The following is a 57671-nucleotide window of genomic DNA, read 5'->3' as shown; positions in this document are numbered from 1 at the left end:
AGACGGTGCCGATCAATTCTTCGGGGAGGGGGCTGTCCTCCTCCAGGTCCAGCGCCAGCGCGCGGATGTCGCGCTGCCGCGCCACGGCGGCAAGGCAGGCGGTGGCGCAATGGGTGATGGTGCCAGTCAGCCCCTCGGGCCAGACCGGCGCGCGGTCGGCCCCGTGCAGCACCGGGGCCGGGGGCAGGCCAAGCGTGGCCATCGCCGCCCGCGCCGCCGCGCGCCCGGCGTCGAACTCGCGCAGGCGTGCCGGGCGCGCCCGGGTCAGCGCCGCACGTTCCTCCGGCAGCGCGGCGGGCTGCGGTGCGCGCGGATCGGTGGAAGAGAGCGCCACCGATCCGGGCAGCAGCGAGCGCGCCAACGCCCGGGCGTCCGCCCCTTGGAGGGAGGAGGCAAACGCCATGGTCATTCCGCGCGCATCCGCCGCCGGTCGCGCATCGCGCGCCGTTTCGAGATCGTCTCGCTGCGGTCTTGCGGGGCGGTTTCGGGCGGCGGGGGCGGCGGATCACCGGCCCCCAGGTGCGCCGCCAACCCGCCCAGCGTGGGAAAGCGGAAGATGTCGGTGATCGACAGGTCCGGGCGGTCCAGCGCGCTGCGGATGTCACGATGCGCCTGCACCGCCAGCAGAGAGTGACCGCCAAGGGCAAAGAAATTGTCCTCTGTCGCGATCGTGGCCGGCTCGAGGCCAAGGATACGGCCCCAGACCGCCGCGATCTGCGCCTGCGGTCCGGCGGCCTCCCGGGCGGGGGCTGCGACCTCGCCCACAGCGGGGCGCGGGGCGGGGGTGGCCGGCGCCGGATCGGGCAGCGCCTTGCGGTCGATCTTCTTGTTGGGGGTAAGCGGAAAGGCATCCAGCCGGGTGATCCGCGCCGGCACCATCACCTCGGGCAGGTGGCGGGCCAGCTCGGCGCGCAGGGCGGTTTCATCCGGTGTCGCCTCGGCGGTGACATAGGCCAGCAGGCGCTGATCGCCCGCCGCGCCGGCGCGCGCCACGACCACGGCGCCGGTGATACCGGGCTGCGCGGCAAGCGCGGATTCGATCTCGCCCAATTCAATCCGCTGGCCGCGGATCTTGACTTGGTGATCTGTGCGACCAAGGAAATCGAGCCGTCCATCCGCCCGCCAGCGCACCAGGTCGCCGGTGCGGTACATGCGCAGCGGCGCGGGGCCGGACAGGTCGATCTCGGCGGCAAAGGGATCGGGCGGGAACCGCTCCTCCGTCATTTCCTCGCGTTGCCAATAGCCGCGCGTCACCCCGGCGCCGCCGATGCACAGCTCGCCCGGAACCCCGATGGGGGCAGGGCGCCCGGCGGGGTCGAGCACGTAGACGCCGGTATTGGCGATGGGGGTGCCGATGTTGACGATGCCCTGCGCCTGCGCGCCCACCGCCTCGCAGGTCGACCAGATCGTCGTTTCGGTCGGCCCGTACATGTTCAGGATCGTCGCGCCGGTGCATTCGCGCAGGTCCGCGACTAGGTCGCCGGGCAGCGCCTCGCCCCCCAGCAGCAGGGTCTGGACCCGCCCCAGCGCCAGCCGCGCCTCGTCGTTCATGGCGATGATCCGGGCCATGCTGGGCGTGCATTGCATGTGGGTCACATCATGGCGAATGATCTGCGCGGCCAGCGAGAAGTCGTCGGCCTCGGGCGCGCTCGGCGCATTGGCCCGCGCCAGCACCTCGGCCAGCGGCTTCAGCCCCTCCAGCACCTGGTCGGGCGCGATGCCATAGTCGATCAGGCAGGCGACCTCGTCGACTCCGATCCGCTTGAGCTGTTCGACCCGCGCCAACCCGTCCGCGACGGTGCCGAACAGGCCGGAATCCTCGAAATACCGCTCGAAGGCGAAATCGAGGATCGCCTCCAACTCCTCTTCGCCGAGCACGCCAAGATCCATTTCAAAGGCATTGGTCACGCCCTTGGGTTTCTTGAAGGCGGGAAAGGCCCAGGCGTATTGCTTGATCAGCCCGGCGGCGGCGCGCAGGTAATCCTTCATCGGACCGCGTGCCACCTCGGCCGCCTGTTCGCGGGTGTCGGCCAGATAGCTGTGCAGCATCAGGGTGACGGTGAAATCCTTGGGGTCATGGCCGTTTTCGCGCAGCGCGGCGTGATAGAGGCGGATCTTTTCGCCCACCTCGTCCACCGATTGGCCCAGCAGGTGGGTCAGCACGTTGGCGCCGATCGCCCCGGCCTCTTTCCAGGTCTCGGGATTGCCGGCGGTGGTGACCCAGACCGGCAGTTCCTTTGACACCGGGCGCGGCTGGGTCACGACCGAATGCATCGTGCCGTCGGCCTTGGGGAACTCCACCGCCTCGCCGCGCCACAGCTTGCGCAGGGTTTCGATGGTGGCGAACATCGCCGGCTTGTTGGCGGGCGGCGTGTTCTCGGGGCGCAGGATGAAATCATCCGGCTGCCAGCCCGAGGCGATGCCGATCGCGGCCCGCCCGTTTGTCAGGTTGTCGATCACCGCCCATTCCTCGGCGATCCGCGCCGGATGGTGCAGGGGGGCGACGCAACTGCCCGCGCGCACGGCGATATTGCGCGTCACCGCAGCCACCGCCGCGCCGGTGACCGCGGGGTTGGGATAGGGGCCGCCAAAGGCGTGGAAATGCCGCTCGGGCGTCCAGACCGCGTTGAAACCGTTGGCATCGGCGAATTTCGCGCCCTCCAGCAACAGTTCGTATTTCTTCGGGCCGACCCCGTCGTCATTGCCCCAGTACATCAGGTTGAAATCGATGTGCCGGTCGCTCACCGCCAGCGGCGAATTGGAGACCACGGCGCGGTTGTCATCCCCGGCAAGCACCAGCTTGAAGCCGCGCGACAGGGTCCAGAACAGCTCCAGCACCGAGATGTCGAAGCCGAGGCTGGTCACCGCCAGCCAGGTGCCGTTCTCGGGCACGCCGATACGGTCATCCATCCCGGCGAAGAAATTGGCCACGTTGCGATGTTCGACCATCACCCCCTTGGGCAACCCGGTGGAGCCCGAGGTATAGATCAGATAGGCCAGATCACCCCCGGTGGCGCCGCCGTCGACGGTTTCGGCCTGCTCGCCCGTGCCGTCGTATTCGACGATCTCGGCCTCGGTCGCGGGCAGTTGGCCGCGCAGCGCGGCATCGGTCACGATGACCGAGGCGCGGCTGTCGGTGATGTAATGGGCGATGCGGTCGGCGGGGTAGGCGGGGTCGAGCGGCACATAGGCCCCCCCGGCCTTGAGGATCGCCAGCGCCGCGATCACCATCTCCGGGCTGCGGCGCAGGTAGAGGCCCACATGCGCCCCCGGGGCAACCCCCTTGCCGCGCAGACGCGCGGCCAGCGCGTTCGCGCGGGTGTCGAGCTGGGCATAGCTTAGCGCGCGGTCCTCGAAGACAATCGCGGTGGCCTCGGGCGTTCGGGTCGCCTGCGCCTCGATTGCGCCATGAACGGTCTGATCCGCGTCATGGGTGCGCGCGGTGGCGTTCCAGGTCGCGAGGGTCTTGCGTCGTTCCGAGGCGGGCAGGATATCCAGCGTACCCAGATTGGTGTCGTCCGCAGCGTCTTGCACCGCCCGCATCGCCGCCTCGAGCCGCCGGGCCAGCAGCTCGGCCGCGTCCTCGTCCAACCGGGCGCGATCCACGTGCAGCGTGACACGCTCTCCGCGCAGCGTGACGGTGGCGGCGGTGCCGTCGAGCGGTCCTGTCTCCTCCAGCGCCAGCGCGATCTGCGGCGCGCCGGTCCAGGCGATCTGCGGGTCGCGCGCGATCAGGTCGCGGGCGAAGCCGCCCTTTTCGGCCCGGGCGCGGATCGTCTCCAGCCCCTCGGCGGCCTCGGCCAACGTTGTTCCGCGCTGCACCTGTACCGGCACCCAGCCGGCGACATAGCCCGGCGCCGCCTTCTCCGCCGCCGTCAGAGCAGCGGTGGTGAGCGCAAGGTCGGCGGTCTCCGCGCCACTGCCCAGTAGCGTCCAGGCCAGCACCGCCAGCCTGGCCTGCTCCGGCGTCAACCCGTCGGGCAGGGCGATGCGCAGCGCCTCCCATTCGGGCGCCCCCCCGGCGGCATCGGCCAGCGGCACCGCGACCGGCTGCATCGCGGCCAAGGCCCGGCGCCATTGCGGCTCGGTCTTCACCGTGGCGGCCATCGCCCCGGTCAGGCGGTCGGACAGGGCAGCCTCGGCACTGGGCAACGTATCGCCGGGTTTGACCAGATCGGCCGGCGAGAGTGCCGCCCCCTCGGGCGTGGTCAGCCCGCTCAGCCGCAGAGCCCCGTCGCCGGTGGCCACGGTCAGGCTGTCTCGCTCGACCGCCATCACGGCGCCGGGCAACCCCTGTGCCGTGCCCGCTGCCTCGGCCTTGCCGACCAGCAGGACCTGCCCGCCGATCTCGACCTTGGGGCAGGCCAGCGGGTTCCAATAGCCGCCGAAATCCAGCGCCCGGACCAGTGCGGAAAGCTCCGCCGCCGGGCGATGGAAATCCAGCCGCGCCGCCGCCGCGGGCCGGGCGTCGCGGGCGACATAGCTGCGCTGGCCCAGGTCCTGCGGCCGGCGTTCCGGCGCGCCGTGCTCCAACTGGTCCAGCACGGCGGGAAAACTGTCCATCGCCGCGCCATAACACTTGGAGTTCAGCGAGAACGCGGTGTCGTCCGGGGCGATGGCAAACTGTGCCTGCGCCAGGATATCGCCCTCGTCGATGCCGCCCTCGATCATGTGCCAGGTGACGCCATACTCCGCCTCGCCCGCGATCAGTGCCCAGACCGGCGCGTTGATCCCGGCATAGCGCGGCAGTGGCCCGTCATGGAAATTCACCGCGCCACCGGCCGGAAGCGCCAGCACCGCATCGGGGATCACCGACAGGTTGGCGATGGAAAACAGCCAGTCAAAACCGCCTTGCCCGAACCGGTCGGAAAGCGTGGCGATCCTCTCTTCGACCGGCAGACCGTTGCGACCGGCCCAGGCGCGGATCTCGGGGTCGCGCGAGACCACCGCGCGCACCTCGTGACCGCGCGCGCGCAGCGCATCGCCACAGCCGATCAGCAGGGATTCATTTCCGATCAGAACACAGGAAAACGGGGTCATCTTCAATCCTCGGTCGACTTGGGCGCAACCGACGGAACGGGGGCCGTCGGCGCACGAAAGGAATGGGTTATCAGGTCGCGCAGAAACCGCTCGGGGCCGGTGTTCGGCCGCCCGGTGACAAGGCGGCGGAGATGCCAGATCGCCTGACCGGCGCCGCGCGCCAGCGTCGCCGCTCCGGCATAGGCGCGCCCGTGGTTCTTGGTGAAATAATGGTGGCGCGAGTCGAACCAATAGGCCGGGATGCGCGCCCACTCCTTCATCCCGGTCGAGGCCGAGCCGAGGTGCCCCACCACGCTTTGCGGGACGTAAAGAGTGTCCCAGCCGGCGCGGGCCGCGCGCAGGCACAGGTCGGTTTCCTCGAAATAGAGAAAGAAGGTTTCATCAAAAAGGCCGATCTGTTCCAGCGTCTCGGCGCGGATCATCAGGCTGGCGCCGGCGGTCCAGTCCACCGACGTCGTGACGCTCGGGATCGGCATCGCCACGATGGCCCGTTTCAGCAGCCGCGAGATCGGGCCGATGCGCGCCGCCATCTCGAACTCGCCCGCGATGGTGGGAAACCGGAACGCGGTGCGATGCGGCGTGCCGTCTTCGCCCTGTACAAGGCTTCCGGCCAGGCCCGCCTTGGGCTGCGCCACCAGCGTGTCGCGCAGGGTGCGGATCGCGCCGGGCTCGGGCCAGGCGTCCGAGTTGAGCAGGTAATAAAATCCGGGTGCCTCGCCGGAGGAGAGCCCGGTGCGGATGCCGTGATTCATCCCGGCGCCAAAGCCGCCGTTGCGCCCCGCGTCCACCACCCGCAGCCGTCCCTGCGCGGTCCAGCCCCGTGCCCCGGCCTCCTCGGTCAGCCGCGCGAAGGACCCGTCGCCCGAGCCGTTGTCGATGATCAACACCTCGCCGCGCAGCCCCTCCATCTCGCGCAGGGCCGCCTCGGCCGCCCGCAGTGTCAGATCGGGTGTCCGGTAGTTCACGATCAGGGTCAGGATCGTCGGGTCTGTCATCGTCTCACTCCGCCGCCTCGGCCCAGCCGTCGGGGGTGTCACCGCCCTCGGCCTCGTCGATCAACCGTTTCATCCGCTCGGCCAGCACGCCGACGTTGGGCACCAGCACCATGCTGTCATGATCCCCCGGCACCTCGATCACCTGCAGACGCGGCGCGAACCGGGTCCAGTCGTTGTCCGGATAGACATACTCGCGCTCGGCGCTGACCCAGCGGCCGCCCGACACCTGCCAGTGCCGGTCCAGCGGCGGACGGAACAGCACCACCGGCCCGTTCCAGGGTTTCAGCGCATAGGCGCTCACCGCCGCGCGGAAGGCGGCCTCGATCTTGGCATTGTCGAACGAGGTCGCGGTGTCGAGCGTCACCGGCGCGCGGCGTTTCTCCACCTCCCAACGGATCCGGTTGCCGGCCCATTCGCGCAGGTATCCCGGCCCCTTGCGGCGCAGCTCCTGCATCTTGATCAGGGCCTTGTCCGGGCGCGACAGTTCCGGTCGCACCGGCAGCGGCGTGTCGAGCAGCACCAGCAGCGCCACCTCCTCGCCGGCGGCCTGCAACTGCTGCGCCATCTCGTAGGCGGTGATCCCGCCGCCCGAGAACCCGCCCAGCAGGTAGGGGCCATGCGGCTGCACCTGGCGCAACTCGGCGATATAGTCGGCGGCGGCCGCCTCGATCCGGCGGTGCGGTTCGTCGTCGCCAATCAACCCGCGCGCCTGCAGCCCGTACACCGGCCGGTCTCGTCCCAGCATCAGCGCAAGGTGCCGCAGGTTCAGCACGTTGCCGAACATCCCCGCGACCAGGAAGAAGGGTGCGCGCGCGCCGTCGCCACCCTTGTGCAGCGGCACCAGGTGGGTAAAGGCGGGGGCCTCGGGCTGGGCGGCGGCAGGGTCATCAAGCGCGCCGGCCTCTCCGGTATGGCCGGTGCGCCGGGCGATCAGCTCGGCCAGGGCGGAAACGCTGGGGGCCTCGAACAGGGTGGCCAGCGGGAACTCCACGTCGAACAGCCGGCTGATGCGCGAGAACAGCCGCACGGCGACCAGAGAATGCCCGCCAAGGTCAAAGAAACTGTCCTGTACCCCCACCCGCGACACGCCCAGCAGGGATTCGAACAGCCCGGCCAGCGTTTTCTCAATCCCGGTCTCGGGCGCCACATAGGCGGTATCCAGGTCCGGCCGGTCAAAGCTCTGCCCCTCTTCCGGGGCCGGGGCAGAGACCCGGTCGGCCTCGGCAATCAGCGCAGACAGGTCGAGCGAACTGACCAGGACCTGCGACTGTCCCAGCGCCACCGCGCGGCGCAGTGCCTCGGCACCCTCGTCGGGACGGATGCCCTGGGCGATGTTGCGCCGCAACCGCTGTTCCTCGGGCGACAGCGGCGCCTCGGTCCCGGGCATCGCCAGCCCGAGCGCGGCAGCCTCGGCATCGGGCCGGGCGGGCGGCGCAAAGTCCAGCGCCCCCTCGGTGCGTTTCATCTCGAAGCCCTCGATCTCGACACAGACCCGCCCCTGCGGATCGCACAAGGTCACGTCGAATTGTACGTATCCCTCGGCCGGGGTCGCGCCGGGGCTCAACCGGACCCAGCTTCGGATCTCCTCCGGCAGCGGCGCCAGCACCCGGACGCTGCGATAGGAAACCGGAACCCAGAGCGTCTTGCCGCCATAGCCCGGTGTCAGCCGGATCGCCCAGCCGGTGGCGATGTCCAGCAGCCCCGGATGCAGCCGGTAGCCATCGGCGAGGTCGCCGTGAAACTCTGGCGGCAGGCTCAGCGTGGCCAAGCCCTCGCCATCGCCCATCGCCATCCGCCGCAGCACGTGCCAGCGCGGGCCAAAGCGCAGATGCGCCTCCTGCGGGGTGCTCAGCCGCGCGCCCGCGGTGGCGGTCTCGACCCGGTCGCAACGCATCGCGATGGCGGCCAGGTCCAGCGGCTGCGCGGTCAACCCGGGGCGCGACAGCACCCTGGCCTGGGCATTCAACGCGAAACCCTCGGCCTTGTCGGTGCCCAGTTCCGAATGCACCGTGAAGGTGAGCGCGCCGCCGCGCGGCTCCAGCCGGATCACGGCACGGCGCGGCGCTGCATCGGCAACCTGCAACGGGCGCAGGAAATAGAGATCGCGGATCTCGAACGGATCGTTCCCCCCATGCGCTGCCAGTGCCTCGGTCGCCAGTTCCAGGTAACCGGTGCCGGGCATCAGCGCCTCGCCGGTGGACAGCCGGTGCTGGTCGAACACCCAGCGTTCGGCGGCGTTGTACTCTGACACGAACAGCCGGTTGCCCTCGGCGTCGAAGCCGGTCTCGTCCAGCATGGGCTGGTCGATCGTCGTGCGCTCGGTCGGTTTGCCCGCCCGATCGCGCGCCTCCATCGCCTCGGCGGCCATGCCGACCCCGGACCAGACGCCCCAGTCCACCGCCAGCACGCGGGTGGCGCCGCCCTGTCGCCCGAGGGCAAAGGCGTTGAGGTATTCGTTGGCGGCGACGTAATCGACCTGCCCGGCCGGCCGCGTCGCGGTCGAGGAGGAGGAGAACAGCACCATCACCTCCAGCATGCCGTCGGGAAACAACTCGTCCAGCACCCGCAGCCCGGTGACCTTGGGGGCAAGGACCTGCGTCACGCCCATCTCGGTCTTGGTCAGCAGCGGGCCATCGTCGATATGGCCGGCGGCATGGATCACCCCGGTGATCGCGCCGAACCGCTCTTCCGCCTCTCGGATCGCATCGCGCATCTGGACGCTGTTGCAGACATCGGCGGCGATCGCCATAACGGCGCCGCGCGGTCCGGCCTCCAGCGCTTGCAGGGCGCGGATGCGCCGCGCGGTGCGGTCGGCGGGGCTGTGCCCGGCAAGGTAGCTGTCCCAATCGGCGCGCGGCGGCAACGTGTCGCGCGACAGAAGGATCACGTTGGCGTCCTGATCGCGCATCAGCGCAGCGGCAAGGGTCAGGCCGATGCCGCCGAAACCACCGGTGATCAGGTAGGTGCCCCCGTCCTTCCACACCGGCGCTTCCGGGTCAGGCAGCGCCACCGAGCGCCATTCGCGGATGAAGCGTTTCCCGCCGCGAAGGGCTGCGGTGCCGGGGCCGGGGGCGGCGAACAGCTCTTCCAGCACCTGCGGCACCAGGGCGGCAAGCGGATCACCGTCCTCCGCGTCACCGGTCAGCCGCGTCAGCAGTCCGCCGGGGCGACGCTCCGGCAGGGCCAGGTCGACGGTGGCACAGGTCAGCCCGGGCATCTCGTGCGGCATCACGCCCACGGGCCCCGCGATCATCGCCTTTTCGGGATAGGGGAGCCCCTCGTCCCGGACCTGCGCGGCGCCACTGGTAAAGACGGTCAGCTGCACGGGCTGTTCCATCTCCGCAGCCCCGAGCGCCTGGCCCAGGTACATCAGGCTGAAGAAGCCCTGTTCCAGGTTGCGGTCGTAGAAGGAGCTTCCCGGGCGGAATTGTTCGTCTCCGGTGACCAGCCAGAAATGCCCGATCCGGGTCGGGCCGCGCCCGGCCTCGGCCAGGTCGGCAAGCAGGCTGTCATAGCCGAAGCGCCCCTGTTCGGGGGGCAACAGGTAATGATCTTCGGCCAGCCTGGCATAGGTGTCGCCGGGGCTGACCCGGGTGACGCAATGCCCCGCCTGGTCCAGTCGGGCCGCCACCCGCGCGGCCAGCCCGGTGCCATCCTCGAACAGCAACCAGCGCTGCGGTTCGGCGGCGTCCAACTCGCGCTCCACGTCGATCTCGCAATCGGCGGGGCGGGGCCGCCATGCCGGGCGATAGCCCCATTGCGCCATGTCCTCGATCCGCTTGGGCGCGGCCTCGGTGCCCTGCGCCAGCTGCGGTGTGCCCGGCTCGATGAAATAGCGGCTGGACTGGAACTGATAGGTCGGCAACGGCAGCCGGTGCCGCTTGGCCTCACCCCAGATCTGCGGCCAGTCGGCCTCGACTCCGCAGGCCCAGAGCCGCCCGATCACGCCGAGGAAATAGGCGTCGTCGCCGATCTCCTGCTCTGGGTGGCGCAACGACGACAGCACCTGTCCGGGTGCGACCGTGTCCGACATCTGCGCCAGCGAGCTCAGCGCCTTGCCCGGCCCGACCTCGAGGAACACTCGTTTGCCGCCCTGCGACAGCGTCGTGATGCAATCGGCGAAGCGGACCGTGTTGCGCAACTGGCCGACCCAGTACTCTGGATCGGTGGCCTGTTCGGCAGTGAGCCTTTCTCCGGTCCGGTTCGAGATCACCGGCAGGTTGGGGGCGGCGAGCGGGATCTTGGACAGGAACGCCCGGAACTCCGCCAATATCGGGTCGAGCATCCGCGAATGCGCCGCGATGTCGATCGGCACGCGCTGAAACTCGATCTCGCGGGTCTCCAGCACCCCGGCCAGCGCATCCAACGCCGCCTGCGGCCCGGACACGGCGCAAAGGCGTGGCGCGTTGACACTGGCGATGTCCAGATCGGGGCCAATCAGGTCCCGCAACTCGTCCTCGCTGACCGATACGCTCAGCATGCCGCCCGCCGGCACGGTATCGAACAACCGCCCGCGCAGCAGGACAAGGTCGATGCAATCCTCGAAGGACATCACCCCGGCCAGGCAGGCGGCAGTATTCTCGCCCATCGAATGACCGACCAGCGCCGCGGGCCGCACGCCCCAGCTGATCCAGAGTTGCGCCAGCGCGTATTCAACGATCATGATCAGCGGCAGTTGCACCGAGGGCCGGGTGAGCCTGCGGTCGGCCTCGGCCCGTGCCGCTTCGTCCGCCGGCAGCCAGAGCGCGCGCAGGTCGAAATCAAGCTGCGGTTCAAGGTGATCCAGCCCGCGATCCATCCAGTCGGCGAACACCGGCTCGGTCTCGTAGAGATCATGCGCCATGCCGGCGTATTGCGCCCCGCCGCCGGGGAACATGAACACGCATTCCGGCGCCTCGCCCAGACGCTCATGGGTAAAGACCCGGCGCGGATCGCCCTGCTCCAGCAGGTCCGCGGCCTCCTGCGCGGTCTCGGCCACCAGCACCCGGCGCTTGTCGAAACCGCGGCGGCCCTCCTTCAGCGTAAAGGCGACATCGGCCAGCGGCAGATCCGGGTTGGCCCGCAGGTGCGCCGCCAACGCGCCGGTATTGGCATCCAGCGCCGCCCGCGTTCGCCCCGACAGGCACAGCACATGAAAGGGAAACTCGCTCTCGTCCGAGGGGGCGCGTTCCGGCGCTGCCTCGAGGATCACATGGGCGTTTGTGCCGCCGACCCCCAGCGCATTGATCCCGGCCCGGCGCGGCCCCTTGTGCGATTGCCAGTCACTCAGCCGGTCGTTCACCCTGAACGGCGATGTCTCGAAATCAATCGCCGGGTTCGGCGCCTCGTAGCCCAGCGAGGGCGGGATTTCCCCGTGTTTCAGCGCCAGCGCGGTCTTGACCAGCCCGGCGACCCCCGCCGCCGTATCGAGATGCCCGATATTGGTCTTGACCGAGCCGAGCCGGCAGAACCCGGTCTCGCTGGTCTGGTCGCGATAGGCCTGGGTCAGCGCCGCGACCTCGATCGGATCGCCCAGATAGGTGCCGGTGCCATGGCATTCGACATAATCGATGGTCTCCGCCGGGACCGCCGCCGCCTTGAGCGCCAGCGAGACCGCCTGCGCCTGGCCATCGACCGAGGGGGCGAGATAGCCCGCCTTGGCCGCCCCGTCATTGTTGACCGCGCTGCCCTTGATCACCGCCCAGATGTGATCGCCGTCAGCCAGCGCATCTTCGAGCCGCCGCAGCGCCACCACCCCCGCGCCAGAGCCAAAGACGGTGCCCTGCGCCCGGTGGTCGAAGGCGTGGCAATGGCCGTCGGGGCTGAGGATCTCGTTTTCCTTGTAAAGATACCCGCGCCCCTGCGGCAGTTCGATGGTTACCCCACCGGCCAGCGCCATGTCGCAATCGCCGTCCCGCAGCGCCCGGGCGGCGTAGTGGACCGCGACAAGCGAGGTGGAACAGGCGGTCTGCAGGTTGATCGAGGGGCCGTGCAGGTCGAACACATGGCTGACCCGGGTCGACAGGAAATCCTTGTCGTTGCCGGTGTGCCGCAGCAGGAACATGCCCACGTCATCGACCAGCCCGGGGTTGGAGCACAGGTTGAAATAGAAATACCCGCCCATGCCGCACCCGGCATAGACGCCGACCCGCCCGGACAGCCCCTCGGGCGGGTGGCCGGCCGATTCCATCGCCTCCCATGCGACCTCGAGGAACTTGCGATGCTGCGGGTCGAGGATCGCCGCCTCCTTCGGCGAGAACCCGAAGAACTCCGGGTCAAACTGGGCGAAATCCTCAAGCGGCGCGGCAGCGGGCACATAGTTCGGATCGGCGATCAGGTCGGGATGCTCGCCGGCGGCCAGCAATTCCGCCTCGTCAAGGCGGCGCATCGATTCGCGACCCGCGCGCAGGTTGTCCCAGAACGCGGGCACCGAAGCCGCGCCCGGCATCCGCACCGCCATGCCCACGATTGCAATGTCCTGGTTTCGCCCACCGTCTTCACGCACTGTCATCGTCAGACCAACTCGTCCCAAACCAAAAAATAAATTTGTCTCAAACCATCTAGTATATAGGCGCCGAAACCGGGTTTCCAAAATGGAACCACCCGCCGCGACCGGAACGCGGCCCCCAGAAGGGCCATGGGCCGATGCGCGATGGACCCCGGTCCGACCACCCCAAGCATACCACAGGACGGTTCGTGATCGACACTCCTGATCTGCCGTCAATGGGGCTTGGTTAAGGACAGATTGTGGCTATTGCCGCCAGAATTTCCGACCGGCCTCGCGCCCGATCACCGGACCGGTCCCGAACAGCGGCCCGGGCGCGTCGCTCCGGGCCTTGAGCGGGTGCAGTTGTTCGGCATGGCCCAGTAGCGCCCCGGCGCACATCCAGACCAGCGGCACCAGCGTCGCGTTCAGCAACATGTCGATCATCGTCACCGCCAGGATCAGGGCAACCGCCGCCGCAGACGACGACATCCCGCGCGGCAGCCCGTGTCGGCTGCGCCACCAGAGCAGCATCAGCGGCAGCGCCAGCAGCCCCATCTCGGCGATATAGCCCAGCCAGCCGAAGGTCCCGAACACGATGATCCAGCGTCCGTCTGGGATGGTCTCGACTGCGCCGCTCTCAGGGTTGAGCAGCAGGTTGCGCCCCCATCCGCCCCAGCCGAACCAGGGTTTCTCCCGCGCCCGCTCAAGCAGGATCTCCTCGTTGGTAAAGCGATAGCCAAGCGAACTTGCCCGGTCGGGATCGATCGCCGCGGCGCGCTCCAGGATGGTATCGAGCGGGATCAGTTCCAACTGCCGCAGGATCGGGTAGCTGACTGCGATCAGCGCCATCATCGCCGTCAGGCGCAGGGTCAGCCGGCGACCAGCGAAAAGCGCCATCGGCAGGAACGCCAGGGCATAGAGCTGGGTGGCAAGGCTCTTGCACAGGTAGAGCACGGCGGTCAGATAGATCGTCGCGATGATGAGCTTGACCTGCCGGGGGCCATTGGCCTGGCGCGTCAGGGCCGCCGTGGCCAGAAGTGCGCTCAACATGAACAGCGCCAGCCAAAGCGCATGCGGCAGGAACACGATGGGGCGGAACCCGCCCTGGCGCATCATCTGCTCGAAACTGTGCTGAAAGAACCCGTAGACCCAGATATTGAACTGCGGGCTGAGCCGGACCTCGATCAGGGCGGGCAGGGAATAGGCCAGCCCGCCGATCGCAAGCGCCAGCAGCAGCTCGCGCAACCCCTTGTCCGATCCCAGCAATTGCCGCCCCAGCAGGAAGGGTATCAGGACAATCGTCTTGTCCACGATCACCGACAGCGTGTCGTGCAGCCGCAGCCCGGGCAGGCGATAGGAGATATTCGCCTCGGTCGGATGGGAATAGATCACCGGGTCGCCATTGGTCAGGACGGTAAAGACGGCGCCGAAGATATAGAGCGCGACCAGCACCATGGCCGTGCGGCTTTTCGGCCACAGCGTGGGCCGCAGGCCGAGGACGAGGACCACGATCACCAGCACGCTGAGATTGGGAATCGAGGTCTTGTCCATCGGCGGAACCAGCGGCAGGTCGAATTCGACCCTCGGCGGCAACAGCAGATAGCCCCCCAGGATGCACCAGATCACGGCGCGCTCCAGCGGCAGCCGCCGCAACAGGAGCAGGCAGATCAGCGGCCATGTCAGCAGCGTGAGCGAAGCGAAGGCGTTGGACATGATCGGGTCTGCTCGGAGTTTCCTGTTGGGGCGCGGCGCGTCCGCCGCCAGTCTAGCAAGTCACGACGGGCTTGTCGCGCCCGCTGCGCGATCCATCTTGCACGCGCAGCGGGTGCCGATACAACGGGCGGGCGGGATTTTTCCGGGCCATCTGGCGCCGGGCCCGCATCCGGCCTATGCCGGTGAAACGGAGGGCGCCGGTGCAATTCAGCTTCTTTGACCAGACCATTCGCATCACCATTCCCGACCGCGCCGCGCTGCTGGGCGAGGTGCGCCGCCGGTTCCGCGCCGGCGAGGGGTTCGCGCTGGCCACCGTCAACCTCGACCATCTCGCCAAGATGACCGCCTCGCCCGATTTCGCGCGGGTCTATGCGCGCCAGGATATCGTGGTCGCCGATGGCTGGCCGATCACGGTGTTGTCACGGATCGCCGGGCGGCCGGTGGCGCGGCTGCCGGGCTCTGACCTGGTGGTGCCGCTGTGCCAATTGGCGGCGCACGAGGGGGCGGAGGTGGCCTTTGTCGGCAGCACCGAACAGGCGCTCTCCGATGCCGCCGCGGTGCTCGAAGGACAGGTGCCGGGGCTGCGCATCACGCTCCGGATCGCGCCGCCGCAGGGGTTCGATCCGACGGGGCCGGCGGCCGAGGACATCCTGCGGCAGCTGTCCGACAGCGGGGTGCGGCTCTGTTTTCTCGCGCTGGGCGCCCCGAAACAGGAGGCGCTGGCGGCGCGGGGACGCGGCATCGCGCCCGCCGTCGGCTTTGCCTCGGTCGGGGCCGGGCTGGATTTTCTCGGCGGGCACCAGGTCCGCGCACCGCGCTGGATGCGAGCGGTGGGGCTGGAATGGCTGTGGCGGATGCTGGGAAGCCCCTGGCGCATGGTGCCGCGTTACCTGCGCAGCGCGATGGTGCTGCCGCGCCAGGCGGTCCGGGCATTGAAGCTGCGCCGGTTCCGGGGCTGATCCGCGCCCCTATTTGTACTCCAGGATCCCGCGCCGCCGACCGATCCAGCGCCGCAAGTGGAAATCCAGCGCCCCCTGCGCCTCGGCGAATTTGCCCAGGACGGTGAACAGGGCTGCCTCCCAGCGTCCGGGGTGGGGATCGCGCAGCGCCAGCCGCAGCACCTGCGCCGGGTAGATCAGCAGTGCCAGCCCGGCCCAGGGGGTGACCAGCATCGCGGCGAGGATCGCCAGCGGCAGACCCGCGCCCCAGGCCAGCGCGCGGCGGGTTTCTCGGACCCAGTGCCGCTCCGGTCCCGCGCGGTGCAGATGCGCCCCCTCGGCAAAGGCATGACCGGCGCGGCGACTGCGACGCCACCACTGGCCAAGGCGCAGGATGCGCGCATCATGCAGGGTCATCTCGGCGTCCAGCCGCCACACGGTCCAGCCGGCGCGGCGCAGGCGCAGGCAGAGGTCCGGCTCCTCTCCCGCGATCAGCCCGTCGTTGAACCCGCCCACGGTCGCAACCGCCGCACGGCGCACCAGCGCATCGCCGCCACAGGCCGCAGCCTCGCCTATGGGCGTGTCCCACTCCCGGTCGCAGAGCCGGTTGTAGACCGAGGCCTCGGGATGGTCCTCGCGCCGGCGGCCGCAGGCGACGGCGGCCTCGGGGTGGGTGGCGAGGAACTTGGCGGCGGTCTCGAGCCATCCGGGGGCGATTGTACAATCGCCATCCACCAATTGTACGAAATCCGACCCGTCCCCGGCCAGCCGCGCCAGCCCCGCGTTGCGCGCCCGCGCCGCGGTGAAGGGGAGGCTCATGTCCAGTTCCACCACCTCGGCGCCGGTGGCCCGGGCGGATTCGACGCTGCCATCGGTGGAGCCGGAATCGACATAGACGATTCGCCGCGCCCGCCCCTTGAGCGAGGCGAGGCAGGCGATCAGCCGCGCGCCCTCGTTGCGACCGATCACCACCGCGTCGATCTCCGGGTGTTCTGTTGCCTGCACTGTCGCCACCGCCCCGGTTGCCCTTGTTGTTGCGGGCGCCAGCCTAGCCGCTGGACCGTCACCTGCAAGCCGGACCTTGGCGGCGGGGGCGGATTGGGGCACCATGCGGGAACGGATGTGAGGAGGGGGGCCACGCATGACGATCCTGCTGGCGGACATGGGCGGCACCACGACGCGCCTGGCGCTGTTGCGTGGCGATGGCGGGCTGCAATGCGCCGCGCGCCGGACCAACGACAGCCATGCCGGGCCGGGTGATCTGCTGGCGCTCTACCTGCGCGCGTGCGGGGATCCGGCGTTGAGCGGCGCCTGTTTGGCCGTGGCCGGGCCGGTGGGGCCGGGCAAGGTGCGGTTCACCAACCGTGACTGGAATTTTTCACGCGCTGCGCTGGCCGAACTTCTGAGGTTGCCTGACAGTGGCGCGCTGCGGGTGGTCAATGACCTGACCGCCCTGGCGCTGGCGCTGCCGGGGCTGGACGCCGCCCAGGTCGAGGATCTGCGCCCCGCCACCTTTGAAGAAACGGCGGGCAACGGGCAGGCGCTGGCGGTGAATTTCGGCACCGGGTTCAACGTCGGCCCGGTGCGCTCGACCCCCGCCGGGCCGGTGGCGCTGGAGGCCGAACTGGGTCATGCCGCCCTGCCTGCGGGGATCGCCGCTGCGTTGGGCGCGCAGGCAGACCGGTTTCCCAGTGTCGAGGCGCTGTTTTCCGGGCCGGGCTTGCCGCGCCTGCACGCGGCGCGGACAGGTGGTGCGGTGCTTTCGGCGCCGGCGCTGGTCGAGGCGGCGGTCGATGATGCATCGGCGCGCGAGACGATCACCCTGATGGCGCAGTTGATGGGGGGGATGGCCCGCGAACTGGTGGCGGCCTACATGCCGCGCGACGGGCTGTTCCTGGCCGGAAGCATGGCGCGCGGGGTCCTGCAGCCCTTCGCCCGCACCGCGTTCCTGCACGCGCTCGATGCGCCGGGGCCGCTGCAACCCGTCGCGGCGGCGCTGCCGGTGCGGCTGATCACCGACGATTCGGCGGCGCTGGGCGGGTTGGCGGCGCTGGCCCGCGTCGCTCAGTAATCGCGTTCGAAGAACAACCCGATCCCGCTGTCGCCGGCGTTGTCGACGCTGCCCTTCACGGTCAGCGATTTGGTCAGGTCGAGATTGAGGTTCAGCTCGGTCTCGCCCTGGGTGTTGACGTTGAAATCGGTATAGATGTTGTCCGACAGGTAGGCGCCGGCGCCGACCTGCCCGGCGCCACTGGAGTCGGTGCCGATATCGACGGTATCGACCCCGAGTGCCGAGCGCACGCTGTCCTTGGTGCCGCCCGAGCGCCCGAGGGTGGCCAGCGAGGCCGCCATCTTGGCAATCACGAAGGGCGAGAGGTCGGCAACCCGGCTGCCGAAGACCAGCATCGCCAGCGCCTCCTCGGCCGGGCGTTCGGGTTCTGCGTAGACTCTGACCGAGGGGCCGTCGACCGGGCCCGAGATCTCGATCGTGGCGCTGCCGTCCTCGGTGGTGGTCGAGGACGAGAACTGCACGTAGGGCGTCAGGTCGCCCTGCATCGAGACGATCCCCTCGGTCAGTTTCAGCCGCCGCCCGATGATGTCGAGGGTACCGCGGATCAGCGAGATCTGGCCCACGGGTCGCACGGCGGCGGTGGTGCCGCCCAGTTGCAGCGCGCCGCCCAGTTCCGCCTGCAACCCGAAGCCGCGGGCAAAGACCTTGTTGCGCGCGATCAGCGCCAGATCGAGTCCGATGGCCGGCCCCGAGGCGCCGTTTCCGGTGTCGATCAGCCCGGCCCGCGCACGGGTGTCGCGCACGGCAGAGGGTTCGTTGCGGTGGGTGATCTGCGGGATCGGCGCGGCGGCGGCGCTGCCCGAGACCGCGCTGAGGTTGATCTCGGTTTCGCCGAACTCGATCCGCCCCGACAGCAGCGGCCCGGCGGTGAGCGGCCCCGACAGCAGCAGCCGCCCGTTGGCCGATGAGGTGATGAACTGGTTGTCGGTGAGCACGAGGTTCTGCAACTCGATGCCGATGCGCCCGGCATAGGGCGGGGTCAGCGCCACCGGACCGGACAGGCGCAGCCCGCCGCCGGCCCCCAGCGCGGCGGTGACGGCGATATCGGCGCTGGACCCGCCCAGCGTCACGCCGCCCGAGATGTTCTCGATGGTCTGCGCCGCCGAGGGGATTGCCATGCGGGTGCCGGAGGTGGTGATCCGACCGCTGAGCGAGGACAGTGCCGGTGGCCCCTTGAGCGCGAGGTCGAATTCGGCCCGGCCGGTGATCGAGTTGGGCTTCATGAACGGGTTCGCCGCCTCAAGCCGCAGGTCGCCCTGCGCGGTCAGGTCGGCGGTGCCGGTCGCCTCGTCGAACCCGCCGGCGATCCGCGCCGAGACGCCCGCCGGGCCGGTGGCGTCGGTCTCGAGCACCCATTGCCCGGAGCCATCGCGGCGGGCGGTCCCCTTGGCGGTGGCCTGGCCGCGCAGTTCGGGCACGAAGCGCTGAATCCGGTCGAGCAGCGCGTCAAAGGTCAGATCGGCCTGCCCGTCGGGCGAAACCGTGCCCTTGAGATCGGCATAAGAACTGTCGGGCCCCTTCAGGGTGACCTCGCCCAGCCAGTTGTCGTCGGCCTGGTCGAGTTCGCCACTCAGGGTCAGCGGACCCGAGACCATGGGCGTGACCCGGGTCAGGTCGTCCAGCGCGGCGCGAAAGCTGAAGCCGCTGTCGGTGCTGGCCAGCGTGCCATGCGCTTCGGCGGTCAGCGCGGTGCCATCGAGCGTGAACTGCCGGACCGTCAGCCCGTCGGTGTCGCGCGCTGCGTCGAGCGAGACCACGGTGGCCCCGGCGATCAGGGAATCCAGTTGGTCGATCCCGGCGGACAGCTCTTGCGCGCGCATGTCGAGCCGGATGTCAAAGCTGCCCGAGAGCGGGGCGCCCGTGCCAGAGAGCTCGGCGGTCACCGCGCCGCCCAGGTCACGCCCGGCCAGCCCGGAGAACCGGCCCAGGTCCGAGGCACCCAGCCGCAGCCGACCCTCCATCTCGAACCCGCTGTCCAGCCCGTCCAGTGTACCGTCCAGCGTGGCGGTATAGTCGCGGCCCGTCAGGTCGAATCCCTGCAAGTCCAGCGTGCCGCCGGTGAGGGCGAAATCGCCGTCCAGCGTGATCTCGCGTCCCACGGCCTGCGCAAGCGCGGGATCGGAAAAGTCCAGCCCGTTCAACCCGCCGCGCAGGGTGCCGTCGAGCGCCAGCCCGGCGCTCTGGTCCAGGGTGCCGCGCCCGGTCAGCTCGGCGCGCCGCAGGGTCAGGTCGGGCCGCGCCAGTTGGTCGGCGGAGAGGGTCAGGTCCCAGTCGCCGGCGTCGGTGCCATCCATCCGTAAGGTCAGCCGGGCCGCGCCGATCCGGGTTTGCGGCCCGCTGAGCGGCAACAGAACGCTGTCGCCCGAGGGCGGCGCGATGCGCCCGTGCAGCAGCGCGGTCTCCAGCGTGCCGCCGGCCGCCACCGAAAGCCGGCCGTTCAGCGTCAGCGCGTCGGCGGACAGGTCAAGCTGTCCGATCTCCAGCCGTCCGTCCGGCTGGCTGACCCCGTCGAGCGCAAGCCGCGTGTCGGTGCCGAAAAAGGCGCGGTACTCGAGCGGCAGCATCGGGGTGATGTCACCGGCCAGATCGGCGCTGAATCCCGTGCCGGTCGGCGCGTCGGGATCGGCCCCCTCGGGGCGGTCCTTCCCGCGCAGGCGGACCGTGCCGCCGATCCGCTGGGCGTCCTCGGTGACAAGGGCGATATCGGCGGTGAAATCATCGACCGGCCCGTCGCCCTTGGCGGTGAACTGCAGCGGCGGCTGGCCCGGCATGTTCAGCGCGGTGGAGATCAGCCCTCCGGCCTCCTCGACCATCTCGAGGTCGAGCACGATCCGGCGGCTTTCGTTGGAATACTGCGCCAGCAGGTCCACGGCATCGCCGGGCCGGTCCAGCCGGGTGACCGACAGTTGCGTGTCGAGCGCGCCATCGGCCAGGGTCAGCGTGCCTGCCATCTTCAATGCGGCGGCGATGCCCATCAGCGGTTCGCCCATCTCGAACCGATCGACGCCGATCTCGCCCAGTTCCACCGCCACCGGCAATTCCGGCAGGGCAAAGGGGGTCGCCTCCGCGTCGGGCAGGTCCACCGCGTCGCTGGGCAGCGGCTTGCGGGCGACGATGATCTCTTCGGCGGTGAGCGCGTTGACCGAGAACCGGCCGCGCAGCAGGTCCGCCCGGTTCCAGTCGAGCACCGCGCCCGAGACCGTCAGCCAGACGCCCTGCGCATCCGAGACCGTCAGCCGGTCGATCGTGGCGCGCGCGCTGAAGGCGCCCTCCAGCCCGGTCACCTCGATCTGGCGGTTCGAGTCCGACAGGGTGTTTTCAAGAAACCGCACCAGCAGACCGCCGGCTTCGTCCTTGTCCGCGTCGTTTGCGTCCTGCGCGCGCGCGGTCCCGGCCGCGAGCGCGACGATTGTCAGCAGTATGCCCAGAACCCGTGTCAAAATGCCTGTCCGATCCCGATGTAGAATTGCATGCCGTCGCCGGTGCTGCCCGAGGTCGGAAACGCGATGTCGAGCCGGATCGGCCCGAAGCCGCCGATGTCATAACGCACGCCCACCCCGGCGCCGGAATGGCTGACGCTGTTGCCGTCGATCACCGCGCTGGCGTCGATCGCGCCGTAGTCATAGAACCCCACCGCCGAGATCCGCTCGGTGATCTGCCCGCGCAACTCCAGCGAGGCGCCCAGGTACCCGCGTCCGCCGGCCAGCAGGGTGCTGCCGGACACGGCGGTGCCCAGCGATTCATAGGGTTGGCCCCGCACGGTTCCGGCGCCGCCGGAAAAGAACAGCAGGTCGGGAGAGACGTCACTCTGGGCCGCGCCGATCACCGAGCCAAGCTGGACCCGGCCCGCAACGGTGATCCGCCGGGCCGGCCCGAACGAGCGATAGGCGCGACCGTCCAGTCGCAGCCGCCCGCCCGAGGCGCTGCCCGCGACGCCGAGAAACGGCATCGCCTCGGCGTCGAGGTAGAAGCCGCCCCGCGCGTTCACCGGGCTGTCGCGCCGGTCCCATTCCAGCCGCAGCGGCAGGCTGAGATACCGGAATTTCCGATTGCTGCCAAAGGCATCGTCGGCATCGGCGTAATGCGCGTTCAGCGACAGTTCGGCGAACAGCTTGTCCGAGAACACCCGCCGCGTCCCGATGCCCAGCCCGCCGCGCGTCACTTCGTAATTCGTGCGGTCCAACCGTTCCAGTTCGAACAGGTAGAAGATGCTGTCATCCGGTCCCAGCCGGTCGGGCCGGTCGAGCCGCGCGGCGATTCGTCCGTCCAGATCGTCGCCGCCGCCGATGTTGCTCAGCGTCGCCTCGAGCCGCAGCCGCTCGGCGCCGCCGAACAGGTTGCGGTGCATCCAGGCCGCGCTCAGGTCCAGCCCCTCGCTCGACGACAGCTCGGCCCCGAAGGAGATGCGGCGCTTTGGCATGTCTTCGAAGGTGGCGGTGACGTCCAGCGTGCCGTCGGGATTGGCGGTCTCGGCCTCGTCCAGCGCGACCGAGGAAAACGCCCCGGTGCGCCGCAGCCTCGCGTTGACGGTGCGCAGCGCTTCGGGGTCATAGATCTCGCCGGTGGGAAAGCCGGCGATGCGGCGGATCGATTCGTCACGCACCCCGGTCTGACCGGCGACGATCATCTTGCCGAACCGCAGTTGCGGGCCGGGGCGCAGGCGCACCGCCGCGTCCAGCCTGGCCTGTGCGTGATTCGCGGTGATGCGCTGATCCGCCACCCCGGCCTTGGCGTGACCAACCGCGCGCCATCCGGCGACCCCGGCGGCGGCGGCATCACGGATCAGGCCGGTGCTTGCCGGTTCTCCGGGCGCAAAGCCCTCGGGGATCTCGGTGCCCGGCGCCAGCGGCGCCACCTCGGCCCGGCCAAAGCGGAACGGGCGCCCCGGATCGACCGAGACCTCGATGCGCCCGATGCTGCGCGGCAGGTGAAGGGGCGGGATATGCGCGGCCTCGCGCCCGTCGAGGCGGATATGCACCACCGGGCTGAAATACCCCTGGTCGTAGAGCACCTGCACCAGCGTTGCATAATCGGCCTGGGCGGCGGCCAGCAGGTCCTGCACCGTGTCCAGCCCGCGCGCCTCGGCCCCCATCACCGCCGAGGCGGTCTGCAGCCGCTCGCTCAGGTCCTCGGACAGGCCGGGGGCGGTGAAGCTGGTTTCAAGTGCAAGGACTTGGCCTGGCGCCAGCGCCAGCCAGAGCGCAACCCCGATCCGGGCTGCGCCGCGCAGGACAAGGTTCACGCGGTTGATGGCGGTCATGACGGCCCCTGGTTCACCCGTTACGCTCGGCTGCCCGGGGTCGGTCCCTGTGGCAGCGTTTCCGCTGCCTACCATGCCATTCGGAGCGGGTGAAATCGGTTTCTGGCCGCAATCGCCCGATCCGGCGCCGGCGGGCCGATTTTCGCCGCCGCGCGGCTATGCCGCGCCGGCCATGCGGGCGGCCATGTCCAGCATTCGGGCAGAGAAGCCCCATTCGTTATCATACCAGCCAAAGACGCGCACCTGGCGCGGGCCGATCATGCGGGTTTCCGGTTGCGCGATGACCAGTGATTCGGGTCGTGCGCGCAGGTCGGAGGAGACCAGCGGCCGCTCGGTCCAGCCCAGCACCGGGCTGGCCTCGGCGGCGACCTTGAGGTCGGCGGTAAAGCTGTCGGTGTCGCTGTCGCGCCCCAGCTGCACCACCAGGTCCACCGCCGAGACGCTGGCGGTGGGCACCCGCACCGCCGCGCCGCTGATGCGCCCGGCCAGGTGCGGCAGCACGGTGTCGATCAGATGGGTGGCGCTCGAGGTGGTGGGCACCATCGACAGGGCGGCGGCCCGGCTGCGCGCAAGATCGCCGCGCGGCGCGTCCACCAGCGGCTGGCTGTTGGTGTAGCAATGGATCGTGGTCATATGTGCCCGGTCGATCCCGGCGATCCGGTCGATGACCTTGACCAGCGGCGCCAGCGCGTTGGTGGTGCAGGAGGCGTTGGAGACGATGGTCTCGTCGCCCAGCATCTCCTCGTTGGCGCCCATGACCACGGTGATCTCCGCTGCCGGAGAGGGACCCGAGATCAGCACTTTCTTCGCCCCGGCCTCCAACCCGCGATGGGCAACCTCGGAGGTGCGCGCGATCCCGGTGCAATCGAGCAGAACATCGGTGCCGCTCAGGTCCACGTCGTGCAGATCGGCCGCCTGCGTGAACGGGATGCGGCGACCGCCGGCGATCAGGTGCCCGTCGCGCGCCGTCACCTCGCCCGGAAACGGGCCGAAGGTGCTGTCATACTGGAACAGATAGGCGCAGGTCTCGGCCGGTGCGATATCGTTGATCAGCACCAGCTCGATGCCCGCGCCGCGCGGGCCGCTCAGGATCTGGCGCAGAATGCTGCGGCCGATCCGTCCGAATCCGTTGATTGCCAGTCTCATGGCGCAGCTATGGCAGGCCGGCCGGGCGACCTCAATCCCGCGAAGTGTATCCTGCGCCGATCAGTCGCCCTAGGGGCAGTCCAGCTGGGTAAAGAATTCGCCCGAGATGGTCTGGTACATGGTCGAATAGATCGCCTTGCAGCCGGTCGCGGCGTGAAAGGCGCGGATCGCCTGGTGGGTGCGCAGCCGGGCCGGCGGACCGAAGGGGTCGAGATCGTTGTCGTCGCGCACGGCCTTGAACAGGCCCGGGACCGGCTGGGTGACGGTCCAGCCCCGGCCCCAGACCGTCGCCTGTCGAACCGTGTCGGCGCGCGACACCGCAGGACCCGCGGACATTTCCGTGCAGGCCGTGAGCACCAGTGCGAGGCCAATCAGGGCTTTCTTCATCGGGACAGATCCTTTGATCGGTTGGGGTCGGGGGGATGTCAGCAGATTATCTCGCCGCTGTGAAGCCCCCGCGCAATGACTCGCCGGAGGAGGGAGACATCTGCGGAAGGCGTTGACGGCCCGCGCCGGCCCCATAAGCTGGCCCGGACGGCGCAGGGTGGCGCCGGCGGCGCGAGGGCAGGACAATGCAACTGAGGTGGAGCTTTGTGCCGGGGGGGCTGGCGGCGATTCTGGCACTGATTCCCTCCCTTTGCCGGGCGCAGGACTGGACCATGTCGCAGTTCGACGACGGCTCGTTTTTCAGCGCCACCCTCTCGCCGGTGGACGGCCCCGGCCCGGCGCTGGTGTGCGGTGAACGCTCGCCGCAGGGGCTGTCGGCGGCGGTGACCGGCAATACCGAACCCGACATCACCCCGGCGGGGGCGTTTCGCGTCTATGTCAGCGACCGGGCGATCGGCGGGCCGGGGGCGCACCGGCAAACCCGCGACGACGTGATGCTGGTGGTCGGCGATTCCGGGTTCCGGCTGCGCGGGTTGCGCTGGAACGAGCTGTTCAGCACCTGGGAGGTCGACCTGCCCGCGACCGACCCAGCCTTTGCCGGGATCGCCGCGCAGGAGCGGTTCGAACTGCGCTCGGACCAGGGAAGCCACGTCATCTCGGCGGCCGGATTCGACGCCGGGCTGTGGCAGTTGACCGGCTATTGCAGCGCCATGTTCACCGCCGTCGGCCTGCCCTGGTCAACCGGGCAGGCGGGGGCGATGCTGCGCGCCGCCGAGGCCGACATCCGGCGCGGCTGCGGCGGTCCGGCGAGCCGCACGGACAAGGCGATCCTCTCGGCCAACATCGACGGCGACGGGGTCGAGGACATCGTGCTCGACTGGGGCGAGGTCACCTGCCTGGGCGGCGCGCCACGGCCCTTTTGCGGTGCGTCGATGTGTTCGGCGGCACTCTATGTCAGCGCGCTTTATCCACGAACCGGGCGGCCGGAGGACTGGTTGGCGCAGGGGGTGTGGCTGCAACCGCTGAGCAATGGCAATGACGGGGTGGCGATGGGCGCGTCGCCGAGCAGTTGTCGCCAGACCGGACAGCCGAACGGATGCGCGGCGATCCTGTATTGGAATGGTACCGGGTTGGTGACCCTTCGCTAACGATGCGCCGGTTCTGCCCCGCAGCACGCGGGCGAAAGGGCGCGCGGGCCGGGGAACCGGACTGTTCCGAAACCGACGCTTTTCCACTCTTGTGCGCCTTTCGCATCGCCGCTAGTGTGGCGCCGAACACGCGGGAGAACCGGCATGAAGCCGGTGCCGAAGGAGCAACCGCCCCGGAAACTCTCAGGCCACAGGGACCGAGTGTTCACACAGACTCTGGAGAGTGGCGCCAGCGCGCCCGCCGAAGGGATAACGATCTCAGGCGAAAGGACAGAGGGGGCATCGCATGGCGGACAGCGGTCCGCCGGGAATGGGATGCCGGAGGAGTTCGTCGAGACGGCCCCGGTTAGGACAGGACGGGCCGATGACCGAATTGCTCAGAACGCCGCTCTACGATCTTCATGTCGAGCTGGGGGCCAGGATGGTGCCCTTTGCCGGCTACGACATGCCGGTGCAATACCCCGCCGGCATCATGGCCGAACATGGCCACACCCGCGACAAGGCCGGGCTGTTCGACGTCAGCCACATGGGCCAGGCGATCCTGCGCGGCGCCAGCTATACCGCGACCGCCCGTGCCTTCGAGGCGCTGGTGCCGATGAACGTGCTGGACCTGGGCGAGGGGCGGCAACGCTATGGCCTGTTCCTGAACGATCAGGGCGGCATCCTGGATGACCTGATGTTCGCCAACCGGGGCGATCACCTGTTCGTGGTGGTCAACGCCGCCTGCAAGACCGAGGATATCGCCCGCATGAAAGCGGCGCTGGAACCCGAGGTGGCGGTGACGCCGCTGGAGGATCGCGCGCTGTTGGCATTGCAGGGGCCGCGAGCCGAGGCGGTTCTCACCGAACTGGCCCCCGAGGCCGCCGCGATGCGCTTCATGGATGTACGCACGATGGATCTCGACGGGGTGGAGGCCTGGGTCTCGCGCTCGGGCTATACCGGCGAGGACGGCTACGAGATCTCGGTGCCCGCCGACCGGGCCGAGCGGCTGGCGCGGGCGCTGCTGGCGCATGACGACGTGGCCCCGATCGGGCTGGGCGCGCGCGACTCCCTGCGGTTGGAGGCCGGGCTCTGCCTCTATGGCCACGACATCGACACCGAGACCCTGCCGGGCGAGGCCGGCCTTGCCTGGGCAATCCAGAAGGTCCGCCGCAGCGGCGGCGACCGCGCCGGTGGCTTTCCGGGCGCGGCGCAGGTCCTGGACCAACTCGACAACGGCCCTGCGCGCAAGCGTGTCGGCCTGCGCCCCGAGGGGCGCGCACCGATGCGCGAGGGGGTCGATCTTTTCGCCGCGCAAGAGGGCGGCGCACCGGTCGGCCGCATCACCTCGGGCGGGTTCGGTCCCACCGTCGGGGCGCCGGTCGCCATGGGCTATCTGCCCGCCGACCTCAGCGCCCCGGGCACCACGGTCTATGGCGAGGTGCGCGGCAAGCGGCTGCCCGCCACGGTCACCGCGCTGCCCTTCGTCCCCGCAAACTTCAAACGCTAAGACAGGTCCAAGAGGGAAAACAGATGAAATACACCGAAGAACATGAATGGCTGCTGCCCGAGGGCGAGCTGATCACCGTGGGCATCACCGAGCACGCCGCTGAGCAACTGGGCGACGTGGTGTTCGTCGAACTGCCCGAGGCCGGCACCGAGGTCTCCAAGGACGACGAGATCGTCGTGATCGAGAGCGTCAAGGCCGCCTCGGACATCCTGGCGCCGCTCGACGGCGAGATCGTCGAGGTGAACGAGGCGCTGGTCGAGAACCCCGGCCTGGTCAACGAGGACCCGCTGGGCGAGGCCTGGTTCTTCAAGATGAAGGTCTCCGACATGTCGCCGATGGACGACTACATGGATGAGGCCGCCTACAAGGAATTCATTGGGTGAGGCGCGCCCGGAAAAAGGTCCAGTGGACCTTTTTCAGCGCCGAACGGGCGGAGCCCCGGCCGCGCGGCATCTTGCAAACGCTCCGGCGGAGCGTTTCAGCCGCGAACGGGCGGAGCCCCGGATAACCCGGTGATCGCCAAGTGTCGGGGGCGGGACGCCTCCGGCGGGAGTATTTTTGCAGAGAAGAAGACCAGGGGCGGTGCCTGACAGGTGCTGCCGTTGCCAGGGAAAGCTGCCATGACCTACACGCCCACCGATTACTTGCCCTATGATTTTGCCAACCGCCGCCATATCGGCCCTTCGCCCAAGGAGATGGACGAGATGCTGGGCGTGGTCGGTGCCGACAGCCTCGACGACCTGATCGACCAGACCGTGCCACGGGCGATCCGGCAGGCGTCGAAACTGGACTTCGGCAAGCCCAAGTCCGAGCGCGAGCTGCTGTGGTACCTGCGCCGGGTGGCGGAAAAGAACACGGTTCTGACCTCGCTGATCGGGCAGGGCTATCACGGCACGGTGACGCCGCCGGCGATCCAGCGCAACATCCTGGAAAACCCGGCCTGGTACACCGCCTATACCCCCTACCAGCCCGAGATCAGCCAAGGCCGGCTCGAGGCGCTGCTGAACTTCCAGACCATGATCAGCGACCTGACCGGGCTGGAGATCGCCAATGCCTCGCTGCTGGACGAGGCGACCGCCTGCGCCGAGGCGATGACCATGGCGCAGCGGGTGGCCAAGTCGAAGGCCAAGGCGTTTTTCATCGACGAGAACTGCCACCCGCAGAACATCGCGGTGATGCGGACCCGTGCGGCGCCGCTGGGGATCGAGGTGATCGTGGACGCGCCGGAGAACCTCGCGGCGGACAAGGTCTTTGCCGCGATCTTCCAATACCCGGGCACCTATGGCCACCTGGGCGATTTTTCCGCCCCCATCGCCGCGCTGCATGACAACAAGGCGGTGGCGATCGTGGCGGCCGACCCGATGGCGCTGACCCTGCTGAAGGAACCCGGCGCGATGGGCGCCGACATCGCCGTCGGCAGCGTCCAGCGGTTCGGCGTTCCGATGGGCTATGGCGGTCCGCACGCCGCCTACATGGCCTGCCGCGACGCGTTCAAACGCAACATGCCGGGCCGGATCGTCGGCGTCAGCGTCGACAGCCACGGCAACCGTGCCTATCGGCTGTCGCTGCAGACCCGCGAACAGCATATCCGCCGCGAAAAGGCGACCTCCAACGTCTGCACGGCGCAGGCGCTGCTGGCGGTGATGGCCTCGTTCTACGCGGTGTTCCACGGCCCCGAGGGGCTGCGCGCCATCGCCCAGCGGATCCACCGCAAGACCGCGCGGCTGGCCGCCGGGCTGGAGGCGGCGGGCTTCAAGGTCGAGCCGGCGACCTTCTTCGACACCATCACCGTTGATGTGGGCCTGTTGCAGCGGGGCGTTCTCCAGGCCGCCGTGCGCGAGGGGGTGAACCTGCGCCGGGTGGGCGATTGCAAGGTGGGCATCACGCTGGACGAACAGACCCGCCCCGACACCATCGAGGCGGTCTGGCGTGCCTTCGGCATCATCATGGAGGCCGACCCGAGCGAGGTCGAGTATCGCCTGCCCGAGGCGCTGCTGCGTGAAAGCAGCTATCTGGAACACCCGATCTTTCACATGAACCGGGCCGAGACCGAGATGATGCGCTACATGCGCCGTCTGGCCGACCGCGACCTGGCGCTGGACCGGGCGATGATCCCGCTGGGCTCCTGCACGATGAAGCTGAACGCGGCGGCCGAGATGATGCCGATCTCCTGGCCCGCCTTTGCAGACCTGCACCCCTTCGTGCCCGCCGACCAGGCCCGCGGCTATGCCGAGATGATCGCCGATCTCAGCGCCAAGCTGTGCGAGATCACCGGATACTCGGCTTTCTCGATGCAGCCCAACTCCGGCGCGCAGGGCGAATATTCCGGTTTGCTGACCATCTCGGCCTGGCACCGGGCGAACGGGCAGGGGCATCGCAACGTCTGCCTGATCCCGGTCAGCGCCCATGGCACCAACCCGGCCAGCGCCCATATGGTGGGCTGGGACGTGGTGGTGGTGAAATCGGCCGAGAACGGCGACATTGACCTCGACGATTTCCGCGCCAAGGCCGAGAAACACGCCGACAACCTCGCCGCCTGCATGATCACCTATCCCTCGACCCACGGTGTGTTCGAGGAAACCGTGCGCGAGGTCTGCGAGATCACCCACTCCCACGGCGGCCAGGTCTATATCGACGGCGCCAACCTCAACGCGATGGTGGGGCTGGCCCGGCCCGGCGACGTGGGCGGTGACGTCAGCCACCTGAACCTGCACAAGACCTTTGCCATCCCCCATGGCGGTGGCGGCCCCGGCATGGGCCCGATCGGCGTGAAGGAACACCTGGTCCAGCATCTGCCCGGCCATCCCCATACCGGCGGCACCGAGGGGCCGGTCTCGGGCGCGCCGTTCGGCTCGGCCTCGATCCTGGCGATCAGCTGGGCCTATTGCCTGATGATGGGCGGCGAGGGGCTGACCCAGGCCACGCGGGTGGCGATCCTGAACGGCAACTACATCGCCAAGCGGCTCGAGGGCGCCTATGACGTGCTCTACAAGGGGGGGCAGGGCCGCGTCGCGCATGAGTGCATCATCGACACCCGCCCCTTTGCCGACAGCGCCGGCGTCACGGTGGACGACATCGCCAAGCGGCTGATGGATTGCGGCTTCCACGCCCCGACCATGAGCTGGCCGGTCGCCGGCACCCTGATGATCGAACCCACCGAGAGCGAGACCAAGGCCGAGCTTGACCGGTTCTGCGACGCGATGCTGGCGATCCGCGAAGAGATCCGCGCCATCGAGGAGGGGCGGATGGACCCGGAGAACAACCCGCTGAAGAACGCGCCGCACACGATGGAGGACCTGGTCAAGGAATGGGAACGCCCCTATTCCCGCGAACAGGGCTGTTTCCCGCCGGGCGCCTTCCGGGTCGACAAGTACTGGCCGCCGGTGGGCCGGGTCGACAACGTGTTCGGCGACCGGCACCTGGTCTGCACCTGTCCACCGGTCGAGGATTACGCCGAAGCGGCCGAGTAGGCGGCAGAGCAACACGCAAAGGGCGGGCCTTCGGGTCCGCCCTTTTCCTGTCGCGCCGCAGGTGGGGCCAATCCGCGGCCGCAGCCTGATGGGGCGCAACAGGGCGCGAATCAATTCGCCTGTCGCGGACGGAATCGGGGCTCGGTTTTGCCTGTCGAAACGGGCTTTCGCAGTTTCCCTGGGCGGAAATATTTTCCGGCTACCAGAAAAATGCTTTGAATTTCAGGGGATGCGCGATGTGACGTTCCGTTACCCTGCTGGACATTCCTTGCGCCGCCGCGCAGTCTTTGCTCCGGAGCGCAGGGCTGGCTTGCAGTCGGCTGTACGGGAGGAGAGCCAATATGAACATGTCATTCACCATCCGCGAGGAGAACGCGAAACTGCTGGGGCAGGTCCGTGATCTGATCCGCGACGAGGTCATGCCGCTGGAGGAGGAATACGCGCAGGAGATCGCCAAGGGCAGCCGCTGGGAATACACCGAACGCCAGACCGAGATCCTCGAAGGTCTCAAGGCCAAGGCCCGGGAAAAGGGGCTGTGGAACTTCTGGCTGACCGACAGTGACAAGGGCTTTGGCCTGACCACCGTCGAATACGCCTATTTCGCCGAAGAGATGGGCAAGACCCCGTTGGGCGCCGAGGTGTTCAACTGTTCCGCCCCCGACACCGGCAACATGGAGGTGCTGGAACGCTACGGCACCGAGGCGATGAAGGAGGAGTGGCTCAAGCCGCTGCTGGACGGCGTGATCCGCTCGGCCTACCTGATGACCGAACCGGACGTGGCCAGCTCGGACGCGACCAACGTGTCGATGTCCTGCGTGCGCGACGGCGACCATTACGTGCTGAACGGCGAGAAATGGTGGTCCTCCGGCGCCGGCGATCCGCGCTGCAAGGTCTATATCACCATGGTCAAGACCGGCGGCGATGAGATGCCAAAGCACCAGCGCCATTCGATGATCGTGGTTCCCGCCGATGCCCCCGGCATCGAGGTCCTGCGCGCGATGGAGGTCTATGGCCACGACGACGCGCCGCACGGGCACATGCATATCCGCTTTACCAACGTGCGGGTGCCGGTCGAGAACCTGCTGGTGGGCGAGGGCAAGGGCTTCGAGATTTCCCAGGGCCGCCTCGGGCCGGGCCGCATCCACCACTGCATGCGCGCCATCGGCCAGGCCGAGATCGCGCTGGAACAGATGTGCAAGCGTGCGCTCGACCGCGAGGCCTTCGGCAAGAAGCTGGCGCAGCTTGGCGCCAACTACGACATCATTGCCGAGTGCCGGATGGAGATCGAGATGGCCCGGCTGCTCTGCCTCAAGGCGGCCTGGTACATGGATCAGGGCGATGCCCGCGCTGCCGCCCCCTGGATCAGCCAGATCAAGGTCGTGGCGCCGCGCACCGCGCTCAAGGTTATCGACGAGGCGGTGCAGATGTACGGTGGTGCCGGCGTGTCGCAGGATACCCCGCTGGCCACCGCCTGGACCCATGTGCGTACCCTGCGCCTGGCCGACGGCCCCGACGCGGTGCACCGCCGCCAGGTGGCCCGGACCGAGCTGAAGAAACACACCCAGGAAAAGGTCTGAGGGGCAGCGCCCCGGTCGGCGTGACAAACCGGTCCTGACATTTCGGGCGGCCCCGCGCGGGCCGCCCTTTTTCGTGCAAGTGGGGTGGAGGCTGGCCGGATCAGAGGCCCTCGAAGGCGCACAGGGCATGGACGTCCATGCCCAGCCCCTCCAGCACCTTGCGTCCGCCCAGGTCGGGTAGGTCGATGACAAAGGCGCAGCTGACGATTTCGCCGCCCAGCCGCTCGATCAGGTTGATGCCCGCCGCGCAGGTGCCGCCGGTGGCCAGCAGGTCATCGACCACCAGGATCTTTTCCCCCGGCGCGATGGCGTCGTCATGGATCTCGACGATGGCCTCGCCGTACTCCAGCTTGTACTCTTGGCTGATGGTGGTGCCGGGCAATTTGCCCTTCTTGCGGATCGGCACGAAACCGACGCTGAGCTGGTGCGCGATCGCCCCGCCCAGGATGAAGCCGCGCGCCTCGAGCCCGACGACCTTGTCGATGCGCTCGCCCGCGTAGGGGTGCAGCATCTGGTCGATCGCCATGCGGAACCCGCGCGGATCGGCGAACAGCGTGGTGACATCGCGGAACATGATCCCCTCGTGCGGGAAATCCACGATGGTGCGGATGTAATCCTTGACGGATGCGGGTTTGGACATCGGGTGGCTCCGGCTGTGGTCGACGCAGCGGGTGTGGCCGATGCGGCCGGCGCTTGCAAGGTTCGTTTGCCTTTCCCCGGGTTTTGATGTTACGTCGGTGGGATATCGACAAGCCCTATACAATGTATATGCGTGGGATATACGGATGTCCGGGGCCGGCAGGGCGGAACGCACGTGTCAACGAAACAAACCAAGCCGTCCGGCAAGAAGAACAGCCAGCTTGTCCTGCGCCTGGACAAGCACGACCGCGACGCCTTTGTCGAACTCTGCAAGGAGATGGACACCAGCGCCGCGCGCGAGATCCGCCGCTTCATCCGCGAGTTCATGAAAGAGAACGGCAAAGGTTAGCCCCGCGCCACCGGGGCGTCGCCCGGCCTCATACCGGACGCCGCAGCACTGCCGTGGCCACACCCATTCCCATCAGCGTCAGCCCGCCGGTGCGGGTCAGCCCGGTGATCACCCGCGGTCGTCCGATCCAGCTCCGCAACCGGTCGGCCAGCAGCGCATAGGCCAGCGCATTCAGTGCTGCCAGAGCCACGAAGGTGGCGATCAGGATGCCGAACTGCGGGACCAGCGGCTGCTCGGGGCGCAGGAACTGCGGCACGAAGGCGATGAAGAAGGCGATGGATTTCGGGTTCAGCGCGGTCACCGCGGCCGCATGGCCGAACACCCCGCGCGCGGTGATGTCGCTCTGCCGCACCATCGCCTGCATGCCCGAGGCGGGCGCGCTGCGCAGCAGCTTGTAGCCCATCCACAGCAGGTAGGCGGCCCCCACCTACTTCAGCACCGAAAACAGCATCGCCGAGGTCATCACCAGCGCCCCTAGCCCGGCCAGCGAGGCGGTCATTGCCGTCAGATCCCCCAGCGCCACGCCCGCCGCGCTGGCCAGCGCCACGCTGCGCCCCTTGCTCAGCGCATAACTCAGCACCAGCAGGATGGTGGGGCCGGGGATCAGCAACAACACGGTGGAGGCGGCGACAAAGGCCAGCCAGAGATCGAAAGACATCGCGACACGCCTTCGGGGGCTACAAGGGACGAGGCAAATTAGAGGGCCCCGAGACGGGCTGCAAGCGCGCGGTGGCCCTCAGCCGTTCAGTATCCGTCCCGCCACCGCATCGAGCTTGGCCACCAGGTCGGGATCGCGTTTCTCCGGTGCGGTCATGATGGCAAACTCCAGCGCCCGGTCGCAGCCGCAGGGGCAGGGCGCCCGCTCGGCCCCCAGCAGCGCTGGCAGCCGGCGCACCTTGTCGCGGCCCTTGTGGGCGTTGCCGGTCAGCGTGGCGATGATCTCGGTGATCTCCACCGCGCCGTGATCCGGGTGCCAGCTGTCGTAATCGGTGATCATCGCGACCGAGGCATAGCAAAGCTCGGCCTCGCGGGCGAGCTTGGCCTCGGGCATGTTGGTCATGCCGATCACGTCCGCGCCCCATTGCTCGCGGTACATCTTCGATTCCGCCAGCGACGAGAATTGCGGCCCCTCCATCGCCAGGTAGGTGCCACCGCGATGCACGGTGATCCCGGCGTCCCTTGCCGCCGTCTCGCAGGCATCGCCCAGCCGCGAACAGGTGGGATGTGCCATGCTCACATGCGCGACGCAGCCGGTGCCGAAAAAGCTCTTGTCGCGGGCAAAGGTGCGGTCGATGAACTGGTCGACGATGACGAAATCCCCCGGCGCCAGTTCCTCGCGGAACGACCCGCAGGCGCTGATGCTGATCACGTCCGTGACCCCCAGCCGCTTCAGCGAGTCGATATTGGCGCGATAGGGCACGTCTGTCGGGCTCAGGTAGTGCCCGCGCCCGTGACGCGGCAGGAACGCAAGCTCGACGCCGCCCAGCCGCCCGGTCAGGATCTCGTCCGAGGGCGTGCCCCAGGGGCTGTCCACCTTGACCCAGCGGGCGTCCTCCAGTCCCTCGATCTCGTAAACGCCCGATCCGCCGATCACGCCGATTTTGGTCTGTGCCATGCTGCCTGCCCCATCTGTCTGCTGGGGCGGAGCTTAGCCACGGCGCGCCGGGATGCAACCGGACGGGGCCGGGCGGCCGGGCGAGGGGCGCCTTTGTCGCGCGCATTGCACGCAATGGCATCAATCGGGGGCTGAAGGGGGCGCCGCCTCCCCCCGACCAGGTGCCCCACCCGGCGCGCAGACCCCAGGAAAACCCGGCGGCAGACGCAGGAAATCCGTGCATTTCGCGCCCGGTCCGCTATGACGGTCGCGCAGAGCGGGCTTTTGCCTTGCACATTGGCATCCGGGGCAGAACCCGGTAAACGCCGCATCGCAGCGAACACATCACCACAGGACCCATACATGAAACGCGCCATTCTGGCCTCCTTCGCCAATCGTCTCGCCATTCCCGACCTGCGCTGGATGCCCGACGAGGGGCTGACCATGGGCCGCTTGCGGATCGAGCTTCTGTCCGGCCTGACCGTGGCGCTGGCGCTGGTGCCCGAGGCGGTGGCCTTTGCCTTCGTCGCCGGGGTGCACCCGCTGGTCGGCCTCTATGCCGCCTTTCTCGTCGGCCTGATCACCGCGTTGATCGGCGGCCGACCCGGCATGATCTCGGGCGCCACCGGTGCGCTGGCGGTGGTCATGGTGGCGCTGGTGGCCCAGCACGGGGTCGAGTACCTCTTTGCCACCGTGGTGCTGATGGGGCTGATCCAGATCGTCGCCGGCGTGATGCAATGGGGCAAGTTCATCCGGCTGGTGCCGCACCCGGTGATGCTGGGCTTCGTCAACGGGCTGGCGATCGTGATCTTCCTGGCGCAGATGGGCCAGTTCAAGGTGCCCGGCAGCATGGAGAACACCGGCCACGGCATGTCCGGCGGCGAATGGCTGACCGGGATGCCGCTCTATACCATGCTGGGGTTGGTGGCGTTGACCATGGCGGTGGTCTGGGTGATGCCGCGCGTCACCCGCATCATCCCCGCGCCGCTGGCCGGCATCGTGGTGGTCGCCGCGCTGGTGATCGGCCTCGGGCTCGAGGTGCCGCGGGTCGGCGACCTGGCCTCGATCGAGGGCGGGCTTCCGGCCTTTCACATCCCCGCCGTGCCACTGACATGGGACACGCTGAAAATCATCTTGCCCTACTCGGTGATCCTTGCGGCGATCGGGCTGATCGAAAGCCTGCTGACCCTCAACCTCGTGGGCGAGATGACCGGCAAGCGCGGTGGCGCCAGCCAGGAATGCATCGCCCAGGGCATGGCCAATACCGTCACCGGCTTCTTCGGCGGCATGGGCGGCTGTGCCATGATCGGCCAGTCGATGATCAACGTGAAATCGGGTGGCCGCACCCGCGTCGCCGGCATCGCCGCCGCGCTGTTCCTTCTGATCTTCATCCTGTTCGCATCGCCGCTGATCGAACAGATCCCGCTGGCCGCGCTGGTCGGGGTGATGTTCATGGTGGTGATCGGCACCTTTGCCTGGAACTCGCTGACCATCCTGCGCAAGGTGCCGCTGACCGATGCCTTCGTGATCCTGCTGGTCACCGTGGTCACGGTGATGGAGGATCTGGCGGTCGCCGTGGTGGTCGGGGTGATCGTCTCGGCGCTGGCCTATGCCTGGAACAACGCGCGGCGTATCCATGCCAAGACCTACCTCACCCCCGAGGGCGCCAAGGTCTACCAGGTGCAGGGGCCGCTGTTCTTCGGCTCGGCCGAGGGCTTTGCCGAGATGTTCAACCCCAAGGCCGACCCCGCGGCGGTGATCGTCGATTTCGCCGACAGCCGCGTGGTCGATCAATCCGCCCTGCAGGCGATCGAGGCAGTGGCCGCGAAATACGAGGCCGAGGGCAAGCGGATGCAACTGCGCCACCTCAGCCGCGATTGTCACCGCCTGTTGACCAAGGCCGGTCACCTGATGGTCGACAGCGACGATGACCCCGATTACGCGCTGGCGGTAAACTACTCGGTCAAGACCGGCATTCTCGGCGGGCACTGAGGGCAATCCATGCCCGCCGGGGGCTTGCCTCCGGCCCGCAGCCGTTCCACAACGCCCGCGGTCACACCCGCGGGCGGAGCATCACCTTGGTCTTTCTCACCATCCTTCTGGGGCTGATGCCCTCGTTCCTGCTGGTGGGCCTCGGCGGCCTGCTGCGCAACCGGCTGTCGGCCAATGCCTGGCAGGGGCTTGACCGGCTGAACTTCGAGATCCTGTTTCCCGCGCTGCTCTTCGTGGCCGCCTCGGGTCGACCGATCGCGCCGGCGCAGGTCATCGCCATCGCGCCGCTGGTCTGGGCGATCCTGCTGTCGGGGCTTCTGGCCGGCGCGCTGGCCCGGCGTTTCGGGCCGCAACGCTTCCTTGATTTCGCCGGCTGCTGGCAGACCGCCTGGCGGTTCAACACCGCGCTGGGCTTCGTTGCCGTGCACACGCTCAGCCGCGCCGACGTGGGTCTGCTGGCGGTGACGGTGGGCATGGCGGTGCCGGTGGCCAATCTCTTCGCGGTCTCGGCGCTGTCGCGCGGCAATGCGCTGGGGTTGAAGGCGACGGCGGCCAAGGTGGCGCTCAACCCCTTCCTGCTGGCCAGCGTGGCGGGGGTCCTGGTCGGGCTGTCGGGCCGCAGCCTGCCGGCGCCGGTGCTGGAACCGCTGACGATGCTGTCACAGGCGGCGATCCCGGTGGCGCTGATTTCCATCGGCGCGACGATGAACTGGGGCGCGCTGGCGCGGCTCGACCGGTTCAGCGCGATGCTCACCGGTACCAAGCTGGTGCTGCTGCCGGCGCTGGTCTGCGCGGTGGCGCTGATCTCCGGCGCCTCGGGTCCGCTGGTGGCGGTGCTGATGCTCTTCGCGGCGCTGCCCACCGCCTCGGCGGCGCATGTGCTGGCGGCGGGCTTCGGCGCCAACCGAGAGCTGGTGGCGACGCTGATCGCCCAATCCACCCTGCTCAGCGCCGCCACGCTGCCGGTCTGGATCACCGTGGCCGAACTGCTGTTCTGAGGCGCAGGCCCGTCGCGCGCCAACCGCCAGGGATGTCATCCCGGACCTGATCCGGGATCACTCCGAACCTTTGAGACCCCGGCTCTGCGGCCGGGGTGACAGGATGCGCAAGGCACAAACGCTGTCATCCCGGGCTCGACCCGGGATCTCCCCGAACCAAGGCTGCCCTCCGTCTCAGTCGTCCGGGCGGGTCATCTCGAACACCTCGGTCACATGGCTGTAGTCGCGGTACCCCAGCCGTGCCAGCGGCTGGAACGCGCGCACGTCGAACCGGCCGTCGCGGATGCAGTCGTCGCGCATGTGCACGCCGACCACCTCGGCCAGCACCAGCACGTTGTTCTGCCCCTCCAGCGGCACGATCTGCGTCATCCGGCATTCCAGCGCGGCGGGCGCATCGGCGATGCGGGCGCAGGCGATTTCCGAGCACTCCGCCGCCGTCAGCCCGGCATGGGCAAACTCGTCCACCTCTTTCGCCAAGCCGGCCGATGTGGCGTTGAGCGCCTCGCGCTTGGCGTATTCGGCCACGTTCACGCAGAACACGCCGGTTTCGCGGATATTGGCGACGCTGTCCTTGGTGTTGTCCTGGTCGGGCTTCTGCCCGGTGCTGGCGAACATCACCTGCGGCGGGAAATAGGCCACGCCGTTGAAAAAGGAATAGGGCGCAAGGTTGTTCACCCCGTTGCCGTCCCTGGTCGAGATCCAGCCGATCGGGCGCGGCGTGATGATCGCGTTGAATGGGTTGTGCGGCAACCCGTGGCCGTCCTCGGGGCGGTAGAACATCGCAGACTCCAGTTGTTTGCCCAAGGGGTAACGTCGTGCTAGGGCGAATGCCACCTTGGAATGAGAGGCGCGCGAACAGGTGATCGCACTGCAACCCGAATGCCCTGCCGACTGGTGGGAGGTCGAGGCGCTCTACGACCTGTGTTTCGCGCCCGGGCGCGAGGCGCTGTCGTCGTACCGGCTGCGCGACGGCGTCGACCCGGTGGCGGGCCTGTCGATGGTCGCCCGCGACAGCGACGGCACCGTGGCGGGCGCGATCCGGTTCTGGCCCGTCCATGTGGGCGCGGCGCCGGCGTTGCTGCTGGGGCCGGTCGCCGTCCACCCCACCCACCAGGGCGAGGGGCTGGGCGCGATGCTGATCAACCAGGCGCTCGACGTGGCCCGCGCAGCAGGCTGGGCCCGGGTGATGCTGGTCGGCGATGCGCCGTATTACAGCCGCTTCGGCTTCAGCCGCCTCGACGGGGTCGAGATGCCACCGCCCACCAACCCCGACCGGATTCTCGGCCGCGACCTCGCGCCGGGGGCCTGGGCCGGGGTGCGCGGGCCGGTGACCCGCTGGACCGGGGACAGCGCGGCGCGGGATTGATTTCGGCCGCTTTCGTGCCGATCTTGTGTTGCAGGACGAGGGAGACCACAGCCCATGCCCAATGACGTGACCCAGGCGATCCCGGTCGATGCCGAGGCCGAGCTGGACCGGCTTGCCGCGCGCTACCGCGCTGCCGGTGGCCCGGGGCTGCGGCTGCTGACCGCGCTGGGCGGGCGCGCCGAGGGGCTGCTGGACCGGCTCCCGCCCGACTTGCGCGGCGGGCTGGGGGTGGCGACTGAACGGGCGCTGACGCTGGCCATGCGCACCGCCCAGGGCAGTCGCGGCGTGATCCCTGATCAACCGGGCTGGATCGACACCGCCGCCACCACCGCGCTGGGCGCGGCGGGCGGGCTCGGTGGGCTTCCGGGCGCGCTGGTCGAACTGCCGGCGACCACCACGGTGCTGTTGCGCTCGATCCAGGGGGGCGCGGCGCGGGCCGGTTTCGACCCCGGCGCCGAGAACGTGCAGTTCGATTGCATCCGCGTCTTTGCCGCCGCCGGTCCGCTGGCCCATGACGACGGCGCCGACCTGGGGTTCCTGTCTCTGCGCCTCACCCTGACCGGCGCCACGCTGCAGAAACTGATCGCCAGCGTCTCGCCCCGCCTGGCCACCGCGATGGGCCAGAAACTCGCCGCGCAAAGCGTGCCGCTGCTGGGGGCGGTGGCCGGGGCCGGCACCAATTACCTCTACACCCGTTATTACCAGGAAATGGCGCATGTGCATTTCGGCCTGCGCCGGCTGTCCATCGACGCCGACATTCCCCACCCCGAACTGGTCGCGGGGCTGGCCGCCCGGATGCGGGCGACCCTGCGCTGAGCGGGTCGGAACAGCGGTTCAGTCCAAACGCCCCGAGACGCGAAAAACCGGGTACGTTTTGGCCACAGTCCGCGCCGCGCGGTGTCCCGCCACTTGATCTTGCCGGTAGGGGAGATACTTAAACAAATACCCTACAATGGCGAGCCGAGCATGATTCAATACGCTTTGAAATGTGCCGAGGGGCACAGATTCGACAGCTGGTTCAAATCCGCCGAGGCCTTTGACAAGCTGGCCGCGGCGGGGATGGTGCAATGCGCCGTCTGCGGCAGCGACCAGGTTGAAAAGGCGATGATGACCCCGCGCGTGCGCCCGGGACGCAAGGCCGCGGAAACCGTGCCCGGACCTGCGGCCACGCCCGTGGCAGCGTCGGAGCGCCCCCTGAGCCAGCCCGCCAGCGCCGCCGAACAGGCCATCGCCGAGCTGCGCCGCAAGGTCGAGGAAACCTCCGATTACGTGGGGCCGAATTTTGCCTCCGAGGCCCGCGCCATGCACCAGGGCGAGGCGCCGGAGCGCCCGATCTACGGCGAGGCCAAACCCGAAGAGGCCCGCGCCCTGATCGAGGAGGGGGTGCCGGTCACCCCCTTGCCCTTCACCCCGAACCGAAAGACGAACTGACCCCATGCATGTGCTGATCACAGGCGCCGGGCGTGGCATTGGCCGCGCGCTGGCCGACCGCTACCGCGCCGAGGGCCACCGGGTCAGCGGCACCGCCCGCGACTCCAGCGGTGAGATCACCCTCGACGTGACCGACCCTTCGGGGCACCGGGCCATGGCGGCGCGGCTGGCCGGCCAGCCGGTCGACCTGCTGGTGTGCAACGCCGGGGTCTACCTGGACAAGGGGCAGAAGCTCGCAAACGGCTACCCGCCGGAGATGTGGGCGCAGAGCTTTGCGGTCAACGTCACCGGCGTGTTCCTCGCGATCCAGGCGCTGCTGCCCAACCTGCGGGCGGCGGAGGGGGCAAGGATCGCGATCATCTCGTCGCAGATGGCCTCGCAGAGCCTGGCGCCGGGGGGCAGCTATATCTACCGCGCCTCCAAGGCCGCCGTGCTGAACCTCGGGCGCAACCTCGCCGTCGATCTGCAAGGCGAGGGGATCGCCGTGGGCATCTACCACCCCGGTTGGGTGCAGACCGACATGGGCGGTGAGGCGGCCGAGATCACCGTGGACCAGGCCGCCGATGGGCTGGTCGACCGCTTTGCGGCGCTCGACCTGGACCGCACCGGCTGTTTCGAGACCTGGGACGGGCGCGCGCACCCGTTCTGACGGTATTGACAGGCCGATCCGCGGATAAGATGGCCGTCAGGCCGTCCCTTCCTGAAAGTCGCCAACGCGCCGGAGCAGGCCCCAGGCAAAGGCCAGAAGCAGGCTGAGAAAGATCATTTCTCCGCCCTCTTCCAGCATGCCCACGAGGCCGGCCGCCAATGAGCGATCAGGGAGGCTGCTGTGTATTGCGTCGATAACGACGGCGCAGACCACGACCCCGGAGAAGAACAGTATCGCGGGTAAAACCAATCGCCTGTCCCGGGAATCCGACATTCGCCAACCTGCGCCCAGGCTTGCGACCGCAGGTATGCCCAGAAAGGCCCAGGAAAAAAGCTCGCCGACCACCGCCTGGTTGGTTCCGAAGTACCGGTAAATCTCAAGATCGTTGATCAGCCACGAGGTGCCGCGCTCGTGCAGCCCAAGACTGTCGTCGAGCAGGCAAACAAGGAACAGACCGACCAGCCCGAGAAATATCGGCTTCCGGCTTTTCATGAAACACGCAGTCAGGGCGCCGATGATCATTGCCCATTTGATATAGCTGAGTATCTCACCGCCACCCCAGTCGCGGTCTACGTTGAAGAATTTCGGCCAAACCTCAACAATGCCTTGCATCGTCAGAACGCCGAAGGCCGCATGAACAATCAGGAACATGCCGTCAGCTGTGAGAAAACCTATGAGAAATCCACGATGAAACATGATGGATGATTCCCATTTTCTTTTGCGCAAGGCAAAAAACTTTCTACTCTCGTTCTGAAAATACCGCTTGGCGTGTCGCGTGGGGGAACTATTGCCTGAAAAATGCCAACATTGTCGCCGCGCGGCAAAGAATTCTGAAGCCGCGCGGCAAGCACTGTCGGCGCCTAAACGGCGGTGGCCTTGACCCGTCCCCCGGCCAGTCGGAGCATCAGCCAGCCCATCAGGGTGGTCATGCCGACGTGCCCGATGAACGAAGATTGGGTATAGGCGCCAAAGCCCATCATGAAGCTACGCCCCACCGCGGGCGCCAGAAGCCCCTGCGCGACGAACCACAACACGAACCCGGCGATTGCCCCGGACAAGACCAGCCGGGTTCCCGTCACCAGGTGCGTCAGCCGCACGAAGACCGCGAAGCCGATCGCGCCGATCAGGAAATGCACCGCGAACCCGGCCCAATAGGGCAGGCCGACCCCGAGGGTCAGTTTCGACAGGGCGACGATCAGGTTCGCGGGCGCAAGCGCCACCCCGAACAGCAGCGGCGAGATCAGCCAGGCGTAAAGCTCGAAGGCGATCTCTCCGGCAAGGCCGGCAATGATGGTGGTCTCCAGGGTGTGACGGGTCCACATACGGGTCAGGTCCTTTCTTGATGACATCGGTTCCGGGGCATCACCTACGGGTCTTGCGCCAAAACGAAAGGGGCGCGGCGCGACCGTGTTCGCGCGTGAACGCGCGTGATCGCCCGGCGGACAGCGACCCCGGTCGCTCCGGCCCTGATCGGCGGGAACCATGCGCCCCGGGTGCCATCGCCCTTGCGCCCCGCGCGGACTGCGCGTAAACCGCGCGCGACTTCGGGACCCAGGGGAAAAGCGCATGCCCGTCCTCGTGATGAAATTCGGTGGCACCTCGGTTGCCAACCTCGACCGTATCCGCCGCGCCGCCAAGCGCGTCGGCGTCGAGGTGGCCAAGGGCTATGACGTGATCGTCATCGTCTCGGCCATGTCCGGCAAGACCAACGAACTGGTCGGCTGGGTCGAGGAAACCTCGCCGCTGTTCGACGCGCGCGAATATGATGCCGTGGTCTCCTCGGGCGAGAACGTGACCGCCGGGCTGATGGCACTGACCTTGCAGGAAATGGACGTGCCGGCGCGCAGCTGGCAGGGCTGGCAGGTGCCGCTGAAGACCACCAGCGCCCATTCCGCCGCCCGGATCGTCGAGATCCCGACCGAGAACCTGACCCAGAAGTTCGGCGAGGGCATGCGCGTGGCCGTGGTGGCCGGGTTCCAGGGGATCAGCCCCGAGGGCCGGATCACCACGCTGGGGCGGGGCGGTTCGGACACCACCGCCGTGGCCTTTGCCGCCGCCTTCGGGGCCGAGCGCTGTGACATCTACACCGACGTGGACGGCGTCTATACCACCGACCCGCGGATCTGCGAAAAGGCGCGCAAGCTGGACCGGATCGCCTTCGAGGAAATGCTGGAACTGGCCAGCCTCGGGGCCAAGGTGCTGCAGACCCGCTCGGTCGAGCTGGCGATGCGCTATGGTGTGAAACTGCGGGTGCTGTCGAGTTTCGAAGAACAGTCCGACCAAGCGGGCACGCTGGTGTGTGCCGAGGAGGATATCATGGAATCCAACGTTGTGAACGGCGTCGCCTATTCCCGCGACGAGGCCAAGATGACGCTGCTGTCGGTCGCCGACCGCCCCGGCATCGCCGCCACCATCTTTTCCGCGCTGAGCGAGGCGGGGGTGAACGTGGACATGATCGTGCAGAACATCTCGGAAGAGGGACGCACGGACATGACCTTTTCCTGTCCCACCAACGAGGTGCCCCGCGCCGATGCGGCGCTGGACAAGATCAGGCAGGACGGGCAACTGAACTATGCCCAACTGGTCGCCGACACCGACGTGGCCAAGGTCTCGGTGGTGGGCATCGGCATGCGCAGCCAGTCGGGCGTGGCGGCCAAAATGTTCAAGGTTCTCTCCGACGAGGGCATCAATATTCGCGTCATCACAACCTCCGAGATAAAGATTTCCGTCCTGATCGACCGGAAATACATGGAACTTGCGGTTCAGGCGCTGCATGATGCCTTCGGACTGGACAAGGCGGCCTGAGTTCTTTTTTCTCGGGCGGCCTGACGCCGCAAAGTGAACGAGGCCAATGCCCGACGGCACGGAAAGTGAAAGTCGCAAGCTGCTCAAGCGGCTGCGCGAGGTCATGGCCGGCAGCGATGCCGGGCAGACCCGTCTGGACAAGATCACCCACCTGATCGCCGACAGCATGGGAACCGAGGTCTGCTCGGTCTACCTGTTCCGCGATGCCGAAACGCTGGAGCTTTGCGCCACCGAAGGGCTGGACGCCGGCGCGGTGCACCACACGCGGATGCGTCTGGGCGAGGGGCTGGTCGGGCGGGTGGCCCGCACCGGCAGCGTAGTCAACACCCCCGATGCGCCGGCCGAGCCGGGATTCCGCTACATGCCCGAGACCGGCGAGGAACGCTATTCCTCCTTCCTCGGGATTCCGATCCAGCGGCTGGGCGAATCGCTGGGCGTTCTGGTGGTGCAATCGCATGACGCACGGGTGTTCTCCGCCGACGAGGTCTATGCGCTGGAGGTGGTGGCGATGGTCATCGCCGAGATGACCGAACTGGGCGCCTTCGTGGGCGAGGGGGCGGCGCTGTCGCCGCTGCACCAGCAATCGGTGCTGATCCGCGGCATCAGCGGGCAGGAGGGCACCGCCGAGGGCCACGTCTGGCTGCACGAGCCGCGGGTGGTGGTGACCAACCCGATCGCCGAGGACCCCGAACGCGAACTGGAACGCCTGACCGAGGCGGTCGAGGAATTGCGCGTCGGCGTCAACAAGATGCTGGAACTGTCGCGCGGCGCCGACAAGGAACAGCTCGACGTGCTCGAAGCCTACCGGATGTTCGCCAATTCCAAGGGCTGGATGCGCCGGATGGAAGAGGACATCTCGCGCGGCCTGTCGGCCGAGGCGGCGGTGGAAAAGGAGCAGAGCCTGGCGCGCAACCGGATCGCCCAGGCGCAGGACAGCTACCTGCGCGAACGGCTCTCCGACCTCGACGACCTGTCGAACCGGCTGCTGCGCATCCTGACCGGTCAGGGCAACAACACCGGCGCCGACATGCCGCCCGACCCGATCCTGGTCGCCCGCAACATCGGCCCCGGCGACCTGCTGGAATACGGCCGCAGCCTGCGCGCTGTCGTGCTGGAAGAGGGCTCGGTCGGCTCGCATGCCGCCATCGTCGCCCGGGCGCTGGCGATCCCGCTGGTGGTGCGTGCCGCCCGGATCACGACCGAGGCGCTGAACGGCGATCAGATCATGGTCGACGGCGACCAGGCGCTGGTGCACCTGCGCCCCGATGACTCCGTGGTCGCCGCCTTCCGTGACAAGATCGCGATGCGCGCCGAGGCGCAACAGCGCTATGCCTCGATCCGGGAGAAACCGGCCACGACCCTCGACGGCCAGACGGTCGAGATGCACATGAATGCGGGCCTGATGGCCGATCTGCCCTCGCTCGACGGCTCCGGCGCCGAGGGGGTCGGCCTGTTCCGGACCGAGCTGCAATTCCTGGTCCGCAACAAGATGCCGAAACGGTCGGAACTGGTGGCGCTCTATGCCCGGGTTCTCGACGCGGCCCAGGGCAAGCGCGTGGTGTTCCGCACCCTCGACATCGGCTCGGACAAGGTGCTGCCCTACATGAAGCCCAACGACGAGCCGAACCCGGCGCTGGGCTGGCGCGCGATCCGGGTCGGCCTGGACAAGCCGGGCGTGATGCGGATGCAGTTGCAGGCGCTGATCCGGGCGACCAACGGGCGTCCGCTGACCCTGATGTTTCCCTTCGTCGCCCAGTTCGAGGAATACCGAGCCGCCCGCGCCGAGGTCGACAAGACCATCGCGCGCGAACGGAGGCTGGGCCACGCGTTGCCCGAGTCGATCCAGATCGGTGCCATGCTGGAGACACCCTCGCTCGCCTTCGCGCCGCAAAAGTTCTTTGACGAGGTGGGGTTCATCTCGATCGGCGGCAACGACCTGAAGCAGTTCTTCTTCGCCGCCGACCGCGAGAACGAGCGTGTGCGCCGTCGCTATGACACGCTGAACGTGAGCTTTCTCAGCCTGATCGAGCGGATCGTCGAACGCTGCGAACGGTCCAACACCCCGCTGAGTTTCTGTGGCGAGGATGCCGGCCGGCCGATCGAGGCGTTGTGCCTGGCCGCCATCGGCATCCGGTCGCTGTCGATGCGCCCGGCCTCAATCGGCCCGGTGAAAAGCCTGTTGCGCCGCAGCAACCTGACCGAGGTGCGCAAGGTCATCTGCGACGCCCGTCACCGTGGCGATCAATCGGTTCGCTCGGCGGTGATGGAGTACCTGCGCAACCTCAGTTGAGGCGCGCCCGGGGGGCCGGCCAGATCCGCAGCCCCGGCGCGTTGACCATCCGACCATCGCTCAAGGGGGCCCGCCAGGGATCATCCGGCAGATCACCGCACGGGCCGCGCCGACAATCTGCGGGCTTTATCCACAGGCAAGGGGCGGATGAGGAAAGACCCCTGCAACGCACGTATTGACGATTGCCAATAACCTCTCCAGGAAATCCACAGGTCTGTGGCGCAGAATTGTCGAAACTCAATATCATCACCACGATCTCCACCATCCGCCTCGCCATGGTGGAGAACCCTGTGGAAAACCTTTGCCGACCTTCTCGCCCGATCCGCCAAGTCAACGTTTCTGGGGGGCGGGACGCACGGTTTGCGGTTGCAAAATCCCCAGCCGCTCCCGATTGTTGAGGCCCATGCGCGCGACCCGCGCGACGTCGGAGAGATCCCGCGCAGGGCGTCCACGCTCCCGCGCAACGAGGTCAGGACAGGAAAGTGATGCCAGTACACCCCACCCTACGCACAGTGACCGACCGGATCGAACGCCGCAGCAGGGACAGCCGCGCCGCCTATCTCGACCGGATGCAGGCCGCCCGCGATCAGGGTGTGGCGCGGGCGCACCTGTCCTGTTCGGGTCAGGCGCACGCCTATGCCGGCGCCGGGGCGGACCAGCAGGCCCTGGCGACAGGCAACGCCGGCAACCTCGGTATCATCACCGCCTATAACGACATGCTCTCGGCGCATCGCCCGTTCGAGCATTTCCCCGATCTGATCCGCGATGCCGCGCGCGAGGCGGGCGGCACCGCGCAGGTGGCCGGCGGGGTGCCGGCGATGTGCGACGGCGTCACCCAGGGTGCGCCGGGCATGGAACTCAGCCTGTTCTCCCGCGACGTGATCGCCATGGCCGCCGCCGTCGCGCTCAGCCACGGCGTGTTCGACGCCGCCGTGTTCCTCGGCGTCTGCGACAAGATCGTGCCCGGGCTGGTGATCGCGGCGCAAAGCTTTGGCCACCTGCCGGCGGTGTTCCTGCCCGCCGGCCCGATGACCAGCGGCCTGCCCAACGACGAAAAAGCAAAGGTCCGCCAGCAGTTCGCCGCCGGCGAGGTCGGCCGCGAGGCGCTGATGGCCGCCGAGATGGCCGCCTATCACGGGCCGGGCACCTGCACCTTCTACGGCACCGCCAACACCAACCAGATGCTGATGGAGTTTATGGGGCTGCACCTGCCGGGGGCGAGCTTCGTCAACCCCGACACGCCGCTGCGCGATGCGCTGACCCGGGCCGGGGCCCGGCGGGCGCTGGAACTGAGCGCGCTGGGCGATGAATATACCCCGGTCTGCCGCATCCTCGACGCGCGCGCCTTCGTCAATGGTATCGTCGGGCTGAACGCCACCGGCGGCTCGACCAACCACCTGATCCACCTGGTGGCGATGGCGCGGGCGGGTGGCATCCTCCTCGATTGGCAGGATTTCTCGGATCTTTCCGAGGTCACGCCACTGGTCGCGCGGGTCTATCCCAACGGTCTGGCCGACGTGAACCATTTCCACGCCGCCGGCGGGCTGGGCTATGTCATCGGCACCCTGCTCGAGGCCGGGCTGCTGCACCCCGACACCGAGACGGTCGCCGGGCCGGGCCTGGCCCGCTACACGCAGGAACCGCGCCTGAGCGACGGCGCGCTGCACTGGCAGGCCGGTGCGGGCGACAGCCTGAACGACAAGATCCTGCGCCCGGCCTCGGACCCGTTCCAGCCCAGCGGCGGGCTCAAGCGGCTGGCCGGCAGCCTGGGCACCGGGGTGATGAAGGTCTCGGCGGTGGCGCCCGAGCATCACGTGGTCGAGGCCCCGGCGCGGGTCTTCGACGATCAGGAGGCGGTCAAAGCGGCGTTCAAGGCCGGCACCCTGACCGGCGACCTGGTGGTCGTGGTCCGGTTCCAGGGGCCGCGCGCCAACGGCATGCCCGAATTGCACAGCCTGACGCCGATCCTCTCCATCCTGCAGGGCCGGGGGCAAAAGGTCGCGCTGGTGACCGACGGGCGCATGTCCGGCGCCTCGGGCAAGGTGCCGGCGGCGATCCATGTCTGCCCCGAGGCGCTGGACGGCGGCCCGATCGCCCGGCTGCGCGACGGCGATGTGGTGCGGGTCGACGCGGTGGCGGGACGGCTCGACATCCTGACCGAGGGCGTGGAGGCGCGCGCGCCGGCCAACCCCGACCTCTCGTCCAACCGGGCCGGGATCGGGCGTGAACTCTTCGCCGGGTTCCGCGACGCGGTGTCCCCCGCCACGCAGGGCGCGATGGTCTTCGGCGGCGCGGATTGATCCCCCCGGCCCAAGCCCGGCCCCGCAACGCCGCCACCCGCCCCGCAACACTGTCATTCCCCGCCAAACGCTGACCGCCCACCCTCAACGCTGTCATCCGCCGCGAAACCCTGTCATCCCCGCGAAAGCGGGAACCTCCCCACGCCAGCGCACCGGCCAAAGATCCCCGCCTGCGCGGGGAGGACAGGAAAGCCCCCACCGGGCAGCGCCCGACCGCGGGTGGGCGTACCGCGCGCCGGGCGTGCGACGGCCCGTGGGATGGCGCCGCAACAGGTGAGAGACGCGCTTTATGGTCGCCAAATACCTCCTCCTCGTGACCGAAGTACGAGATACCCAAAGCGCCAGCCCAAAGGGGCGGTCGGGCGCTGTCCGGCGGCGCTGCGCGCCTTGTGTCCTGGCCGGCCGGGATGATTGTGGAGATATCCGTCATGGACGGCGAAGGTCGGTAGGTAGCCCGGAGGGGACATGAACATCCCGCAGGTCGGGAGGGAAGCAGAAGTTTGCCGCAGGTGCAAAAACACCCCCCGCCAACTGCGGAGGCAGACGTTCTTTTGCCAATTGTGTCGCGGCTCTCTCAATCCGACACGCAGCGCAAGCATCCTACGCAAACTAGCGGACCCAGATGATCCGCGTCGGAGAGTTGGCATTCAGACGGTTCGGGCGAAAAGCAATTATACTTTTTCAATGTCATCCAAAGATGCCAACGTGAAGCGAGGCCGTCCTTGGCCGACTTGTACCACATTGAATTTGACCGTGACAGGCCGAAACAACCAATCTCTGCTTAATTCCAAAGTGTCACCGATGTCTTCGCCAAGGCGACCTTTCAGCACAGAATCATCGTCAAATACTTTGAACTCAAAGTTACGCCCTACAGGCAGAAAACCCTGAAATTCGCCACGGTAGGTTTCGGTTCGTTCTTCAATATTTTCCTTCCGAAGGCGAGATTCTGACAGCTTCAATTCTTCTAAATCGCTGTATCGGAAATAGTCGTTTCTAAATTCAAGCCCACACCATGCACTTTGCTTCGACAAAACTGATAGGAAGTCAGCGACTTTACTAACTGCGCGTGGGTGAATTTCCTCCACAATATCAGAGATATCATCATCTGATCCAACGGCAGAAACGCGAAGCAGTTTTTTAAGTATGATCACAGCATCCGAAGAACCTATTGGTTCATCGAACAGATTTGGGGTATCTTCCGGAACTTCCATCTCGAATCCGAATGAGCCTAAAGCTGTGCCAGTAATCATCAAAGGGAATTGCGCCTTGTCTGGAATTGGACCTGAGTAACGCAATCTCGACTTGATGCCCGCAAGAATAGCGGAAAAAGCGTCGTGAAAAGTTGTAGCTGCTTTTCCGGCGAAATCGGCAGAAATGGCGCGACTCCCGATGACCGGTTCACCTCGAAATGTAAGTGAAAGCTTTTCGGCTTCTGTCCGAGCGTCGGGCAAAAGCATGAGATTGCTGTTCAGCTCCTCTAGTCTTTGTTCAATGCTATATCGGTCAATGACATTCTCTTCTGGAATTTCATCGAGAATAGATTGAACTTGCTTAATTTCAGCTTTGAGATTCTCGGCGCGCGTGCTCATGATCCAAACCCTGACGCTGTCATCCGCACAAGCGCTGTTTGGGCCGTTGAATCCTTGGCCGGGTCTAATGGAAGGTGCGCAAACCCTTTCCAGAGACCGTCACGCCGATGCGACCAAAGGCTATACCAATAGCAGACGTTTGGGATTGTAACCTGTTTCAAATCAAAGACATGTGCATCGACCTTGTATTTTGCCTTGGTAGCTTTTTTGTCCATAAGCGGTGCCAGTGCAGGTAGCAACGAAGCCTGAGAGTATCCAGATGGTATCACGATATAGGTTACCACATCGATATCGTTTGGGGGCCGACTTTCGTTGGTTTCGATGTCCTCCAAAAAGCTTCCATTAACCCATTGAAAACCATCGACAATGCCAATTTTGTAGAGGTCTGCACGGTAGTCGATGAGACCTTCGAGTATTGCTGCCCTCTCGGGAGAAGTTGCAAACCTGTTAACAAGGTCATGTAGTGAAACCGTGTAGGGTGATCGGTCAGGGCCTGCTGGGTTAGTTCCCGGTCGCACAGGGGGCAAAATTCCAGCCATTGTCCAATTGGGTAAGCTCAATTTTCTGTCCTATCTTTATGCCCACACGGTAAAGGTGCTGATTTGACAGTCGTACAACCTCAGAGACTTAACCACATTAGGATTCCGTTGTGCAAGGGTGACGCTGTGCAGCTCCTCGTTTCTCTGGCGCGCTTGGCGATTAAAGGCAGCTATGGCAGGCCGCGTTGCAGCATCGTTGGATAATGCCAGAGGTCGGCTCAGGCTGCTTGCTGTAGTTTGCAAAGCCCGCTTCCTACGCATCTCGAACCTCGGTGTCGTCTGCATCCACTCCCGTTCCATCCCCATACCTCCCGCGCGCAAAACCTGCCCGCGACCTCTTACCGCCCGGCAAACGCCCCGTGCGTTGCCTCTCTCTCCCCCCTCCCGTAACCCTCTTTGTACGAAACGCCGCCCCAATCCCCCAAACCGGCGATTCCGGCGCTCGGGCGGGGGGGTCGGATTGTACGAAATGCCTCGTGAATTCCCCGTTTCGTGGCGTCACTTGGCGTCACGTCACCCGCCCGGGCCGGGGGATTCGGCGGGCCCCGACCTTGCACCCCGACGGGATTCCCAGCATCCTTGACCCGCATGGGGCGAGGGACCGAAAGGGGAGGATGCAGGAATGTCATTTGCAGGAATGGACGATCGGATCGCGATCGAGAACGAGATGCCGTGGGAGGCGCGGGATCTTCCCAAGACGCTCTATCACCTGCTGGCCCGCACCGCGAAAAAGTTTCCGAATAACAAGGCGATAAGCTATCAGTTGCTGTCCGGTCCCACCGACCCGGCCGAGACCCTGACCTGGGCGCAGCTGCTGGCACGCACCAGCCAGGCCGCCAACCTGTTCCGGTCGCTCGGGGTGGGCGAGAAGGACGTGGTCGCCTGCGTGCTGCCCAACTGCACCGAGACCTTCGTCACCATCCTGGGCGGCGCCATCGCCGGAATTGTCAATCCGATCAACCCCTTGCTGGAACCCGAACAGATCGCCTCGATCCTGCGCGAGACCAACGCCAAGGTGGTCGTGACGCTCAAGCCCTTCCCGAAAACCGACGTCGCGCAGAAGGTCGCCGAGGCGGTCCGCCACGCCCCGCATGTGGACACCGTGCTCGAGATCGACCTGAACCGCTACCTGACCCCGCCGAAGTCCTGGATCGTGCCGTTCCTGCGCCCCAAGATCGAGGGCAAGTCCTTGATCGCGCACGCAGATTACAAGGATTTCAACAAGGAGATGGCGCGCCAGCCCGACACGCTGAGCTTCGAGGACGGCGGTCAGGACCGGGTCGCCTTCTACTTCCACACCGGCGGTACCACCGGCATGCCCAAGGTCGCCCAGCACAAGTATTCCGGCGCCATCTACAACGGCTGGCTCGGGCATCGTCTGCTGTTCTCCGAAAACGACAACATCATGTGCCCGCTGCCGCTGTTCCACGTCTTTGCCTGCCACGTCATCGGCATGGCCGCCGTCGCCTCGGGCGCGCATGTGGTGTTCCCGACCCCGGCCGGCTATCGCGGCGACGGGGTGTTCGACAACTTCTGGAAGCTGATCGAACGCTGGAAGATCAGCTTCATCATCACCGTGCCCACCGCCGTCTCGGCGCTGATGCAGCGCAAGGTCGATGCCGATATCTCCACGGTGAAAACGGCCTTCTCGGGCTCCGCCCCGATGCCGCTGGAGCTGTTCAAACGGTTCGAGAGCGCCTCGGGCGTGACCATCGTCGAGGGCTACGGGCTGACCGAGGCGACCTGCCTTGTCTCCTGCAACCCGCCGGCGGGCGAGAAGAAGGTCGGCTCGATCGGCATTCCCTTCCCCTACTCGGACGTGCGGATCATGCGCGGCACCCCCGACGGCCCGCAGGAGTGTGGCACCGACGAGATCGGCGAGATCTGCGTGTCCAATCCCGGGGTCTATGCCGGCAACACCTATACCGAGGCCGCGAAGAACGCCGATCTGTTCTACGAGGGTCGCTACCTGCGCACCGGCGACCTTGGCCGGATCGACCCGGATGGTTACCTGTGGATCACCGGGCGCGCCAAGGATCTGATCATTCGCGGTGGCCACAACATCGACCCCGGCGAGATCGAGGAGGCGCTGCTGGCGCATGAGGCGGTTGCCTTTGCCGGGGCCATCGGCCAGCCCGACGCCTATTCCGGTGAGATGCCCTGCGCCTATGTCGAACTGGTCGAGGGCGCGACGGTCAGCCAGGAGGAGTTGATGGAACACTGCAAGGTCCACGTGCATGAACGCGCGGCGCGGCCCAAGTTCATCGGCATCCTTGACGAGCTGCCCAAGACCGCGGTCGGCAAGGTGTTCAAGCCCGATCTGCGCAAGAGCGCGATCACCCGCGTCTACAATGCCGCGCTGGAAGAGGCGGGTGTGCAGGCGCGCGTGGTCTCGGTCATCGACGACAAGACGCGCGGTCTGGTTGCCGAGCTGCGCCGCAACGGGGCCGACGAGGCCGACGTGGCGCATGTGTTGGGCAACTTCACCCGCCCGTGGGAGTGGGAGCAGTGAGCGCAAGGCGCGACTTTGCCAAGCTGATCGACACGGAGGTCCGGGCCTTTATCCGCAAGACCGCCGAGAGCTATCCCGAGGACGCGGTTGAGGGCAGCATCGCGGACCAGCGCCGCGCCTATGACGCGATGTGCCGGGCCTTTCATCAAGGGCGGCCCGAGGGGGTCACAGCCGAGGACCGGAGCGCCGACGGCGTGCCGGTCCGGGTCTATTCCGCCGGTTTTCCCAACCACACGGTGATGTTTTTCCATGGCGGTGGTTTCGTCGTCGGCGGGCTCGACAGCCATGATGATTTCTGCGCCCAGATCTGCGCCATGACCGGATACCGCGTGGTGGCGGTGGATTACCGGCTGTCGCCCGAGCATACCCACCCCGCCGCTTTCGACGATTGCTGGACCGCAACGCAATGGGCAGCACAGCACTACGGCAGCGGCCTCGTGCTGGTCGGTGACAGCGCCGGTGGCAACCTCGCGGCGAGCGTGGCGCATCATGCGCGCGGCCGGCTGGAGGGGATCCTGGGCCAGGTCCTGATCTATCCTGGGCTGGGCGGCGACGGCAGCGCGCCCTCTTACGCGGAAAACGCCGAGGCCCCGATGCTGACACTGGAGGAGGTCCGCTTCTATGAGACCATCCGCCTGGCCGAAGGGCAGCCCGCGCCAGAGGGCGACCCGACCTATGCCCCGTTGCAGGACAGCGATTTCTCGGGCCTGCCGCCCACGGTGATCGTGACCGCCGATTGCGACCCGCTGCGCGACGACGGAGCGGAGTATGCAGCCCGGCTGCGTGCGGCCGGGGGCAAGGTGCAGTGGATCAACGAGGAGGGGCTTGTGCATGGCTTTCTCCGGGCGCGGTCAATGGCCACGCGGGCGCGCGCCAGTTTCGAGCGCATCGAGATCGCGATCGAGGCGCTGGGGCAGGGGATCTGGCCCTACCACTAGGGGGCGCTGCGTCCGAAACCCGAAGGCCTTTCGCGGGTTCCGGCGCATACCTCATGCCGGCGGTAAGCCTTGCCTGCCAGGCCGCTTTCACCACATGACAAATCGGGGTGTCCCCAGCTTTATTCTCAATCGAGGAATGGCTGCGCCTTCATCGTTTCGGGGATCGGCGCGCCGAGACGTTTCAGGATCGTCGGCGCCAGTTGCAACTGGTCCAGCACGGTGCCCTCGTCCGGGCCCTGCGCCGGCCCGAAGTAATAGAGCGCGGCCTCTTGCTGAAGCGCGCCGCGTCCGCCGTGGTGGCCGCGCTCGTCCTGCCCGTGGTCGGCGGTGACGATCACCTCGTAGCCCGCCGCGCGCCATTTCAGGATGAAGGGCGCGAGCATCTCGTCCATCACCGCGCAGGCATGGTCCATTTCCTGGCAGTCGTGAAAGAACCGGTGCCCCATGCTGTCCAGCGTGCAGGTATGCAACATCCCGTAGTTCAGCCCGGACCGCTGGCAGAGGTTGGTCAGAGTGGCGAAGAGGTCGACGTCCGAGGGGGTCATCTGGTTGATCAGCCCGTATCCGGTCATGGTGTGGAACCGGCCGTGGTTGATCGTGGTGCTGTCCGGTTCGTCATACTCGATGTCGCGCACCAGGTCGAAGGGGGCGCGGTTGAAGAACTCCGACCAGAAGGAATGGGCCACCGCGCCGGTCACCCCGCCGCCCGCGCGCACCTGGCTGAACACGTCCGGATGGGACAGCCGGAACACGTTGCCATTGCCGGTACAGCCATGTTCGGCCGGGGCGACGCCGGTGTGGATCGAGGCATAACAACTGGCCGAGATCGAGGGCAGAACCGCGCGGATCTTCCAAACCCGGGCATCGCCGCTGTCGACCCAGCCCTCGAGATTGCCGAACAGCCGCCGCCAGTTGCGCCACGGCACCCCGTCGAGAATGATGAGAAGGAGTTTCCTGTCCATGGCGTGCCCCCGGCCAATGCGTGATCTGGCGCAGCCTAAGCGCAGGGGGCTGGCCACCGCAATGGGGGGCGTGGCGGAACCGGGGGCCGCCATGCGCCCCCGGCGCGGGTCGGACGGCTCAGCCCCGCTTGGGCGCGTTTTTCCGCAAGGCATCCTTGATCTGCGCATCGCTCAGCGCGCTGTCGGCCTGTTTCAGGCAAGAGGCGATCTTGTCCATGTCAGGGCGCGCCGGACGGTCGGACTTGCTGCTCGGTTTTTCCATCTTGGGGAAACAGGACTGGACCTGCCCCTTCGAGAGGCCGAGATCGGAGGCAATGGCGGCAAAGGGCGGTTCCGGCGGGCGACCCTGGGCATCGCTTTGACCGAGGAAAACCGTCGACAGCGACAGCCCGCCCAAAAGGAAGAGGCGGGCGAAGGGTTTGATAGGCATGATCATGTTCCTGTGTTGAATAACACAGGCTTTCACGCGGGCGCGCGCGGGTTCCGTCGCCCGAGCGCGAAAAAGTTCGAAAAGATTTTCCGTGGTGGAGGCGGGGCAAACCGCCGGGGCAGGGCGCCCCGGCAGGTGCCGATCCGGGGTCAGTTCCCGGCGCTTTCCATCTTGCGATGGGCGATCACCTCTTCCAGCCAGCCCAGCTTCATCTCGGGCACCGAGGAGAGCAGCAGATCGGTGTAATCGTCGAACGGCGGGCTCAGAACCTGGCTTTTCGAGCCATAGCGGACCACCTTGCCGCGATACATCACGGCGATGGAATCGGCGATGGCGCGCACCGTGGCGATGTCGTGGGTGATGAAGAGATAGGCCACGTTCTCGACCTTTTGCAGGTTCAGCAAAAGCTTGAGAATGCCGTCGGCGACCAGCGGGTCGAGCGCCGATGTGACCTCGTCGCAGATGATCATCCTGGGTTTTGCCGCCAGCGCCCGGGCGATGCAGACGCGCTGTTTCTGGCCGCCCGACAATTCCGCCGGATAGCGGTCGATGAAGCCGTCGCCCATCTCGATCTCTTCCAGCAACTCCTTGATGCGCTTGCGTTTTTCCTTGCCCTTCAGGCCGAAGTAGAACTCAAGCGGGCGGCCGATGATGGTGCCGACGGTCTGGCGCGGGTTCATCGCCACGTCTGCCATCTGGTAGATCATCTGCAACTCGCGCAGGTCCTCCCGCGTGCGCCCGTCCAGCCCCGGCGACAGGGTGCGACCGGCAAACTCGATCTCGCCCGAACGCGGTGGCAGCAGCCCGGTGATCACCCGTGCCAGCGTCGACTTGCCCGAGCCGCTTTCGCCCACCACGGCCAGCGTTTGTCCCGGGTGCAGATCGACCGAGACATCGTGCAGCACGTCAAAGGAGGTGCCCTTGTAGCGCGCGGTGATGCCCGAGACGCGCAGGACGGGGTCCGGCGTCGGCTGTTTTTCCTCGTGCTGGATCGAGCGGACCGAGACCAGCGCCCGCGTATAGTCCTCTTGCGGGGCGTTGATGATCTGGTCGGTGGGGCCGTATTCGACCATGTCGCCGTTGCGCAGCACCATGATGTCGTCGCTGACCTGCGCCACCACGGCGAGGTCGTGGGTGATGTAGAGCGCGGCGACGCCGGTGTCGCGGATCGCCTCCTTGATCGCGGCCAGAACGTCGATCTGGGTGGTCACGTCCAGCGCCGTGGTGGGCTCGTCGAACACCACCAGATCGGGTTCCGGACACAGCGCCAGCGCGGTCATGCAGCGCTGCAATTGCCCGCCCGAGACCTGGTGCGGATAGCGTTTCCCGATGTTTTCCGGGTCCGGCAGGCCCAGCTTGTCGAACAGGGCCACCGCGCGTTCCTCGGCCTCGCGGCGGCTGAACTTGCCCTGGCTGACGGCGGCCTCGGTGACCTGCTCCATGATTTGTTTCGCAGGGTTAAAGCTGGCCGCGGCGGACTGCGAGACATAAGTGACCTCGCCGCCGCGCAGCCGGCGCACGTCGCGCAGGCCCGATTTCAGGATGTCGCGCCCGTTGACCCAGACCTCGCCGCCGGTAATCGTCACCCCGCCACGACCATAGGCCATGGTGGCCAGCCCGATGGTGGATTTTCCGGCGCCGGATTCCCCGATCAGCCCCAGCACCTTGCCCGGCATCAGGTCGAAATCGACACCGTGGACGATCTCGATGTCATGGGGTTTCTCGCCTGGGGGGTAGACCGTTGCGCCGATCTTGAGCCCGCGAACCTTCAGCAGTGGATCGGACATCAGCCGCGCCCTCCCTTCAGCGAGGTGGTGCGGTTCAGGATCCAGTCCGCCACCAGGTTGACCGAAATCGCCAGCGTGGCGATGGCGAAGGCGGGGTAAAGCGCCGCGCCGATGCCATAGATGATACCGTCGGCGTTTTCCTTCACGATGCCGCCCCAGTCCGCCTCGGGCGGTTGCACGCCCAGGCCGAGGAACGACAGGGTGGAGACGAACAGCACCATGAAGATGAAGCGCAGCCCCATTTCAGCCACCAGCGGGCTGAGCGCGTTGGGCAGGATCTCGCGGAAGATGATCCAGGTCCGGCCCTCGCCGCGCAGCTTGGCGGCCTCGACGAAATCCATCACGTTGATGTCGACCGCGACCGCGCGGGCCAGGCGATAGACCCGGGTGGAATCCAGCAGGCCCATCACCAGGATCAGCACCGGCACCGTCACCGGCATCACCGACAGCACCACCAGTGCAAAGATCAGCGTCGGGATCGACATCAGCAGATCGACAAAGCGCGACATCACCTGGTCGGCCCAGCCGCCCAGCACCGCAGCCAGAAAGCCCAGCACCGAGCCGGTGGTGAAGCTGAGGATGGTCGCAACGGTTGCGATGAAGATGGTGGTGCGCCCGCCATAGATCATCCGGCTGAGCAGATCGCGACCGATGTTGTCGGTGCCCAGCAGGAAGTCCGCGCTTGACGGTTCCCAAACGCCGCCGACGACCTCGGCCATGCCGTAGGGCGCGATCAGCGGCGCCAGGACGGCAGCCAGGAAATAGAGCGCGGTGAAGAACAGCCCGACCAGGGCAGCAAAT

The 57671-nt window shown here is 67.5% G+C and carries 40 protein-coding genes, 1 pseudogene and 2 riboswitches (2 of these 43 cut by a window edge); of the genes and pseudogenes, 19 read left to right on the top strand and 22 right to left on the bottom strand.

Going from position 1 to position 57671, the window contains the following annotated elements; translation table 11 throughout:
* The 5 genes from ABWV23_RS18235 to ABWV23_RS18215 all read right to left on the bottom strand — a co-directional run.
* Positions 1 to 409, bottom strand: partial view of a 4'-phosphopantetheinyl transferase family protein gene (locus tag ABWV23_RS18235; RefSeq protein WP_353350319.1) — the 5' portion only. Its footprint begins 329 nt before the window's first position; 409 of the gene's 738 nt are visible here — the first part of the coding sequence; its start codon is at positions 407 to 409; the stop codon falls past the left edge of the window.
* Complete coding sequence (locus tag ABWV23_RS18230) at positions 406 to 5040, bottom strand: MupA/Atu3671 family FMN-dependent luciferase-like monooxygenase (protein ID WP_353350317.1); 4635 nt, start codon at positions 5038 to 5040, stop codon at positions 406 to 408. Before ABWV23_RS18230 ends, ABWV23_RS18235 begins: the two co-directional genes overlap by 4 nt.
* 2 nt (positions 5041 to 5042) lie before the next feature.
* Entirely contained in the window at positions 5043 to 6035 is a 993-nt protein-coding gene (locus tag ABWV23_RS18225; RefSeq protein WP_353350315.1) for a glycosyltransferase family 2 protein, read from the bottom strand.
* A gap of 4 nt (positions 6036 to 6039) precedes the next feature.
* Positions 6040 to 12525, bottom strand: coding sequence for a type I polyketide synthase (locus ABWV23_RS18220; protein WP_353350313.1), 6486 nt, complete (start codon positions 12523 to 12525; stop codon positions 6040 to 6042).
* A 240-nt stretch (positions 12526 to 12765) separates the two neighbouring features.
* Entirely contained in the window at positions 12766 to 14214 is a 1449-nt protein-coding gene (locus tag ABWV23_RS18215; RefSeq protein WP_353350311.1) for a hypothetical protein, read from the bottom strand.
* A gap of 200 nt (positions 14215 to 14414) precedes the next feature.
* Between ABWV23_RS18215 and ABWV23_RS18210 the strand changes: the two genes are divergently transcribed.
* Positions 14415 to 15173 carry a WecB/TagA/CpsF family glycosyltransferase gene (locus ABWV23_RS18210; protein ID WP_353350309.1) on the top strand — a complete coding sequence of 253 codons (759 nt, stop codon included), beginning with the start codon at positions 14415 to 14417 and terminating at the stop codon, positions 15171 to 15173.
* 9 nt (positions 15174 to 15182) lie between these two features.
* Here the strand turns inward: ABWV23_RS18210 and ABWV23_RS18205 are convergent, their stop codons facing one another.
* Positions 15183 to 16157, bottom strand: a complete 975-nt coding sequence (locus ABWV23_RS18205) for a glycosyltransferase family 2 protein (RefSeq protein ID WP_353350307.1) — start codon at positions 16155 to 16157, stop codon at positions 15183 to 15185.
* A 136-nt stretch (positions 16158 to 16293) separates the two neighbouring features.
* Here ABWV23_RS18205 and ABWV23_RS18200 point away from each other — a divergent pair, with 136 nt between their 5' ends.
* Complete coding sequence (locus ABWV23_RS18200) at positions 16294 to 17223, top strand: glucokinase (RefSeq protein ID WP_353350305.1); 930 nt, start codon at positions 16294 to 16296, stop codon at positions 17221 to 17223.
* Here ABWV23_RS18200 and ABWV23_RS18195 read toward each other — a convergent pair.
* The 4 genes from ABWV23_RS18195 to ABWV23_RS18180 form a co-directional block, all read right to left on the bottom strand.
* Positions 17217 to 20663, bottom strand: coding sequence for a translocation/assembly module TamB domain-containing protein (locus ABWV23_RS18195; RefSeq protein WP_353350303.1), 3447 nt, complete (start codon positions 20661 to 20663; stop codon positions 17217 to 17219). The genes ABWV23_RS18200 and ABWV23_RS18195 overlap by 7 nt on opposite strands.
* Positions 20660 to 22483 carry an autotransporter assembly complex protein TamA gene (locus tag ABWV23_RS18190; protein WP_353350301.1) on the bottom strand — a complete coding sequence of 608 codons (1824 nt, stop codon included), beginning with the start codon at positions 22481 to 22483 and terminating at the stop codon, positions 20660 to 20662. The genes ABWV23_RS18195 and ABWV23_RS18190 overlap by 4 nt, the downstream gene beginning before the upstream one ends.
* Positions 22484 to 22639: 156 nt before the next feature.
* Positions 22640 to 23629 carry a type I glyceraldehyde-3-phosphate dehydrogenase gene (locus ABWV23_RS18185; protein WP_353350299.1) on the bottom strand — a complete coding sequence of 330 codons (990 nt, stop codon included), beginning with the start codon at positions 23627 to 23629 and terminating at the stop codon, positions 22640 to 22642.
* Between the two features lie 69 nt (positions 23630 to 23698).
* Positions 23699 to 24016 carry a hypothetical protein gene (locus ABWV23_RS18180; RefSeq protein ID WP_353350297.1) on the bottom strand — a complete coding sequence of 106 codons (318 nt, stop codon included), beginning with the start codon at positions 24014 to 24016 and terminating at the stop codon, positions 23699 to 23701.
* A gap of 185 nt (positions 24017 to 24201) precedes the next feature.
* On the opposite strand from ABWV23_RS18180, the gene ABWV23_RS18175 reads away from it, so the two are divergent.
* From ABWV23_RS18175 to ABWV23_RS18155, 5 genes are all read left to right on the top strand, one after another.
* On the top strand, positions 24202 to 25164 hold the full coding sequence (locus ABWV23_RS18175; RefSeq protein WP_353350295.1) for a hypothetical protein: 963 nt from the start codon (positions 24202 to 24204) through the stop codon (positions 25162 to 25164).
* Between the two features lie 121 nt (positions 25165 to 25285).
* Positions 25286 to 25374: riboswitch (glycine riboswitch) on the top strand.
* Between the two features lie 4 nt (positions 25375 to 25378).
* Positions 25379 to 25440, top strand: a riboswitch (glycine riboswitch).
* Between the two features lie 88 nt (positions 25441 to 25528).
* Positions 25529 to 26653 carry a glycine cleavage system aminomethyltransferase GcvT gene (gene gcvT / locus ABWV23_RS18170; protein WP_353350293.1) on the top strand — a complete coding sequence of 375 codons (1125 nt, stop codon included), beginning with the start codon at positions 25529 to 25531 and terminating at the stop codon, positions 26651 to 26653.
* Between the two features lie 23 nt (positions 26654 to 26676).
* A complete protein-coding gene (gene gcvH, locus ABWV23_RS18165) occupies positions 26677 to 27036 on the top strand; it encodes a glycine cleavage system protein GcvH (protein WP_353350291.1) in 360 nt (119 codons plus the stop codon).
* Between the two features lie 237 nt (positions 27037 to 27273).
* Complete coding sequence (gene gcvP, locus ABWV23_RS18160; protein WP_353350289.1) at positions 27274 to 30123, top strand: aminomethyl-transferring glycine dehydrogenase; 2850 nt, start codon at positions 27274 to 27276, stop codon at positions 30121 to 30123.
* Positions 30124 to 30464: 341 nt separating this feature from the next.
* On the top strand, positions 30465 to 31700 hold the full coding sequence (locus tag ABWV23_RS18155) for an acyl-CoA dehydrogenase family protein (RefSeq protein WP_353350287.1): 1236 nt from the start codon (positions 30465 to 30467) through the stop codon (positions 31698 to 31700).
* A 100-nt stretch (positions 31701 to 31800) separates the two neighbouring features.
* Here ABWV23_RS18155 and ABWV23_RS18150 read toward each other — a convergent pair whose 3' ends face one another.
* Positions 31801 to 32340 carry an adenine phosphoribosyltransferase gene (locus tag ABWV23_RS18150; protein WP_353350285.1) on the bottom strand — a complete coding sequence of 180 codons (540 nt, stop codon included), beginning with the start codon at positions 32338 to 32340 and terminating at the stop codon, positions 31801 to 31803.
* A 174-nt stretch (positions 32341 to 32514) separates the two neighbouring features.
* On the opposite strand from ABWV23_RS18150, the gene ABWV23_RS18145 reads away from it, so the two are divergent.
* Complete coding sequence (locus ABWV23_RS18145) at positions 32515 to 32688, top strand: hypothetical protein (protein ID WP_353350283.1); 174 nt, start codon at positions 32515 to 32517, stop codon at positions 32686 to 32688.
* 28 nt (positions 32689 to 32716) lie between these two features.
* On the opposite strand, the pseudogene ABWV23_RS18140 reads toward ABWV23_RS18145, so the two are convergent.
* Both ABWV23_RS18140 and ABWV23_RS18135 read right to left on the bottom strand, forming a co-directional pair.
* A pseudogene (locus tag ABWV23_RS18140) lies at positions 32717 to 33346 on the bottom strand (LysE family translocator).
* Positions 33347 to 33424: 78 nt separating this feature from the next.
* Positions 33425 to 34303: an S-methyl-5'-thioadenosine phosphorylase gene (locus ABWV23_RS18135; protein WP_353350281.1), complete on the bottom strand. Its 879-nt coding sequence runs from the start codon at positions 34301 to 34303 to the stop codon at positions 33425 to 33427.
* A 342-nt stretch (positions 34304 to 34645) separates the two neighbouring features.
* On the opposite strand from ABWV23_RS18135, the gene ABWV23_RS18130 reads away from it, so the two are divergent.
* Positions 34646 to 36274 (top strand): SulP family inorganic anion transporter, encoded by a 1629-nt coding sequence (locus tag ABWV23_RS18130; protein ID WP_353350279.1) that lies wholly within the window; start codon positions 34646 to 34648, stop codon positions 36272 to 36274.
* Positions 36275 to 36360: 86 nt separating this feature from the next.
* Positions 36361 to 37272 (top strand): AEC family transporter, encoded by a 912-nt coding sequence (locus tag ABWV23_RS18125; protein ID WP_353350277.1) that lies wholly within the window; start codon positions 36361 to 36363, stop codon positions 37270 to 37272.
* Between the two features lie 174 nt (positions 37273 to 37446).
* On the opposite strand, the gene ABWV23_RS18120 is transcribed toward ABWV23_RS18125, so the two are convergent.
* Positions 37447 to 38052: a flavin reductase family protein gene (locus tag ABWV23_RS18120; RefSeq protein ID WP_353350275.1), complete on the bottom strand. Its 606-nt coding sequence runs from the start codon at positions 38050 to 38052 to the stop codon at positions 37447 to 37449.
* A gap of 79 nt (positions 38053 to 38131) precedes the next feature.
* On the opposite strand from ABWV23_RS18120, the gene ABWV23_RS18115 reads away from it, so the two are divergent.
* The 4 genes from ABWV23_RS18115 (at position 38132) to ABWV23_RS18100 (ending at position 40718) form a co-directional block, all read left to right on the top strand.
* Entirely contained in the window at positions 38132 to 38638 is a 507-nt protein-coding gene (locus tag ABWV23_RS18115; RefSeq protein ID WP_353350273.1) for a GNAT family N-acetyltransferase, read from the top strand.
* 54 nt (positions 38639 to 38692) lie between these two features.
* A complete protein-coding gene (locus ABWV23_RS18110; RefSeq protein ID WP_353350271.1) occupies positions 38693 to 39454 on the top strand; it encodes an EcsC family protein in 762 nt (253 codons plus the stop codon).
* Between the two features lie 150 nt (positions 39455 to 39604).
* Positions 39605 to 40069: a DUF1178 family protein gene (locus ABWV23_RS18105; RefSeq protein WP_353350269.1), complete on the top strand. Its 465-nt coding sequence runs from the start codon at positions 39605 to 39607 to the stop codon at positions 40067 to 40069.
* Positions 40070 to 40073: 4 nt separating this feature from the next.
* Positions 40074 to 40718 (top strand): SDR family NAD(P)-dependent oxidoreductase, encoded by a 645-nt coding sequence (locus ABWV23_RS18100; RefSeq protein WP_353350265.1) that lies wholly within the window; start codon positions 40074 to 40076, stop codon positions 40716 to 40718.
* A 36-nt stretch (positions 40719 to 40754) separates the two neighbouring features.
* Here the strand turns inward: ABWV23_RS18100 and ABWV23_RS18095 are convergent, their stop codons facing one another.
* Together ABWV23_RS18095 and ABWV23_RS18090 are read right to left on the bottom strand one after the other, a co-directional pair.
* Positions 40755 to 41369, bottom strand: coding sequence for a DUF8692 domain-containing protein (locus ABWV23_RS18095; RefSeq protein WP_353350263.1), 615 nt, complete (start codon positions 41367 to 41369; stop codon positions 40755 to 40757).
* 209 nt (positions 41370 to 41578) lie between these two features.
* The gene (locus ABWV23_RS18090; protein ID WP_353350261.1) at positions 41579 to 42040 is read right to left on the bottom strand and encodes a hypothetical protein; all 462 of its coding nucleotides are present in this window, start codon (positions 42038 to 42040) and stop codon (positions 41579 to 41581) included.
* A 244-nt stretch (positions 42041 to 42284) separates the two neighbouring features.
* Here ABWV23_RS18090 and ABWV23_RS18085 point away from each other — a divergent pair, with 244 nt between their 5' ends.
* The 3 genes from ABWV23_RS18085 to edd all read left to right on the top strand — a co-directional run bounded on the left by ABWV23_RS18085 (position 42285) and on the right by edd (position 48113).
* Positions 42285 to 43523 carry an aspartate kinase gene (locus ABWV23_RS18085; RefSeq protein ID WP_353350259.1) on the top strand — a complete coding sequence of 413 codons (1239 nt, stop codon included), beginning with the start codon at positions 42285 to 42287 and terminating at the stop codon, positions 43521 to 43523.
* A 46-nt stretch (positions 43524 to 43569) separates the two neighbouring features.
* The gene (gene ptsP, locus ABWV23_RS18080) at positions 43570 to 45813 is read left to right on the top strand and encodes a phosphoenolpyruvate--protein phosphotransferase (protein ID WP_353350257.1); all 2244 of its coding nucleotides are present in this window, start codon (positions 43570 to 43572) and stop codon (positions 45811 to 45813) included.
* 485 nt (positions 45814 to 46298) lie between these two features.
* Complete coding sequence (gene edd, locus ABWV23_RS18075) at positions 46299 to 48113, top strand: phosphogluconate dehydratase (RefSeq protein ID WP_353350255.1); 1815 nt, start codon at positions 46299 to 46301, stop codon at positions 48111 to 48113.
* 671 nt (positions 48114 to 48784) lie between these two features.
* Here the strand turns inward: edd and ABWV23_RS18070 are convergent.
* Positions 48785 to 49702 (bottom strand): hypothetical protein, encoded by a 918-nt coding sequence (locus ABWV23_RS18070; protein ID WP_353350253.1) that lies wholly within the window; start codon positions 49700 to 49702, stop codon positions 48785 to 48787.
* Positions 49699 to 50241, bottom strand: a complete 543-nt coding sequence (locus tag ABWV23_RS18065; RefSeq protein WP_353350251.1) for a DUF6932 family protein — start codon at positions 50239 to 50241, stop codon at positions 49699 to 49701. Before ABWV23_RS18065 ends, ABWV23_RS18070 begins: the two co-directional genes overlap by 4 nt.
* A 622-nt stretch (positions 50242 to 50863) precedes the next feature.
* On the opposite strand from ABWV23_RS18065, the gene ABWV23_RS18060 reads away from it, so the two are divergent.
* Positions 50864 to 52753 (top strand): acyl-CoA synthetase, encoded by a 1890-nt coding sequence (locus tag ABWV23_RS18060; protein WP_353350249.1) that lies wholly within the window; start codon positions 50864 to 50866, stop codon positions 52751 to 52753.
* Positions 52750 to 53691 carry an alpha/beta hydrolase gene (locus tag ABWV23_RS18055; protein ID WP_353350247.1) on the top strand — a complete coding sequence of 314 codons (942 nt, stop codon included), beginning with the start codon at positions 52750 to 52752 and terminating at the stop codon, positions 53689 to 53691. The genes ABWV23_RS18060 and ABWV23_RS18055 overlap by 4 nt, the downstream gene beginning before the upstream one ends.
* A gap of 125 nt (positions 53692 to 53816) precedes the next feature.
* Here ABWV23_RS18055 and ABWV23_RS18050 read toward each other — a convergent pair whose 3' ends face one another.
* From ABWV23_RS18050 to ABWV23_RS18035, 4 genes are all read right to left on the bottom strand, one after another.
* On the bottom strand, positions 53817 to 54653 hold the full coding sequence (locus tag ABWV23_RS18050) for an alkaline phosphatase family protein (protein WP_353350245.1): 837 nt from the start codon (positions 54651 to 54653) through the stop codon (positions 53817 to 53819).
* A 118-nt stretch (positions 54654 to 54771) separates the two neighbouring features.
* Positions 54772 to 55083: a hypothetical protein gene (locus tag ABWV23_RS18045; protein ID WP_353350243.1), complete on the bottom strand. Its 312-nt coding sequence runs from the start codon at positions 55081 to 55083 to the stop codon at positions 54772 to 54774.
* Positions 55084 to 55232: 149 nt separating this feature from the next.
* Positions 55233 to 56870, bottom strand: coding sequence for an ABC transporter ATP-binding protein (locus tag ABWV23_RS18040; RefSeq protein ID WP_353350241.1), 1638 nt, complete (start codon positions 56868 to 56870; stop codon positions 55233 to 55235).
* Positions 56870 to 57671, bottom strand: partial view of an ABC transporter permease gene (locus ABWV23_RS18035; protein ID WP_353350239.1) — the 3' portion only. 14 nt of this gene lie beyond the right edge of the window; the window shows 802 of its 816 coding nt (coding positions 15-816); the start codon falls outside the window, past its right edge; it ends in the stop codon at positions 56870 to 56872. Before ABWV23_RS18035 ends, ABWV23_RS18040 begins: the two co-directional genes overlap by 1 nt.

The organism is Aquicoccus sp. SU-CL01552 (genome assembly GCF_040365005.1).
GTDB lineage: Bacteria > Pseudomonadota > Alphaproteobacteria > Rhodobacterales > Rhodobacteraceae > Antarcticimicrobium.
This window is presented reverse-complemented; position numbering and strand designations above follow the sequence as displayed.

Excerpts from the sequence above, each read along its gene's own strand:
- ABWV23_RS18130 (WP_353350279.1), top strand. The coding sequence starts at position 34,646 with ATGAAACGCGCCATTCTGGCCTCCTTCGCCAATCGTCTCGCCATTCCC.
- ABWV23_RS18150 (WP_353350285.1), bottom strand. The coding sequence starts at position 32,340 with ATGTCCAAACCCGCATCCGTCAAGGATTACATCCGCACCATCGTGGAT.
- ABWV23_RS18185 (WP_353350299.1), bottom strand. The coding sequence starts at position 23,629 with ATGAGACTGGCAATCAACGGATTCGGACGGATCGGCCGCAGCATTCTG.
- ABWV23_RS18110 (WP_353350271.1), top strand. The coding sequence starts at position 38,693 with ATGCCCAATGACGTGACCCAGGCGATCCCGGTCGATGCCGAGGCCGAG.
- ABWV23_RS18065 (WP_353350251.1), bottom strand. The coding sequence starts at position 50,241 with ATGGCTGGAATTTTGCCCCCTGTGCGACCGGGAACTAACCCAGCAGGC.
- ABWV23_RS18060 (WP_353350249.1), top strand. The coding sequence starts at position 50,864 with ATGTCATTTGCAGGAATGGACGATCGGATCGCGATCGAGAACGAGATG.
- ABWV23_RS18105 (WP_353350269.1), top strand. The coding sequence starts at position 39,605 with ATGATTCAATACGCTTTGAAATGTGCCGAGGGGCACAGATTCGACAGC.
- ABWV23_RS18045 (WP_353350243.1), bottom strand. The coding sequence starts at position 55,083 with ATGCCTATCAAACCCTTCGCCCGCCTCTTCCTTTTGGGCGGGCTGTCG.
- ABWV23_RS18090 (WP_353350261.1), bottom strand. The coding sequence starts at position 42,040 with ATGTGGACCCGTCACACCCTGGAGACCACCATCATTGCCGGCCTTGCC.
- ABWV23_RS18120 (WP_353350275.1), bottom strand. The coding sequence starts at position 38,052 with ATGTTCTACCGCCCCGAGGACGGCCACGGGTTGCCGCACAACCCATTC.
- ABWV23_RS18175 (WP_353350295.1), top strand. The coding sequence starts at position 24,202 with ATGCAACTGAGGTGGAGCTTTGTGCCGGGGGGGCTGGCGGCGATTCTG.
- ABWV23_RS18040 (WP_353350241.1), bottom strand. The coding sequence starts at position 56,870 with ATGTCCGATCCACTGCTGAAGGTTCGCGGGCTCAAGATCGGCGCAACG.
- ABWV23_RS18050 (WP_353350245.1), bottom strand. The coding sequence starts at position 54,653 with ATGGACAGGAAACTCCTTCTCATCATTCTCGACGGGGTGCCGTGGCGC.
- ABWV23_RS18180 (WP_353350297.1), bottom strand. The coding sequence starts at position 24,016 with ATGAAGAAAGCCCTGATTGGCCTCGCACTGGTGCTCACGGCCTGCACG.
- gcvH (WP_353350291.1), top strand. The coding sequence starts at position 26,677 with ATGAAATACACCGAAGAACATGAATGGCTGCTGCCCGAGGGCGAGCTG.
- ABWV23_RS18085 (WP_353350259.1), top strand. The coding sequence starts at position 42,285 with ATGCCCGTCCTCGTGATGAAATTCGGTGGCACCTCGGTTGCCAACCTC.
- ABWV23_RS18200 (WP_353350305.1), top strand. The coding sequence starts at position 16,294 with ATGACGATCCTGCTGGCGGACATGGGCGGCACCACGACGCGCCTGGCG.
- ABWV23_RS18100 (WP_353350265.1), top strand. The coding sequence starts at position 40,074 with ATGCATGTGCTGATCACAGGCGCCGGGCGTGGCATTGGCCGCGCGCTG.
- ptsP (WP_353350257.1), top strand. The coding sequence starts at position 43,570 with ATGCCCGACGGCACGGAAAGTGAAAGTCGCAAGCTGCTCAAGCGGCTG.
- gcvP (WP_353350289.1), top strand. The coding sequence starts at position 27,274 with ATGACCTACACGCCCACCGATTACTTGCCCTATGATTTTGCCAACCGC.
- ABWV23_RS18095 (WP_353350263.1), bottom strand. The coding sequence starts at position 41,369 with ATGTTCCTGATTGTTCATGCGGCCTTCGGCGTTCTGACGATGCAAGGC.
- ABWV23_RS18230 (WP_353350317.1), bottom strand. The coding sequence starts at position 5,040 with ATGACCCCGTTTTCCTGTGTTCTGATCGGAAATGAATCCCTGCTGATC.
- ABWV23_RS18190 (WP_353350301.1), bottom strand. The coding sequence starts at position 22,483 with ATGACCGCCATCAACCGCGTGAACCTTGTCCTGCGCGGCGCAGCCCGG.
- gcvT (WP_353350293.1), top strand. The coding sequence starts at position 25,529 with ATGACCGAATTGCTCAGAACGCCGCTCTACGATCTTCATGTCGAGCTG.
- edd (WP_353350255.1), top strand. The coding sequence starts at position 46,299 with ATGCCAGTACACCCCACCCTACGCACAGTGACCGACCGGATCGAACGC.
- ABWV23_RS18220 (WP_353350313.1), bottom strand. The coding sequence starts at position 12,525 with ATGACAGTGCGTGAAGACGGTGGGCGAAACCAGGACATTGCAATCGTG.
- ABWV23_RS18225 (WP_353350315.1), bottom strand. The coding sequence starts at position 6,035 with ATGACAGACCCGACGATCCTGACCCTGATCGTGAACTACCGGACACCC.
- ABWV23_RS18135 (WP_353350281.1), bottom strand. The coding sequence starts at position 34,303 with ATGGCACAGACCAAAATCGGCGTGATCGGCGGATCGGGCGTTTACGAG.
- ABWV23_RS18215 (WP_353350311.1), bottom strand. The coding sequence starts at position 14,214 with ATGTCCAACGCCTTCGCTTCGCTCACGCTGCTGACATGGCCGCTGATC.
- ABWV23_RS18070 (WP_353350253.1), bottom strand. The coding sequence starts at position 49,702 with ATGAGCACGCGCGCCGAGAATCTCAAAGCTGAAATTAAGCAAGTTCAA.
- ABWV23_RS18155 (WP_353350287.1), top strand. The coding sequence starts at position 30,465 with ATGAACATGTCATTCACCATCCGCGAGGAGAACGCGAAACTGCTGGGG.